General features: G+C 29.4%; 54 protein-coding genes (1 of these 54 only partly in view). 34 read left to right on the plus strand and 20 right to left on the minus strand.

The window, feature by feature from the left end; translation table 11 throughout:
* Positions 1 to 379: 379 nt before the first annotated feature.
* From DIS07_RS13385 to DIS07_RS13420, 8 genes are all read left to right on the plus strand, one after another.
* Complete coding sequence (locus DIS07_RS13385) at positions 380 to 1834, plus strand: DUF3360 family protein (protein WP_109405762.1); 1455 nt, start codon at positions 380 to 382, stop codon at positions 1832 to 1834.
* A 450-nt stretch (positions 1835 to 2284) separates the two neighbouring features.
* Entirely contained in the window at positions 2285 to 3004 is a 720-nt protein-coding gene (locus tag DIS07_RS13390) for a hypothetical protein (RefSeq protein ID WP_146190738.1), read from the plus strand.
* A 414-nt stretch (positions 3005 to 3418) separates the two neighbouring features.
* Positions 3419 to 4897, plus strand: a complete 1479-nt coding sequence (locus DIS07_RS13395; protein WP_109405764.1) for a hypothetical protein — start codon at positions 3419 to 3421, stop codon at positions 4895 to 4897.
* Between the two features lie 2 nt (positions 4898 to 4899).
* Positions 4900 to 6021: a M43 family zinc metalloprotease gene (locus DIS07_RS13400; protein ID WP_109405765.1), complete on the plus strand. Its 1122-nt coding sequence runs from the start codon at positions 4900 to 4902 to the stop codon at positions 6019 to 6021.
* Between the two features lie 217 nt (positions 6022 to 6238).
* On the plus strand, positions 6239 to 7798 hold the full coding sequence (locus tag DIS07_RS13405; protein WP_109405766.1) for a type I restriction-modification system subunit M: 1560 nt from the start codon (positions 6239 to 6241) through the stop codon (positions 7796 to 7798).
* A 51-nt stretch (positions 7799 to 7849) separates the two neighbouring features.
* Positions 7850 to 9247, plus strand: coding sequence for a restriction endonuclease subunit S (locus DIS07_RS13410; protein ID WP_109405767.1), 1398 nt, complete (start codon positions 7850 to 7852; stop codon positions 9245 to 9247).
* A 9-nt stretch (positions 9248 to 9256) separates the two neighbouring features.
* On the plus strand, positions 9257 to 10540 hold the full coding sequence (locus DIS07_RS13415; protein WP_109405768.1) for a hypothetical protein: 1284 nt from the start codon (positions 9257 to 9259) through the stop codon (positions 10538 to 10540).
* A complete protein-coding gene (locus tag DIS07_RS13420; RefSeq protein ID WP_109405769.1) occupies positions 10537 to 13413 on the plus strand; it encodes a type I restriction endonuclease subunit R in 2877 nt (958 codons plus the stop codon). The genes DIS07_RS13415 and DIS07_RS13420 overlap by 4 nt, the downstream gene beginning before the upstream one ends.
* Before the next feature lie 171 nt (positions 13414 to 13584).
* Here the strand turns inward: DIS07_RS13420 and DIS07_RS13425 are convergent, their stop codons facing one another.
* Entirely contained in the window at positions 13585 to 14547 is a 963-nt protein-coding gene (locus DIS07_RS13425) for a sugar phosphate isomerase/epimerase family protein (RefSeq protein WP_109405770.1), read from the minus strand.
* Between the two features lie 581 nt (positions 14548 to 15128).
* Between DIS07_RS13425 and DIS07_RS13430 the strand changes: the two genes are divergently transcribed.
* From DIS07_RS13430 to DIS07_RS13455, 6 genes are read left to right on the plus strand one after another with little or no spacing between them, the layout of a single operon-like run.
* On the plus strand, positions 15129 to 16013 hold the full coding sequence (locus tag DIS07_RS13430; RefSeq protein ID WP_109405873.1) for a nucleoside triphosphate pyrophosphohydrolase family protein: 885 nt from the start codon (positions 15129 to 15131) through the stop codon (positions 16011 to 16013).
* Positions 16014 to 16044: 31 nt separating this feature from the next.
* Entirely contained in the window at positions 16045 to 17022 is a 978-nt protein-coding gene (locus DIS07_RS13435; protein ID WP_109405771.1) for a nucleotide kinase domain-containing protein, read from the plus strand.
* Positions 17023 to 17026: 4 nt separating this feature from the next.
* On the plus strand, positions 17027 to 17518 hold the full coding sequence (locus DIS07_RS13440) for a TIR domain-containing protein (protein ID WP_109405772.1): 492 nt from the start codon (positions 17027 to 17029) through the stop codon (positions 17516 to 17518).
* Positions 17519 to 17523: 5 nt separating this feature from the next.
* Positions 17524 to 18138, plus strand: coding sequence for an Nmad2 family putative nucleotide modification protein (locus DIS07_RS13445; protein ID WP_109405773.1), 615 nt, complete (start codon positions 17524 to 17526; stop codon positions 18136 to 18138).
* 1 nt (position 18139) lies between these two features.
* Complete coding sequence (locus DIS07_RS13450; protein WP_109405774.1) at positions 18140 to 18556, plus strand: hypothetical protein; 417 nt, start codon at positions 18140 to 18142, stop codon at positions 18554 to 18556.
* A 9-nt stretch (positions 18557 to 18565) separates the two neighbouring features.
* Positions 18566 to 19138 carry a toll/interleukin-1 receptor domain-containing protein gene (locus tag DIS07_RS13455; RefSeq protein ID WP_109405775.1) on the plus strand — a complete coding sequence of 191 codons (573 nt, stop codon included), beginning with the start codon at positions 18566 to 18568 and terminating at the stop codon, positions 19136 to 19138.
* A gap of 881 nt (positions 19139 to 20019) precedes the next feature.
* On the opposite strand, the gene DIS07_RS13460 is transcribed toward DIS07_RS13455, so the two are convergent.
* The 3 genes from DIS07_RS13460 to DIS07_RS13470 all read right to left on the minus strand — a co-directional run bounded on the left by DIS07_RS13460 (position 20020) and on the right by DIS07_RS13470 (position 22612).
* Positions 20020 to 20361 carry a P-II family nitrogen regulator gene (locus DIS07_RS13460; RefSeq protein ID WP_109405776.1) on the minus strand — a complete coding sequence of 114 codons (342 nt, stop codon included), beginning with the start codon at positions 20359 to 20361 and terminating at the stop codon, positions 20020 to 20022.
* Between the two features lie 25 nt (positions 20362 to 20386).
* Positions 20387 to 21640, minus strand: coding sequence for an ammonium transporter (locus DIS07_RS13465; protein ID WP_109405777.1), 1254 nt, complete (start codon positions 21638 to 21640; stop codon positions 20387 to 20389).
* 159 nt (positions 21641 to 21799) lie between these two features.
* Complete coding sequence (locus DIS07_RS13470) at positions 21800 to 22612, minus strand: RDD family protein (RefSeq protein ID WP_109405778.1); 813 nt, start codon at positions 22610 to 22612, stop codon at positions 21800 to 21802.
* Positions 22613 to 22634: 22 nt separating this feature from the next.
* Here DIS07_RS13470 and DIS07_RS13475 point away from each other — a divergent pair, with 22 nt between their 5' ends.
* From DIS07_RS13475 to DIS07_RS13505, 7 genes are all read left to right on the plus strand, one after another.
* The gene (locus DIS07_RS13475) at positions 22635 to 23600 is read left to right on the plus strand and encodes a stage II sporulation protein M (protein WP_109405779.1); all 966 of its coding nucleotides are present in this window, start codon (positions 22635 to 22637) and stop codon (positions 23598 to 23600) included.
* Positions 23600 to 24307: a DUF4129 domain-containing protein gene (locus tag DIS07_RS13480; protein WP_109405780.1), complete on the plus strand. Its 708-nt coding sequence runs from the start codon at positions 23600 to 23602 to the stop codon at positions 24305 to 24307. The genes DIS07_RS13475 and DIS07_RS13480 overlap by 1 nt, the downstream gene beginning before the upstream one ends.
* Positions 24304 to 25518: a DUF4350 domain-containing protein gene (locus tag DIS07_RS13485; protein ID WP_109405781.1), complete on the plus strand. Its 1215-nt coding sequence runs from the start codon at positions 24304 to 24306 to the stop codon at positions 25516 to 25518. Before DIS07_RS13480 ends, DIS07_RS13485 begins: the two co-directional genes overlap by 4 nt.
* A 3-nt stretch (positions 25519 to 25521) precedes the next feature.
* On the plus strand, positions 25522 to 26526 hold the full coding sequence (locus DIS07_RS13490) for an AAA family ATPase (protein ID WP_109405782.1): 1005 nt from the start codon (positions 25522 to 25524) through the stop codon (positions 26524 to 26526).
* A gap of 67 nt (positions 26527 to 26593) precedes the next feature.
* The gene (locus DIS07_RS13495; protein WP_394340971.1) at positions 26594 to 27928 is read left to right on the plus strand and encodes a DUF58 domain-containing protein; all 1335 of its coding nucleotides are present in this window, start codon (positions 26594 to 26596) and stop codon (positions 27926 to 27928) included.
* A gap of 14 nt (positions 27929 to 27942) precedes the next feature.
* On the plus strand, positions 27943 to 28344 hold the full coding sequence (locus DIS07_RS13500) for a DUF805 domain-containing protein (protein WP_109405784.1): 402 nt from the start codon (positions 27943 to 27945) through the stop codon (positions 28342 to 28344).
* A gap of 34 nt (positions 28345 to 28378) precedes the next feature.
* Positions 28379 to 28795 carry a DUF805 domain-containing protein gene (locus tag DIS07_RS13505; protein WP_109405785.1) on the plus strand — a complete coding sequence of 139 codons (417 nt, stop codon included), beginning with the start codon at positions 28379 to 28381 and terminating at the stop codon, positions 28793 to 28795.
* Positions 28796 to 28824: 29 nt separating this feature from the next.
* Here the strand turns inward: DIS07_RS13505 and DIS07_RS13510 are convergent, their stop codons facing one another.
* Positions 28825 to 29331, minus strand: coding sequence for a DUF4251 domain-containing protein (locus DIS07_RS13510; protein WP_181374607.1), 507 nt, complete (start codon positions 29329 to 29331; stop codon positions 28825 to 28827).
* A 146-nt stretch (positions 29332 to 29477) separates the two neighbouring features.
* Here DIS07_RS13510 and DIS07_RS13515 point away from each other — a divergent pair, with 146 nt between their 5' ends.
* Positions 29478 to 30182 (plus strand): pseudouridine synthase, encoded by a 705-nt coding sequence (locus tag DIS07_RS13515; RefSeq protein ID WP_109405787.1) that lies wholly within the window; start codon positions 29478 to 29480, stop codon positions 30180 to 30182.
* Here DIS07_RS13515 and DIS07_RS13520 read toward each other — a convergent pair whose 3' ends face one another.
* The 4 genes from DIS07_RS13520 to DIS07_RS13535 form a co-directional block, all read right to left on the minus strand.
* Positions 30183 to 30368, minus strand: coding sequence for a CPXCG motif-containing cysteine-rich protein (locus DIS07_RS13520; RefSeq protein ID WP_109405788.1), 186 nt, complete (start codon positions 30366 to 30368; stop codon positions 30183 to 30185).
* A gap of 1 nt (position 30369) precedes the next feature.
* A complete protein-coding gene (locus DIS07_RS13525) occupies positions 30370 to 32355 on the minus strand; it encodes an alpha-ketoacid dehydrogenase subunit alpha/beta (RefSeq protein ID WP_109405789.1) in 1986 nt (661 codons plus the stop codon).
* Positions 32356 to 32469: 114 nt separating this feature from the next.
* Positions 32470 to 32949: an Lrp/AsnC family transcriptional regulator gene (locus DIS07_RS13530; RefSeq protein WP_109405790.1), complete on the minus strand. Its 480-nt coding sequence runs from the start codon at positions 32947 to 32949 to the stop codon at positions 32470 to 32472.
* Positions 32950 to 33025: 76 nt separating this feature from the next.
* Positions 33026 to 34084, minus strand: a complete 1059-nt coding sequence (locus DIS07_RS13535; protein ID WP_109405791.1) for a M14 family zinc carboxypeptidase — start codon at positions 34082 to 34084, stop codon at positions 33026 to 33028.
* 346 nt (positions 34085 to 34430) lie between these two features.
* Between DIS07_RS13535 and DIS07_RS13540 the strand changes: the two genes are divergently transcribed.
* A complete protein-coding gene (locus DIS07_RS13540; RefSeq protein WP_109405792.1) occupies positions 34431 to 34781 on the plus strand; it encodes a helix-turn-helix domain-containing protein in 351 nt (116 codons plus the stop codon).
* 306 nt (positions 34782 to 35087) lie between these two features.
* Here DIS07_RS13540 and DIS07_RS13550 read toward each other — a convergent pair whose 3' ends face one another.
* The 5 genes from DIS07_RS13550 to DIS07_RS13570 form a co-directional block, all read right to left on the minus strand.
* Entirely contained in the window at positions 35088 to 37529 is a 2442-nt protein-coding gene (locus DIS07_RS13550; RefSeq protein ID WP_109405794.1) for a M1 family aminopeptidase, read from the minus strand.
* Between the two features lie 147 nt (positions 37530 to 37676).
* Positions 37677 to 38219, minus strand: coding sequence for a DUF4252 domain-containing protein (locus DIS07_RS13555; protein ID WP_109405795.1), 543 nt, complete (start codon positions 38217 to 38219; stop codon positions 37677 to 37679).
* A gap of 57 nt (positions 38220 to 38276) precedes the next feature.
* The gene (locus DIS07_RS13560; RefSeq protein WP_109405796.1) at positions 38277 to 38795 is read right to left on the minus strand and encodes a DUF4252 domain-containing protein; all 519 of its coding nucleotides are present in this window, start codon (positions 38793 to 38795) and stop codon (positions 38277 to 38279) included.
* A 40-nt stretch (positions 38796 to 38835) separates the two neighbouring features.
* Positions 38836 to 39267, minus strand: a complete 432-nt coding sequence (locus tag DIS07_RS13565) for a hypothetical protein (protein WP_109405797.1) — start codon at positions 39265 to 39267, stop codon at positions 38836 to 38838.
* On the minus strand, positions 39254 to 39763 hold the full coding sequence (locus DIS07_RS13570; protein WP_109405798.1) for an RNA polymerase sigma factor: 510 nt from the start codon (positions 39761 to 39763) through the stop codon (positions 39254 to 39256). The genes DIS07_RS13565 and DIS07_RS13570 overlap by 14 nt, the downstream gene beginning before the upstream one ends.
* Before the next feature lie 157 nt (positions 39764 to 39920).
* On the opposite strand from DIS07_RS13570, the gene DIS07_RS13575 reads away from it, so the two are divergent.
* The gene (locus DIS07_RS13575) at positions 39921 to 41387 is read left to right on the plus strand and encodes a S41 family peptidase (protein WP_109405799.1); all 1467 of its coding nucleotides are present in this window, start codon (positions 39921 to 39923) and stop codon (positions 41385 to 41387) included.
* 53 nt (positions 41388 to 41440) lie between these two features.
* Here DIS07_RS13575 and DIS07_RS13580 read toward each other — a convergent pair whose 3' ends face one another.
* Positions 41441 to 42340 carry a DUF72 domain-containing protein gene (locus DIS07_RS13580; RefSeq protein ID WP_109405800.1) on the minus strand — a complete coding sequence of 300 codons (900 nt, stop codon included), beginning with the start codon at positions 42338 to 42340 and terminating at the stop codon, positions 41441 to 41443.
* A 55-nt stretch (positions 42341 to 42395) separates the two neighbouring features.
* The gene (locus tag DIS07_RS13585) at positions 42396 to 43316 is read right to left on the minus strand and encodes a patatin-like phospholipase family protein (RefSeq protein WP_109405801.1); all 921 of its coding nucleotides are present in this window, start codon (positions 43314 to 43316) and stop codon (positions 42396 to 42398) included.
* 47 nt (positions 43317 to 43363) lie between these two features.
* Between DIS07_RS13585 and DIS07_RS13590 the strand changes: the two genes are divergently transcribed.
* From DIS07_RS13590 to pepT, 3 genes are read left to right on the plus strand one after another with little or no spacing between them, the layout of a single operon-like run.
* A complete protein-coding gene (locus DIS07_RS13590; protein ID WP_109405802.1) occupies positions 43364 to 44410 on the plus strand; it encodes a WD40/YVTN/BNR-like repeat-containing protein in 1047 nt (348 codons plus the stop codon).
* A 47-nt stretch (positions 44411 to 44457) separates the two neighbouring features.
* Positions 44458 to 44964, plus strand: coding sequence for a hypothetical protein (locus tag DIS07_RS13595; protein WP_109405803.1), 507 nt, complete (start codon positions 44458 to 44460; stop codon positions 44962 to 44964).
* Positions 44964 to 46205 (plus strand): peptidase T, encoded by a 1242-nt coding sequence (gene pepT / locus DIS07_RS13600; RefSeq protein ID WP_109405804.1) that lies wholly within the window; start codon positions 44964 to 44966, stop codon positions 46203 to 46205. Before DIS07_RS13595 ends, pepT begins: the two co-directional genes overlap by 1 nt.
* A 146-nt stretch (positions 46206 to 46351) precedes the next feature.
* On the opposite strand, the gene DIS07_RS13605 is transcribed toward pepT, so the two are convergent.
* Positions 46352 to 46891, minus strand: a complete 540-nt coding sequence (locus DIS07_RS13605; RefSeq protein WP_109405805.1) for a 1-acyl-sn-glycerol-3-phosphate acyltransferase — start codon at positions 46889 to 46891, stop codon at positions 46352 to 46354.
* A 90-nt stretch (positions 46892 to 46981) separates the two neighbouring features.
* On the opposite strand from DIS07_RS13605, the gene rmuC reads away from it, so the two are divergent.
* Positions 46982 to 48304: a DNA recombination protein RmuC gene (rmuC, locus tag DIS07_RS13610; RefSeq protein ID WP_109405806.1), complete on the plus strand. Its 1323-nt coding sequence runs from the start codon at positions 46982 to 46984 to the stop codon at positions 48302 to 48304.
* On the opposite strand, the gene DIS07_RS13615 is transcribed toward rmuC, so the two are convergent.
* The 3 genes from DIS07_RS13615 to glyA all read right to left on the minus strand — a co-directional run bounded on the left by DIS07_RS13615 (position 48301) and on the right by glyA (position 52761).
* Positions 48301 to 49476, minus strand: coding sequence for a M14 family metallopeptidase (locus DIS07_RS13615; RefSeq protein ID WP_109405807.1), 1176 nt, complete (start codon positions 49474 to 49476; stop codon positions 48301 to 48303). The genes rmuC and DIS07_RS13615 overlap by 4 nt on opposite strands.
* Positions 49473 to 51362: a CBS domain-containing protein gene (locus DIS07_RS13620; RefSeq protein WP_109405808.1), complete on the minus strand. Its 1890-nt coding sequence runs from the start codon at positions 51360 to 51362 to the stop codon at positions 49473 to 49475. The genes DIS07_RS13615 and DIS07_RS13620 overlap by 4 nt, the downstream gene beginning before the upstream one ends.
* Before the next feature lie 124 nt (positions 51363 to 51486).
* Positions 51487 to 52761, minus strand: a complete 1275-nt coding sequence (glyA, locus tag DIS07_RS13625; protein ID WP_109405809.1) for a serine hydroxymethyltransferase — start codon at positions 52759 to 52761, stop codon at positions 51487 to 51489.
* Positions 52762 to 52958: 197 nt separating this feature from the next.
* On the opposite strand from glyA, the gene fahA reads away from it, so the two are divergent.
* From fahA to DIS07_RS13655, 6 genes are all read left to right on the plus strand, one after another.
* The gene (gene fahA / locus DIS07_RS13630) at positions 52959 to 54236 is read left to right on the plus strand and encodes a fumarylacetoacetase (protein WP_109405810.1); all 1278 of its coding nucleotides are present in this window, start codon (positions 52959 to 52961) and stop codon (positions 54234 to 54236) included.
* An 8-nt stretch (positions 54237 to 54244) separates the two neighbouring features.
* Entirely contained in the window at positions 54245 to 54754 is a 510-nt protein-coding gene (locus DIS07_RS13635) for a hypothetical protein (protein WP_109405811.1), read from the plus strand.
* Positions 54755 to 54936: 182 nt separating this feature from the next.
* Positions 54937 to 55767 carry an ion transporter gene (locus DIS07_RS13640; protein WP_109405812.1) on the plus strand — a complete coding sequence of 277 codons (831 nt, stop codon included), beginning with the start codon at positions 54937 to 54939 and terminating at the stop codon, positions 55765 to 55767.
* A gap of 6 nt (positions 55768 to 55773) precedes the next feature.
* Complete coding sequence (gene miaA, locus DIS07_RS13645; RefSeq protein WP_109405874.1) at positions 55774 to 56691, plus strand: tRNA (adenosine(37)-N6)-dimethylallyltransferase MiaA; 918 nt, start codon at positions 55774 to 55776, stop codon at positions 56689 to 56691.
* A gap of 53 nt (positions 56692 to 56744) precedes the next feature.
* Complete coding sequence (locus DIS07_RS13650) at positions 56745 to 57266, plus strand: OmpH family outer membrane protein (RefSeq protein ID WP_109405813.1); 522 nt, start codon at positions 56745 to 56747, stop codon at positions 57264 to 57266.
* A 162-nt stretch (positions 57267 to 57428) separates the two neighbouring features.
* On the plus strand, positions 57429 to 57671 hold the beginning of the coding sequence (locus tag DIS07_RS13655) for a carbonic anhydrase (protein WP_109405814.1). The gene runs 540 nt beyond the window's last position; 243 of the gene's 783 nt are visible here — the first part of the coding sequence; its start codon is at positions 57429 to 57431; its stop codon lies beyond the right edge, outside the window.

The raw sequence follows: 57671 nt of genomic DNA on the forward strand, positions 1-57671 counted from the left end.
GTTGGTCTAATTTTTTTGTTCAATTTCTGAATTTCAGAAACTCGCTTCTCTCAAACAGTCTGAAATTCTTCAGAATTTTCTCTTCAAAATTCACAACCAACTTTCGGTATGCCGTTGTAAGATTCTTAAACTATATTATTTTTGAGATTGCTAAATGTAAGTTGTTGGGTATGATTTCTTAGGCCGATTAATTAAGGTTAAAATTATTCTATTTTGAGAGGAGTGATGTAATGTGACTCATGATTTAGGGGTATTGCATTCTTTTTTTTATTTATAAAAAAGTAACTACTTTTATAAAACTGACAATTCTCATATTTGAAATACAAAATAGCATTTACTTTTGGCCTCGAAAACAAACAACATACGATACCCATAATTTATGTCAAACAAAAAATCTAACCATTATAAAGAAAATCGAAAGAAATCTAGTGAATTTGATAAAAGAGAAGATTATTTAGAGCATGAGCTTCTGTCTATGAAGTTTAGACGTTGGAAAATTCATTTACCTTTTCGTGACTTTCATATCGAATTTGAAGATTTAGTTCCCGCTTTAGCGGCAACCATTGGAAAAGTAGTTATGGTTACCGCCATGGTGGCAGCTTTTGCTGCACAATTTGGGTTATCCCCAGAATTTATAGCGGAAAATGTACGTTATGAACTCCTGATTGCTGGAGGGATTTTTGTCATTATTTTTTCTGCTATCCTAAATCCTAGAGCCAATTTAGCAGGTACACATGGACCTATGATTCCGCTGATTCCCATTATAGCCGCAGCTGGAGGGCACCCCTTGGCGTTGGGGATTTTGATTGGAGTTTTTGGACTCGTTTTAAGTATTACCAAAGGGGGGTCTAAATTAATGGCGCTTACGGGTATTGGGGTAAGAGGAGGACTTTTAATTTATTTGGGTGCAGTTGGTTTAATTAGTCAGATTTCAAAGTTTGAAACTTGGGCATCACAATCTAGTGCCACCACAGTTTCTTTTGTGGTTATAGCCATTACCATTATTATTTATGCGTATTTGGCAAGAATTAAAAAAAGGTGGTTGGCGATTCCTTTGTGCTCGTTTATTGCAGGGGTAGTTTCTTACCTTATGGGTGTACAGTTTGAGTTTACAACTGCTCCAGGATTGCCTCATATGAATCCATTTTGGTGGTGGGGAGAAAATACGGGATGGAATTTGGGCTGGCCAGATTTTGGTCATTTTATAGCGGTAATCCCTTTTGCTATTCTAGCCGTAGCCATGTGGTCTCCAGATTATTTAGGTCACCGTGTTTTTCAAGAACTAAATTACCCCAAAAAAGCCAAAGATGTGTTGATGGATGTCGATGATACGATGACCGTTTCTTCTATTCGACAAGTAGTTGGTGCTTTTTTAGGTGGTGGAAATATTGCTTCTTCTTGGGGTACGTATATGATTCCGGCTGCTATAGCCAAAAGACCTATTCCTGGTGGAGCAATTTTAACAGCTATTCTGTGTGTATTGGCATCCATCTTTGGGTATCCTATGGATTTAGCCATGTGGGAACCTGTGTTGAGAGTCGCTTTAATTGTAGGGGTGTTTTTACCGTTATTGGAAGCAGGTATGCAAATGGTACAAAAACAAAACGATTCGTTAAGTGCAGGGACTTGTATTTTTGCCTGTGCTTTTGTAAATCCAGTATTTGGTTGGGCATTAACCATGTTACTAGATAATATGGGATTAATTGGCGATCGTGAACGTGCGAAGTCTTTAAGTTTAAAAGAACGTTTGATTATTCCGGGAGTTATGTTTATTATTTGTGTAGTGTCTCTAGCTTTAGTAGGGCAATTACCTGGTATTCCTGGAATGTTTTAGTGTAATTGGTTATATTAGTCATTATTGTTAAAAGCAACTTCGAAAGGGGTTGCTTTTTTTGGTTTTTGTTTTGGAATTGCTTCGCGGGCTCGCAATGACGTATTAATAATATACAAGATTACTTGACTAAGGTTGATAATGATGAGGGTTATACTGTGGTTTAAAAAACGGGTATTTATACTTGTTTTTAAAATGATTTTCATTTCTATATTTGATTTTACAAATTGCTATATTTCTTTCTTATACCTTACCTAATATCATTTGGCCAATGATTAATTCGTGTTTGTATGCTATGCAAACCTATTTATCAATCAGATTGTTTTTTAATGTGTTTTGCATTTTTAAAAGCAGTCATAAAACCTATATATTATGGCTAAACAAAAAGGCTTTATTAAATTAAAGGGTTCTTTAGGAGGGTTGACTTTCTATGAAACACAAGGAAAAGATATTGTGAGAACCACAGGAGGAGTAGATAAAAGTAGAATTGAGAACGATCCAAATTTTAAAAGGACGCGTGAAAACATGTCGGAATTTGGGGCATCTGCTACGGTAGGAAAAGCCTTACGGCAAGGGTTTGGTTCTATTATTAAGAACATTAAGGACAGTAGTATTACTGGACGATTGACCGGTGTTATGAAACGTTTAAATTCTTTGGGGTCTGGCACTCGTGGACAACGTGTGTTTAATATCTTAACAAACAAAATTATTTTAGAAGGTTTTGAATTCAATATTAAAGTGCCTTTCACTACTATATTTTACCCTGAATATACCGCTCCAACTTTAGACAGCAATCGTAGTATTGCTACTTGGGTTGTGCCCGACTTTAATACTTCTAATTATTTGCGAGCACCAGAAGGAGCTACCCATTTTAAATTGGTACTTGTTTCAACTATTTTAAGCAATTATGAATATGTACCTGATTTGAAAAAGTATGAGCCCGTTGTACCTGCAGACAATATTGTTAACGGTATTACTTATAGTGCAGCGATTCCTATTGGTGGGGCAGTAGGGGCAGATACTACCTTATCTGTAGATTTAGGATTTTCTTCGGTTTTACCGGTTACTGTTGCCAATGTTGTTGCCACGGGTATTTTGTTTTATCAACAAATTAATAGTGAATTATATGAGTTGTCGAGTAGTAATGCTATGCGTATTAGTACTATTGGCTAATAAACTTGTCTGTGATAGACAAAACGCATAAGGTTTTAAGAAGCCTTATATAGCGATTGTAGAGGCAACCTTTAAAAGGGTTGTCTCTTTTTTGGCTTTATAGTAAAAGTAAAAAACGTATGATGAAATTGCTTCAATACATACGTAATGACAGATTTGTTGAATCTTATAAATCTGATGAAGTAGAAAGAATCCTAAAAATAGTATGTCTTAGTACTACATGTGTTAATACTCTAGTTGTTTAAGAGTGAGGTTTCTCGTCGTTTCTTTGTTAGGATGATAACGTAGTTTGATTATTGGTTTTTAATTTATAACGTTTAGTGTTGAATGTTGATTTCTTTAGAAATACCTATTTGTAGGGAATTTATAGTAGAAATATACCTATAAATTTGAAAAAAATATAAATTTAATATCATGAAAACTAGATTATTAACATTTGCTTTAGTGTTAACATGCGTTATTAAAACTTTAGGACAAGAAGACTTTAGAACAATTATTAATAGCCCTGTTGTAAAAAATAAAATAAAATTTAATGTTTTAAATGATCAATTAGAATTTTCTTTAGATGATGACACATATAAACCTTTACCAAAAAGTTTAAAACTACAAGGAAAAAGTAATAGTATTATTCTTAATTCTACATTTATTAACCCTTTAAAATATAAAATATCTTTAGAATACAAGCAAATAAATGATGAGTTAGAGGTAGCTGCGACAGAATACTTATCTCAAATAAGTACAACTTTATTATCTATAGGAACAACTAGTTCTGGTTCAATTATGTCAGGTGGTAGAACAAGTGGGGCTACTATAAAGCCTGTGAATGTCACCCTAAAAAACAAACACATGATAGAATTATTTTCTTTCTTATATAGCTTTAACAATGATTTTTTTATTGACGAACCTGTACATGATAAGTTGTTAAATGCCATGAAAAGGATTAATAATACAGGAGAAAAAACTGCAATAGATTATTATAATATGATGTTTGTTAACCTTTGGAAAATGAAAAGCTATGAAAGTATGGATAACACTTTTGAAACCAATAAAAATTTAAAAAGTAAGATAGATAGTATCTTGAAATCTAAAAAAGATAGTATAGCAAATTTAAAATCGGAATTTGAGGCCTTTAAATTTAATAATTTCATTGCTGATGAGGTTCAAAAATCAAATGTATATGGTATTATAGGAACAAAAATTAAAAACGTCGAAGACGACTTTACTAGTTTTGAAAAAACTATTGGAGAACTTAAGGTAAAATACGAGAAGATGAGTTCTAAGTTTGAAGAAATTATTAAAAATACATACAAAGAAAAGGAAAAAGAAACAAGAATAGGAAATATTGCTTTTGAAAAAGGTAAGGTTAATGAAACAACTGTTTATATAACTTATTATGATTTTGATACCAAGACAAAATCATTAAAAGAAAAAGAAAAAAAACAATATGTTATTCAATTAAGAAAATACAAAAAGTTCATTCCAGTTGTATCTAGTGGAATATTGTATACAGATGTAAGTTTTAAAACTTTTGGTACAGCAACTAATGCTATGGGTGAGACCATTATTGAAGAAGGGAATTCTGTAGAGAATGAAATAGCTATTGGAGCTTATTTGAATTTTTATCTAAATAATGGTTGGAACACACCGCTGTTTTTTCAATTGGGTATTGGACCTTCTAAAGAAAGACCTTTACTTTTTGGCGGTATCGGAGTAAATTTAGCTTCAAAATTAAGCTTTTCAACAGGTTTAATATATACATGGCAACCTAATTTAACCGAATTAAAAGTTGGGGATGTAGTTACTGGAACAACAGCTATTGATAATGATATACAATATCGTTTTGCAAACAAGCCTAACTTTTATATTGGCTTAACATATAATTTAACCAAATAATTATGAAAAACCTAAGCTATATTTTAGTATTTATTTTGTTTATAAGTTGTGAAAAATCTATAGATGTCGAAAACTTTAATGATTTTAAAAAATCACTTGATACAATTACCAGCAAATCAACAAAAAGTTTTAATATAACACAACCTTCTTTATACGAAAAAACTGAAGATTACTTTGGAAAATTAAGCCAAAATAAAATAAAAAAGATATTACTTTCTGAAATTGAAACATTGAATTTAAATAATGATATAAAAGTTTCTAGTTCGTCAATGGCCATTTTAAAAGATACTACTCTGTTTCCTATTCGTAAGTGCGGAAGTTACGATACAGCAGATTCTACTGTTGCTAAATATTTTTCAAATGATAAAATGCTTATGCCACAGTTATTAACAGAGGTTTTTGATATTCCAATTAATTTTTACATTATCAAGAAAAGTAATAGAGAACCCGATATAGACTCTTCAGTTTTAAATGAACAAATATCAATACTTAACAATGCTTTTGCCTACATAAACATACGTTTTTCAATAAGAAAAATAGTATACAAGGTTCATAAAAACTGGTATTTAGCCTTTAGCTCTAAAAAAATTAAAGATCGAAAATATAATAATTATTATAATCATATGATTAAAAACATAGACTTTAATAAATCACAATTAAATGTAATTATTAATGGTTGTGAATTACTTGGACAAGCATCATTTCCATTTGATAACACATACAAAACCAAAAAAGATAATATTATAATAGTAAAAAAAACGTTACCAGGTTTAAATGATTCTTTTACAGGAGATACTTTAGTTCATGAAATGGGTCATTTTTTTGGATTATATCATACATTTCATAATACCATTAATTGTACTTGTAAAGATGAAAATAATAATTTCTGTGTAGCAGGTGATTTAGTTTCTGATACTCCTCCTCAAAATTATTGTTGCTTTGATGGGTGTGATACAACAATAAAATCTTGTGATGGTATTACTACTATAGACGTTAAAAACTTTATGGGGTATAATCCAGACAATTGTATGGACCATTTTACGGAAGGACAATATATTAGAATGGAAAAATTTCTTTATAAGAAAAGATTGTATTTGGTTGAGCAAAATTTATTTAATCTTTAGATTCAAATTTTAAAGATAAAAAGCAACTTTTCAGTTGCTTTTTTTACGCCTAAATTTATTTAAAAGTAGAAATTTTTGTTATATCCTTTAAATTCTCTTAGTTGCAAAAAATCTATTCATTTAGTTGTTTGTTAGTTCTTATATTTTTTCTAATTTTAAAGAAAACAAATTGCTATTATTTATGAACCCTATTTCATACAAATTTACACACATTTAAATGTCAGAAAACCAACTACAATTGCATCAAACTTTATGGAATATTGCCAACGATTTACGTGGTAATATGGATGCTGATGATTTTAGAGATTATATACTAGGCTTTATATTTTATAAATATTTAAGTAAAAAAATGGGCTTGCATGCCAATGCTATTTTACAACCCGATGGTTTAACTTATGATGATGTATTGGGTCATGAACAAGAAGCATTGTTATTACAAGAAATTAAATTTTCTTCTTTAGATGCTTTGGGGTATTTCTTGCATCCATCAGAATTGTTTGATGAACTCGCTAAAAGAGGAAACTCTGGGGGAACAAATAAATTCATTTTAGAAGATTTACAAAAAGTGTTGACCAACATTGAGCAAAGTACAATGGGTAGTGAATCTGAAGATGATTTTGGAAACCTTTTTGAAGATTTAGATTTAACCAGTAGTAAACTAGGTAAAACAGAAGAAGCAAAAAACGAACTCATTGTAAAAGTACTCGTGCATTTACAAGGCATTGACTTTGACTTAGAAAACGATGAAAACGATTTGTTAGGTGATGCTTACGAATATTTAATTGGTCAGTTTGCATCTGGAGCAGGTAAGAAGGCAGGAGAGTTTTACACACCACAACAAGTATCAAAAATATTAGCACAATTGGTTACTACTAACAAAGAGCGATTAAAATCGGTGTACGACCCCACTTGTGGTTCTGGTTCTTTACTGTTAAGAGTTGCCAAAGAAGTAAAAGAAGTAGGTGCTTTTTATGGGCAAGAAAGCAACCCAACCACCTACAACTTGTGTAGAATGAATATGATTATGCACGATGTACATTATAAAAAATTCGATATTTATAACGAAGATACCCTCGTAAATCCATCACCAAAACATATAGACAAACGTTTTGAAGCCATTGTTGCAAATCCGCCATTTTCTGCAAAATGGAATCCAGATAGTATTATTAGCGACGAACGTTTTTCGCCTTATGGAAAAATGGCTCCTAAAAGTAAAGCCGATTTTGCCTTTGTACAACATATGATTCATCAATTAGATGATACTGGAACCATGGCTTGTGTATTGCCTCATGGAGTGTTGTTTAGAGGTGCAGCAGAAGGACATATTCGTAAATATTTAATTGAAGATAAAAACCAATTAGATGCTGTTATTGGTTTGCCAGCAAATATTTTTTATGGCACAAGCATACCTACTTGTATTTTGGTATTACAAAAAAACAGACCTACAACAGACATTTTATTTATTGATGCCAGCAACGATTTCGAAAAAGTAAAAACACAAAATGTGTTGACAGATGCACATTTGGCAAACATTGTAGCAACCTACAGAAACAGACAAACCAAAGACAAATACAGTTATGTTGCTAGTTTAGCAGAAGTACAAGAAAACGATTACAATTTAAACATACCACGTTATGTAGATACTTTTGAAGAAGAAGAGGACGTAGACCTTTTAGGTATCTCAGCAGACTTAAAAGCATTAGAAAAAGATATGGCAGCAACAGACAAAACCATTGCAGATTTCTGTAAAGAATTAAATATTGAAACTCCTTTTTAACCGTCATTGCGAACGTAGTGAAGCAATCTGTTAATTAAACTAACAAATTAAATGAGTCAAAGAGATACAAATAATATTAAAAAGCAAGAGCAAAAAGATTGCTTCGTGCCTCGCAATGACAACCAAGAAGTCATTGAAAACGGAGTGAAGCAATCTGCCCATAAAAAAGAGATTGCTTCAGCAAGATTGCTTAGTACCTCGCAACATGAGCTTCGCAATGACGTACGTGTTCCTAAACTTCGTTTTAAAGAGTTTGAGGGTGAATGGCATAAAAAAAAATTAAATACTAAGATTGATTTTATTGCTGGTTATGCTTTTAAAAGTAAAATGATGAAGAATTTTGAAAGTAAATATCAATTACTCAAAATGTCTAATATTTATAAAAGTGAATTACAACTTGATAGAAATCCATCTTATTGGGAAAAAATTGATGATAAGCTTAAAAAATATTTACTAAAAAAGAAAGATATTCTCCTAACTTTAACTGGTACTGTAGGAAAAAAAGATTATGGTTATTCTATTGTTATTCCTAAAAATGATAGATTCCTATTAAATCAAAGACTTGTTTGTTTAAGAGCTAAAACTAATATTAGTGATGCTGATTTTATTAATAATTTGATAAAAACTTCAAAATTTTATTATTCTTTTTTTAATGAATCTAAAGGGGGTACAGGTAATCAAACAAATGTAGGTGTTGATGATTTAAGAAATATAAAATTATTAATTCCATCCTTCCAAGAACAACAAAAAATAGCTTCTTTTTTAGCAGCTGTAGATACCAAAATACAACAACTCACAACCAAAAAAGAGTTATTAGAAAACTACAAAAAAGGTGCAATGCAACAATTGTTTTCTCAGCAATTGCGTTTTAAAAATGATGATGGAACTGATTTTCCTGATTGGGAAGAGAAAAGGTTGGGGGAAGTTGGTAAAATAATAACAGGAAAAACACCAAGCACATCAGACGAAAAATTATGGAATGGTGAAATTCAGTTTATTACACCAACAGATATACAGGAAAATATAAAATTTCAAACACAAACAAAAAGAACTGTAGTTAAGAATAAAAGATTGAATATTTTACCCATTAATTCTATTGTATACACTTGTATTGCTTCAATTGGAAAAATGTGTCTAACAACAAAAGAGAGTATAACTAATCAACAAATAAATTCAATAATTCCTTATCAAAAATATAATTATGAATATGTTTATTATTATTTACTCTTTTTAACTCCTAAAATAAAATCAACACAAGCAAATACAACTTTACCAATAATAAATAAAACCGATTTCTCTAAATTTAAAATAAAAACTCCATCCCTAAAAGAACAACAAAAAATAGCCAATTATTTAAGTGCACTCGATAAAAAAATTACGAATGTAGCATTGCAAATTACGAATACACAAACGTTTAAAAAAGGCTTGTTGCAGCAGTTGTTTGTTTAAGATATAGTTATGAATTATAGAGAAAAATATGATGAAATTTCAAAATTAGATTCAAGACCTAGGGGTTTTGCTTTTGAGAAACTTATTAATGAAATGTTTGATGATTGTAAAATATTAATCAATAAATCATACAAAACAAAAGACCAAAGTCAACAAATTGACGGAGCAATTGAAATAGGTTCTAGAATATTTTTATTAGAGGCTAAATGGGAAAATAGTGGCACTTTAGCTGCTTCTAAATTATATTCATTCCTTGGTAAAATTAACTCAAAACTAGAAGGAACATTGGGGATATTTATATCTCATAATAGATTGAAGGATAATTTTGTGAATGCTATTAGAGATGGATTGAGACAGAATTGTATTTTAATACATGGTGAAGAGAATATAAATGAAATAGTAGATGGTAATTTAAGACTAGATAAATATATTTTACACTGTTACCGAGAAGCATCTACTAAAAACATTGTTGAAATAAGTGCTTCTGAATATATAAGTTTACGGGGTAAGATTGAAACAGATCAAGATAATAATATAAGTAAATCAAATTGGTCAGAAATTTATAAGGAGATTATAAATGAATCTGATGAAAGTGCTTTCGTAAACTTTATGCAACAAAATGAAGTTTTGAATAATGATATACCTAAAAATTTAGTAAATGTTCTTCCACATATTTCATTAGAATTTAATACAAAACAAAAGTTGAAGTTTTTAATAGAAAAGATTGAAGAAGAGAATCTTAATACTTACAAGAATTCAATTAAAAATAAATTAACTGGAGATTATTGGAGAAAATTCTCTCAAGATGAGATTATATCAATTTTAGTTTCAAAATTAGATTTAAACCAATCTGATTACAAGGAAATAATATTAAATGTTACTTCGAATTTTAATGGTGATTGGGAATTAGAAAATGATGCTTCTAGAATTTTAGGTGCTTTGTTCGATAAACTTGATGATGATAATAAAAAATTAATTGCTAAAAAGTTTCTTACAATTTATTTAGATGATTTTAGAAAAAGTAAATTTCAACAAAAACAATTTGCAAATAAAGTTTTTAGAGAAATAAAAAATAATAACAATTTATATGAGCTATTTTCAGATCATATAATTAAGGAATTAAAAAATGAAAAGAAAGTAGAAGAGATTTGGATTAAAGAAGGTTTAATTACACCCGAAGAGTTAAAGAAAAGATTAATAAATAGGATATTATCAAAGTACAGTAATTTTTATATTGATTCAGAACGCGAAAAAATAAAAGAAGATTTACAAAATAAATATGATAGTTTATGAGTAAACAATCCGAATTACAACTAGAAAACAACCTAATCAAACAATTAGTAGGATTAGACTATAAAAAAGCAACTATTTTAGATGGTTCTGCATTGGTCGCCAATTTAAAAAGTCAGTTAGAGCGTTTCAATCAACTTACATTTTCAAATAAAGAATTTCAAAAAATATTAAATCATTTAGAAAAAGGAAATGTTTTTGAGAAATCGAAAACTTTAAGAGGTCGTTTTCAGTTTGAAAATGATAATGGAGAAGCAACCTACATTCGTTTTTTTAATAGCGAAAATTGGAATGACAATTTGTTTCAAGTCACCAATCAAATCACACAAGAAGGTACTTACAAAAATAGATATGATGTGACGTTGTTGGTCAATGGTTTGCCTTTAGTTCAAATAGAACTTAAAAGACGTGGTTTAGAAATAAAAGAAGCGTTTCATCAAATTAATCGCTATCAAAGACATTCTTTTTGGTCTAATCACGGGTTATTTCAGTATGTACAACTGTTTGTCATCAGTAATGGAGTCAATACCAAATATTTGGCAAACAATGCTTTACAATCTGTAAAACAAACCTTTTATTGGGCAGATGAGAACAACAAAAACATTAAAGAATTACCCGATTTTACAAACGCATTTTTAAGCCCAGACCATTTGGGTAAAATGATTGCTAAGTATATAGTTAGAAATGAAACGCATAAAATTTTAATGGTATTAAGACCTTATCAATATTATGCTGTAGAAAAATTAGTAGCACAAGTAGAAAACACTACAGAAAATGCATATATATGGCATACCACAGGTTCTGGTAAAACGTTGACTTCTTTTAAAGCAAGTCAGATTATTATGGACTTACCTTCTGTAGATAAAGTGTTGTTTGTGGTAGATAGAAAAGATTTAGACTATCAAACTATGAAAGAATTCAATTCTTTTAAGAAAGATAGTGTAGATGTTACCAATAACACAAGCAGTTTGGTAAAACAATTAGCAGATGAATCTAAATTGGTGTTAACTACCATTCAGAAGTTGAATAATGCCATTTCTAAAAGTCATTATGAAAACCAATTATCTAGCTTAAAGAATAGGAGAGTGGTACTTATTTTTGATGAATGCCATAGAAGTCAATTTGGAGAGACACATCAAAAAATAACCGATTATTTTACAAATTCTCAATTATTTGGCTTTACAGGAACACCGATTTTTGCTGACAATGCATCCAAAAACGATTTAGGTAAAAGAACGACCAAAGATTTGTTTGGAGAATGTTTGCACAAATATGTGATTACAGACGCTATTGATGATGAAAATGTCTTAAAATTTGGTATTGAATATATAGGAAGATACAAACAAAAAGGAAGAACTTTACTAGATATTGAGGTAGAGGATATTGACAAAGCAGCTGTTTTTAAGGATGAAAGAAGGTTACGTAAAATTGCAGATTATATTATTGCCTATCATAGTGCCAAAACTTTTGACAAAGAATATTCTGCTTTATTTGCAGTCAGTGACATTAAAACCTTGATAAAATATTATGAGATTTTTCAAGAAAAGAAAAGGGCAGGAGCACATAATTTAAGAATTGCGACCATCTTTTCTTATGGTGCCAATGAAGCGAATGAAGATGCACAAGATTACCTTCCAGACAATGAGACCTTAACAGCTGCAGAATCTGAGATTGATTATACCTCTACAAGTCATTCTAGAGAAAAACTAGATGCTTTTATTGCAGATTATAACAACATGTACAATACTAGCTTTTCTACAAAAGATAGTGTTCAGTTTGAGAATTACTTTAAAGATATTAGCAAGCGATTAAAAGACCGAGAAAAGAAAACTTTTAACGACGCCAAAGATAGATTAGACATTGTTATTGTCGTAAACATGATGCTAACAGGTTTTGATGCTAAGAAAGTAAACACGTTGTATGTAGATAAAAACTTAAAACATCACGGATTGATTCAAGCCTATTCTAGAACCAATAGAATTTTAGGCGAAAAGAAATCACAAGGTAACATTTTATGTTTTAGAAACTTAAAAAAGGCTACAGATGAAGCCATTACCTTATTTTCTAATAAAAATGCAAGTGAATCGATATTTGTTCCACCTTTTGAAAACATTGCAGAAAAATTTGATGAGGCTTTAGAAAATTTATTAAAAATAACACCAACGTATCAAAGTGTGGATGATTTGGTAGGAGAAGACCAAGAATTGGCTTTTGTACAAGCGTTTAGAAGGCTTTTAAGAGCAAAAAATGTGTTAGAATCTTATGTAGATTTTGATTGGGAAAATTTAGGAATTGATGAACAGACTTTTGCCAATTACCAAAGCGAGTATTGGGATTTACACGATAAAGTAAAAAGTAACAATCAAACTAATAAAGTATCTATTTTAGATGATATTGATTTTGAATTGGAATTGATTCATAGAGATCAAATAAACGTTGTTTATATATTACAATTACTATCAAAATTAAAAACTGCTGATAAAAATGAAGTAGCAAAACAAAAAAAAGCCATTATAGATTTGTTGGGTGGTGATGTAAAATTAAGAAGCAAACGAGAACTTATCGAAAAATTTATAGAAGAAAACTTACCAAATATTTCTGATGCAGACAGCATTACTGATGAATTTGAAAAATATTGGCAAGAACAAAAAGTAAAAGCGTTAACTAAAATTTGTACGGAAGAAAACTTAGACCAAGCACAATTTAATTCTTTGATACAAAGCTATACCTATAATGGTCAAGAACCCATTAGACAAGATATTTTTAAATGTTTAGACAATAGACCAAGCATTTTAAAAGCGCGTGAAATTGGTGATAGGATATTATCTAAAATGAAAAAATTTATTGATATTTTTATAAATGGTATGTCTGCCTAATTGTTTTTTAAAGCCATTTCACTATGGCAAATTATTGTTACAAATACTTCAGTATTCACGAACTCAAAAAACTAAAATTATAAATTCGTGAGCAAATGACTTTCTTTATAAATGAAATCGTATTCCACAAGAATCGCGTAATTGAAATTTTAATGACTCAAGTTTTGATTATTAAAAATTTTCCCAAGTCTCTTTAACAAATTCCAAATCCTTTTTAATACGTCTCAACACTTCTTTTTTAGAAATCGTAAATGTTTTTCGACCTTTTTCTGCACCACCTAAATCGTGCTCTACGTGTAAAGAAACAGGAACATTAATTTTATATTTTTTAAGTAATGTAAAATAACGCCTAAAATTGACCATACCTTGTCCCATAGGTACACTAATAGGTTTCCATTTTCCGTTTACTTTTCCCCATTTAAAATCTTTGATAACAATAGAATTGATATAAGGTTTAATTCGCTTTAAACCCAATTCCCAACTCTCACCACCTTCTACAACCGCATGTCTAATATCGTATTGACTACCTATAAACTCACCTTTTGTGGCACCTAAAATTGGCAGTAAATCCCAAATAGGAGCGCCTACATTTTTACCGGTATGGTTTTGATATCCGGCAATAATTCCGTATTTTTTATTGAGTTTTTCTAAAGCTAGGGCTTGTTTGCCAAATAAAGCTTGACTCTCGGTAATAGGTGTGTCTTCCGGATATTTTAACCAATTTGTTCTATAATGTGTAAACCCTAAACGACTTGCTGTTTCTAAAACAGTTTTATTCAATTGGCTATTCGCATCCCAAACATTGGTGGTTAGCATTGTTGGTGTGAGTCCATATTTTTTGATAGCCGCAACCGCTTTTGGTAAATCCTCAACAACATTTCTTGGCAATACATGGCCTTTTCTGCGAACAGTTAAATCTAAACCCTGAAAACCCATTTCTGCAGCAGTTGCTGCCATATCATTGTAATCTAAAAATTGTAAGTGTTTCGAAAACAAATGGATATTCAGGTTTTCTGAAGATGAAATTTCATTGACAAAATTATTTTGAAAAGATAGTAAAGGTATACTCGCTAAACTCAATGCAGATAATTTGGTAAATTCTCTTCTAGAATAGTTTGTTGCTCGTTTTGTCATGTATTTGATATTATGTTTTGCCTTAATTCTTTATAAATATAGGTATTATTTTTTGAGGTTTTTTAAACTATTTAATGGATTGTAAAAAATGTTTCTTTCCTTATAAATTTACATTCCTAATCCACGAGAATCGCGTATTTGAAATTTTAATGACCAAGATAACTATCAAATAAACCTACAAATTCATTAGCCGTAATTTATTCACGAGTTACTATTTTATTTGAGTTCATGAATCTTCTGAAGTCGATTTCTTTTAACATAATATCTATCGATATAAACATAAAGGTATTATATCTGATATTATGTGTAAATAGCCTGAAAAACGGCTGTACAGAAATTACTATACAAATGAATTATAATGTTCTGCGTTATGTAACTTGAGCTTTGGTTAAAAGCTTTAAAAACTCCAATTTTCTTTTATTTTTTTTCTTATCAAATCTTTCTTTAAAAAATGTAATGGAATACGCTTTTTACGAAACGACGATAGGAGAGTAGTGGAATGTGTATGCAATGGGATTAATCAAACTTATTGGTTAATATATAATTTTGTATTTTTATTTCAAAAAGAAAAAGATTTAGCTATGAATTTCAAAGATTATCAATCAGAAGCAAAAAAAACAGTCCAACAATATAACGCAGATGAAACTGCTAATATTGTAATCACCTATCTAGGTTTAGTTGGAGAAGCAGGCTCTGTAGTTAGTGAGTTAAAGAAAAAGTTGCGTGATGGAGATTCATATAATAATTTCGAAAATAAATTAAAGGAAGAATTAGGAGATGTTTTATGGTATATATCTGCAATTGCTTCTCAAAACAATTTATGCCTTAATGAAATAGCTACTGAAAATATATCAAAAATTTTTGATCGATTTTCGGAAGAAGATAATGTTTCCTTTATAGAGTATGATGAAATTTTTCCCGAAAATGAAAGATTACCAGATGAATTTGAAATTCATTTTATTCCTTTTGAAGATAATGGAAAAAAGTTAGTCAAAATACTAAATATAAAAACTGGAAAATTAATTGGAGACCCGTTAACGGATAATAATTATGAAGATGATGGTTATAGGTTTCATGATATTTTTCATTATGGTTATTTGGCTAATTTAGGTTGGTCTCCAGTAATTAGAAAGCTTTTAGGAAGAAAGAGAAAGAGTAACCCTGAAATTGATGAAAATGAAGATGGAGCACGTGCTCAAATTATTGAGGAGCTTATCTCGCTTCTTATCTATAGTGAATTAAAAGATAGTGAATTATTAAAATATAGTAAAAACGTTGACACAACCTTACTAAAGTTAGTTCAAAGACTAGTAAAAGATTTAGAAGTTAATCAATGTTCTGCAAAACAATGGGAGAACACTATTATTAATTCTTATCAAGTCTTTAATAAATTAATTGAAAATGATGGGGGAAGGGTTTTAGTTAGTAAAAAGAATCGCATGCTTACTTTTTTAGGCAAAAAATAAATTATATTATTTATTAGTAAAATATATAAAATTGGAATTAATTGTCAAAAAGAAATTACCAAAAAAATCAGAAGTTTACAAGACTTACTGGAAATTTGCTGAAGAAAGACAAAATATTTTCTTTAATAGAATTAATAATGAATTAATTTGGACTAATGATGAAATATTGCAAAAACATAAGTTTACAAATGCTTATAGAGCATCAGATAGGGTTAGTCAATATTTAATAAAGAATGTTATTTATAATCATAATCAAGAAGCAAAAGAAGTTTTATTTAGGATATTGTTATTCAAGACATTTAATAAAATTGATACTTGGGAAATTTTATTAAGTAGGCTTGGGCAAATTTCATACAGACAATATAATTTTGAATTATATGATGAAATATTAACTTCACTAATGAATAATGGTAAATCTATTTACTCTGGTGCGTACATTATGACTTCAGGACGAAGCAAATTCGGTTATTCAAAAAAACATCGAAATCATTTACGCTTAATTGAATTTATGATTGAAGATGATTTGACAGATAAGGTTGTAAATAGCAAAAGTTTAGGAAATTTATTTAATTTATTAAAAGAATATCCAACAATTGGAAATTTTCTTGCATATCAATATGCAATAGATATAAATTATAGTAATCTAGTAGATTTTGATGAAATGGATTTTGTTTTTCCAGGTCCAGGAGCATTAGATGGTATAAAAAAATGTTTTACAGATATTGGAGAATATAGTGAATCTGATATCATAAAATATGTTACAGAAAATCAAAATTTAGAATTCAAAAGGAATGATATTGATTTTAAAAATTTATGGGGTAGACAATTACAACTAATAGATTGTCAAAACTTGTTTTGTGAAGTAGACAAATATGCAAGGGTTGCTCATCCAAATGTTTTGGGAATTTCTGGACGATCAAGAATAAAACAAATATTTAAACCCCAAAAAAAAGAAATAGAGTATTGGTATCCACCAAAATGGAATATTAATAAAAATATAAATAAATGAGCTTATGAGTAAAAGTAAAAGTCATAATGTTTTTATAAGTCATCATGGTAAAGATGATGATAAGGTTCAAGCCTTAAAACATAGACTCAATGATAGAGGATATACAATTCGAAATTATTCAGTTGATAGCACTAAACATAAAGATGGTAGAAGACCATCTGATGCAGTAATACAAAGACATTTGCGAAGACAAATAACTTGGGCTGGAACTTTTATATGTTTAATTGGAAAAGATACACATACGCGTAAATGGGTAAATTATGAAATTAGAAAAGCTTATCTACAAGGAAAAAAAATAGTTGGTATTTTTACTCATGGGAATAATAATGTTGAATTACCTGAAGCATTTAAAAAATATGGTGGACCAACGATGGGATGGAATTCTATTGATAAGCTAGGAGAAATAATGGCTGACAAAAAATTTCCTGTTGAAAATCCTGATGGTAGTCAAAGAACTCCAATTTACACTATGGCTAAAGTAAAATGTAATAAATAATAAAGATGAATTACTTCTCATATAAAATAGATCACGATTATGGTTTAGCACCAAATCCTTTTGGACAATACTGCACTTTAGCAGTTTGTAAACCTTCAATAAGAAAAAATAAAGATTTAAATATAGGTGATTGGATAATTGGAACTGGTAGTAAACAGTTGAAAAATTTACATCATTTGATATTTGCAATGAAAGTGGAAGGAAAGCTTACTTTCGAAGAATACTGGGAAGATGAAAGGTTCCAATATAAAAAACCTCTTTTAAATGGGAGTTTAGTTCAAATGTATGGTGATAATTTTTATCATAAAAATTCAAAAGGTAAATGGATTCAGGAGGAATCAGCTCATTCAATTGTTGATAAGAAAGCTCATCTAGAAAATGACACTGGAGGTAAAAACGTATTGTTTTCAAGTGATTTTTTCTATTTTGGAAATAATTCACCTAAAATTCCTGAAAAATTTTGGAATGTTTGCAGTGAAGGAAGAAATATGAAATCTAAAAGTATAGATATTGATATTGCAAATGAGTTTATTAAATGGCTGAAAAGTAATTTTGATAAAGGAATTAATGGAGACCCAATTAATTGGTCTGAATACAACCAAACTAAACTAATTGTATAATATGGAAAACAAGTTAAAACACCTTGAATTTATCCAAAATATTATTACAAGGATGAATACTAATTCCTTTCAAATAAAAGGTATGAGTATTACAATTGTTGTAGCTTTATTAGCACTCACAGCAACTGATTTTAATATTCTATTTGCTTCGATAGTATATTTTTCATTATTAATTTTTTGGGGATTAGATGCATATTATTTAAGCCAAGAAAAAGGTTATCGACAACTTTATGATGAAATAAGAAATATTAATGAAAATGATATTAACTTTAACTTAAAATTAAAGAAAGAATATACTGAAGGAAAAAATTCATGGCAATATACTTTAACTAATAAAACAATTATTTACTTATACCTTCTTCAAGGTTTAATTGCTCTTATTCTTATTCTGATTTTTAAAAACTGTGAAACGCTGTAAGCTTAATTTATGGAAAAGTATTTATCACAGAAACAACTTGACAAACTATATCGCAGAGAAAAAAGAGTTCTTGGAAAAGAAGGAATAGAGGAGAAGCTAAACAAAAGTAAAAGCTTATCAAATAGTAATTTTCAAAATGGAAGCATATTCTTTTCTCATAGTCATTTAGACAAAACAATTGTAAGTAAAATTGGTTTGTTGTTTGATAAGTTAGATATTGAATTATATGTTGATTGGTTAGATAAATCATTACCAGAATCAACTAACATAATAACAGCAACAAAAATTAAAGATAAAATTAAAAGTAGCAATAAATTTCTATTTCTAGCAACATTTCATGGTTTAAAATCTAAATGGTGCAATTGGGAACTAGGTATTGCAGATTCTCTTAAATCTCATGAAAACCTCGCTATTTTACCTATCGAAACAAGATCTGGTAATTGGAAAGGTAATGAATACCTTGAACTTTATTCTGAAATGCGAATAGAATCAAATAACATTGATGATTTAAATGCTGATCAAATATTTATAAAAAATATTTCAGGAGATTCAATATCATTGAGAGAATGGATTTCATTATAATATTATGTAAAATAGAAGTTCGTTCTATATTAAACTTGGCCTAATATAAATTTGGCAAAACAATAGGCGAATGAACGTACATATTTTAGAGAGTTAGCAACAAATGCTGTTGATAATCAAAATATTAAGCTCTTTTCAAAATAGAATTAATAATTAGAATTCATTCTAAAATATAGCGATTGAGCCGAAATTGTTTCCAAAATTATATGTGAGCCTTGATTTTTTTGTTTCTTTTTTTATCAAGAAAAAAAGATAATAATTAAATATTCAGACTAACAATTTTAAAATCCAATTCTAAATTTCATTAAACTCTAAAAGTCAAAAAATGTTCTTCAAACGCTGTATTAGAACAAGTGCATAGAATTTTATTTTTCTTAAAATTTATGCTCTTGTGGAAATTTGGCGAAAATGTTATTAGAAAAAAATACAGTACAATTTTAATTACATTACAAATTTTGAAGAAATCTAAAAAATGGCGAATTATAGCTACAAATTTTAATGCTTTAAATGTTTCTTATAAATAACGTATTTGAAAAATATTATTGAATAATACCAAATATGAGATTCTACCAAATTGTATTTAAAACTTGTTGACGAATTTTAAAACACCCCCAAAACAATGTTTGTTGTATGTTCAAGACTTTGTGGGATATTTTACATAATAGAGAATTATAGCTACCAAAGCATTTGTACTATAATTTACATTATGTAAAATAGAATATTTTTAGAATACCTATCGTTCTACTTCATGTTCATATTATAGAATATAAATTGATATTTGGAAAAAATAATTACTTAGATACATATAAATGATATCGAGCACCATTTAAAATTAAAAAAGTGCTCGATTATATATATTAGTATTAAAACTTTAGCTATCCTTATTTGATAGCTTCAATACCTCTTGTTCTCGTTCGAATACGAATGGCATCTTCTACATGATAAATAAAGATTTTACCATCACCCACTAAATTCTCTGAGGCGTTATCTAAAATAACGTTTATTGCAGTTTCTAGATTGGCATCACTTACAATACAAATAATCATAATTCTAGTTTGCAGAATCATGGATTGTTCTGTACCACGGTAACGCTCTGTATATGTTTTTTGTAACCCACTACCTTTTACAGGGATAATTGTATTACAAGGAATTCCAGCAGCCTTTAAACCAAGCTGAACATCTTTTAATTTTGAGGGTCTTATAATTGCTTCTATTTTTTTCATGTCTTTTGTTTAAATTGATTAAATATTACTCAAAAGTAGAATATGCTTCTACACCAAATGATACTGCATCGATACCAGCAGATTCTTCTCGCTTAGAAATTCTAATTCCAAAAGTTTTTTGCATAATTTTCATTAAAATAAAAGTTAATGTAAATGAAAAAACTGCAATTACACCTACTCCTAATGCTTGTGTACCTAATAATGCTGCTCCACCGCCATAAAATAAACCACCATCGGTAGCAAACAAACCAACAGCTAAAGCACCAAATAAACCATTTACACCATGTACAGCAATGGCACCTACTGGATCATCAATTTGTAATTTATCAATATACAATACAGCAACATCAACTAATACACCTGCAACAAGACCAATAATTATCGCTGCATTTGCATCTACTACGTTACATCCAGCTGTAATGGCAACTAATCCAGCCAGTACACCGTTTATAGTCATAGTAATATCTATTTGACCATATCTAAAATAAGTATAAAACATGGTTGAAATTCCACCTGCAGCAGAAGCCAAAAAAGTATTTGTAGCTACTGTACCGATTAATTCCCAATTACCAACAGCCCCCAAAGTAGATCCTGGATTAAATGCAAACCAACCAAACCATAAAATAAAAGCTCCTACAGCCGCTAAAGGTAAATTATGACCAGGTATTGCATTTACTTGCCCATTTTCTTTATATTTTCCAAATCTTGGACCTAATACTATGGCAGCTGCTAAAGCAGAAAAACCTCCCATGGCGTGCACTGCAGCAGAACCCGCAAAGTCGTTAAATCCTCTTGTAGCTAACCACCCGTTAGGATTCCATACCCAATCTGCCACCATCGGATACATTACCGCACAAAATATAAATACATATACTGCATAACTCCAAATTTTCATACGTTCTGCTACGGCTCCTGAAACAATAGAAATGGCAGCAATGGCAAAGCCTAATTGAATAAACCAAAATAATTTGTTAGAGACGGTTAAGCCTAATCCTAAATCGTCTGAAGTAATTCCTATATCGAAAGCAAACCAACCATTAGAGTTTCCGTAGGCAATTCCGAAACCTACGATATAAAAGGCGATACCACCAAATATAATATCTACTATAACTTTTGCGATAATACTCATTGCATTTTTTGACCTTACAAAACCAGCTTCTAGCAGTGCAAAACCACCTTCCATAAAGAAGATAATTGCTGCACATATAGCCACCCAAATGGTATCTATTGCATTGATTAATTCAGGTTGTTCTGTTGTAACTGTTGTTAGTGCACTCATAAAATTTTTATTCTAATTTTTAAAAAAATAAAGATACTATGATTGCTAACTTTAATTATTAGAGATATATCAAAAAAATCGAACTAAATTATTATACTTGTAAAAATTTCACAAAAACAGTGAAAATATCATAATTTCTAGTTTTTGAGGTATTCTTAATTACATATCTTGCGTGTAAAAATTATAATCTTTTAAGACCGTGTCTATAAATTCTTTATCGCTCTTATGTACGGATTTGATTTCTGTAACTTCTTGAATTTTACTTCGAAGCTTGATTAAGGTTTTGTAATCGTTAAATTTTCTTGCTGACTGAAAAGTGTTTTTAATAATACGAGCATCATTATCAGATAATTTGATTACTCCTGGATAAGTTGGCACATATTTCGCAGACAATTCTTCTAAGATGGTTTCCGAAAATTTTACATCATCTTTTATATAAATAACTACTGTATTGGCAATAATATCTCCAAAACGTTGATTGTTATTGGTAAATAATATCAAAAAAAAACCAACCATTTTGCCAAAGAAAAACAATAAGAAAAACCAAGCTTCTTGATTTGGCAAGCCCAAGGATGCGATATAGATAAATAATAAAATAAAGAGATTAAAATCGATAATTCTTAAAAACCAACGGATTACAAAGTCTGTAATAGAAGGCTTAAAACCATCAATATCAATTACTTTTAACTGCATAATTTTTTTACCAATGGTTTGTCCATCTAAAAGTACCTCTGTATATAAAGAGTAAAAAGTAATGGGTAAAAATATAATAATATCTAAAGCTTTGATAGACCAACCGTCTAATCTTCCGATTCCTTCGAACATACCAAAATTTAGAAAATGAACAGCAAAATAAAAATATGCAAATTTTAAGATATTATCAACAACAAAAGCAAGTAAACGCTGACCAACATTAGCCAAAGTAAAGTTGATATTTACATTTTGTGCTGTTTTTATTTGGAGTCTTTTCATACAATATGTACTTTCGCTCTGAATGAGAGAAGTCGCTTTTATAAAGCAAAATAAAGAAAAATGGCTTGAATTTGAACAAATAATTTCAAATAAAAAGAAAAAAAGTCCTGATGACATAGCCAACCTGCATATAAAGATTATGAATGATCTTGTTTATGCGCAAACCTATTACCCAAAAAGCAAGGTTACTCAATATTTAAACAAGCTAGCAAAATCTAGTTTCGATAAAGTATATCATTCTAAAAGAAGAGATAAAAATGCTATTTTGTACTTCTTTTTTGATAAAGTACCCCTTCTCTCCTATCAATATCGAAAGTTTATTTACTTATCCTTTATTATTTTCTTTGCGTTCTTTTTAATAGGTTTATTATCTACTTTTAATGATGACACTTTTGCAAGACAAATTTTAGGGGATAGTTACGTTAATAATACCTTAGAAAATATTGAAAGTGGTGATGCTATGGCGGTTTACAAAAGCGGAAGCAATTGGGGATCATTCATCGGTATTTACGACAACAACCAACGTGTTGGCTTAAATATGTTTCTTTCTGGGTTATTTTTAGGTATTGGTACTGGATTTTATGTAGTTTATAATGCTATTATGGTTGCTGTTTTTCAGGCTTTCTTTTATCAAAACAATAGTTTATTTGATAGTTTAAAAGGCATTTGGATACATGGAACCTTTGAGATTTTTGCAATGATTATAGAAGCAGCTGCTGGCTATATTATTGGAGCCAGTATTTTATTTCCAGGAGCTTTAAAACGTTTTGAGTCTTTTAAAACTGGTATGAAAGCTGCCTTTTACATTTTTATTAGTACTATTCCGTTTACATTAGTTGCCGCATTTTTAGAAGGTTATATTACTAGGTATTCGAATACTATGCCCACTATTTTGTGTTTTTTAATTATTGGTTCGAGTCTGATATCTATTGGATATTATTATTTAGTCTTACCATTTCAGGTAGCTAATAAATACAATTTGCGTTGATGAAAAAAAGTTGGCTACTCTTTATTCTTTTTATTAATGCGAACTGTTTTGGTCAGTTTATGCAAGAAATCCATTTTGAAAAGAACGATACTTTGGTATATGAAAAAACAACCAAACCTGTAAAAAAAAGAGCATTTACCACCCCTTTAAAAGAGAAATACAACGGCAAAGATTTTCAATACACCGAAAATCCTGAAGAAGAAAAAGAAGAAAGTTCTCTAACTCATAATGCATTTTTAGAAGGACTCTTATTTTTTATTAGTAATGTATTTCCATTTTTATTAGGTATAGTTATCATTTTTATCATTCTTAAAACCTTTTTAGGCTCAGAAATTGGGTTTTGGAATTTTAAAAAGACTAAGAATAAAGTTGCAGAAAAATTAGTATATCAAGAAGAAGATATCCACGAAACCGATATCGACGGACTTCTGCAGAAGGCAATACAAAACAAAGCCTATCGACTGGCAATACGTTATTATTATTTATCCGTTTTAAAAACACTATCTCAGCAAAAACTTATTGATTACCATAAAGATAAAACGAATTCGGAATACCTTTTTGAAATTGAACAAAAAGAAACTAGAACACAATTTTCTTACTTATCTTATGTATATTCTTACGTTTGGTATGGAGAGTTTCCTATTGACGAGGTAAATTTTAAATTGGCAGAACAAAAATATCAATCTTTTAAAAATAGTTTAAAATGATTGATTTTTATCTATTTAAAAAATACACTCCTCTCCTGCTCTTATTTGTTTTAGTAAGTTGTGGAGAAACAGATTGGAGAGAGAATTTTAAAGAAAAAGAGAAAACTCCGTTTGGAAATTATATCATTTACAACGAAGGCAAAACACTATTTAAAAATCAAAAAATAACTTTATTAAAAGAAAATGTTTATGATTATTTATTGTTTGATAATGATGCAGAAGATAGCACTATAGTTCGGAATTATATTTGTATTAAATACAATCAATACAAACACACCGACGATGGAATTAATGAACTTTTGAACTTTGTTAAAAAGGGAAACAATGTATTTTTAGCGTTTAATCATTTTAAAGATACCTTAAAAACCAGATTAGACTTTACGACCAATAATTTAGATGAAAATGCAATTACTGTTTCTAGTTTAAAAAAACTGAAGGGCAATTTTTATTTTAATCATCCAAAAATTGATAGTAGTGCTTTCCATTTTGACAGAAACATTAGAAGAAACTACTTTTTGCAATATGATGATCGCAAAACCAGTGTTTTAGGTACTATTGAAGTTGGTGGTGAAAAGGTTCCAAATTTTATCAAAATACATCATGGTAAAGGTGCATTTTACCTGCATACACAACCCGTTGCATTTACTAATTACTTCTTACTGAATAATAAAGAATCTTATGTAGAAAATGTATTTTCTTATTTACCAGATGGTAATATTCTATGGGATCCATTTATTAAATCGAGTAAATACTCAGATAAAAAGGAAGACAATACGTCTATTTTTAAGTTCTTTTTAGCGCACCCAACCTTAACTTGGTTTTTATTTGTATCACTTATCGGTTTGTTATTATTTATGTTATTTAATGCAAGAAGAAAACAAAGACCTGTGCCGGTTATTGAGCCTTTAAAAAACTCTACCGTAGCCTTTACACAAACCATAGCTAATTTATACTTAAAAGAAGAAGATCATAAAAATCTTGTTGATAAAAAAATAAGCTATTTTTTAGAAAAAGTAAGAACCAATTACTTGCTTGACACGTCAAATTTAAACACAGATTTTATAGAAAAATTAGCTTTAAAGTCAGGGAATGAATTGCAAAGAACAAAGTATTTAGTTAATACAATTATTACTTTACATAAAAAGCAAGAATGTTCTGAAGAAGAGCTAGTTGTATTTTATAAAATGATTAAAAATTTCTTTAAAAAATAACATATGGAAACACCAAATAACGCAGCACCAAAAGAAAATTTAGAATTCGAAAATAGAATCGATTTATCTGAACTACAAGACAGTGTTTTTCAAATAAAAAAGCAGTTGCAAAAAGTAATTGTTGGGCAAAAAGAAATGATAGATTTATTAATTGTAGCGCTTCTATCTGATGGCCATGTATTAATAGAAGGAGTTCCAGGTGTAGCCAAAACCATTACTGCAAAACTACTTGCCAAAACAATTGCTGTTGATTTTAGTAGAATACAGTTTACACCAGACTTAATGCCATCTGATATTTTAGGTACTTCTGTTTTTAATGTAAAGAAATCGGAATTTGAATTTAAAAAAGGGCCAATTTTCTCGAATATGGTTTTAATTGATGAAATTAATAGAGCACCAGCAAAAACTCAAGCAGCTTTGTTTGAAGTAATGGAAGAAAAACAAATTACAATGGACGGAACCACCTATGAACTAAACCCTCCTTTTGTAGTTTTAGCTACTCAAAATCCAATAGAACAAGAAGGCACCTACCGATTACCAGAAGCACAATTAGACCGTTTTCTTTTTAAAATCAATGTTGCTTACCCTAATGCAGAAGAAGAGTTTTCTATCTTATTAAAAGAACAAGCCTTAGAAAATACCACAAAAAATAGCAAAGTAGAAACGGTAATTAAGGGTGAGCAAATTATAGCCTATAGAAGCCTAGTAAATCAAATTAAAATTGAAGGAAACTTACTAAAATACATTTCTAATATTGTAGTAAATACACGCTCAAACTCTTTTTTATTTTTAGGAGCTTCACCAAGAGCAAGTATAGCAATTTTAGGTGCTTCTAAAGCTTTTGCAGCTATTGAAGGACGTGATTTTGTAACACCAGAAGACATTAAAAAAGCCACTATTCCGGTATTACAACATAGGGTTATTGTAACCCCAGAAAGAGAAATGGAAGGTTTAACAAGCAAACAAATTATAGAACAGATTATTGAAGCAGTAGAAATACCACGTTAGTGGGCAGTTATTAACTTTTAGTTGCTTGGTTAACAAGGATGCATCTTTAACAAAAACAAAAAAATAGTTGAAACACTTTTATAACACATTATTTTTAAACAACCGATTCTTTTATTTTATGGGAGGAATTGCCTTACTTTTTGTGGTCGGTTTTTTTATTCCTGTGTTTTTTAACATTTCTAAAGTTTTACTCTTTATGCTATGTGTTTTGGTTTTAATTGATGTTTTTATACTGTATAACACTAAAAAAGGAATTACATTAAATCGTTTCTTACCCGAAAGGCTCTCAAATGGTGATGCAAATAAAATATCTATAGGAATTCAGAATTATTATAAATTTCCAGCACATTTGTCAATTATAGAAGAAATTCCTTTTCAATTTCAGAAAAGAGATTTTATCTTTAAAGTTATCATTGCCACAAATGATGAAAAAATGATGCATTATGACCTTACCCCGACCGAAAGAGGTGTATATCTTTTTGGAAATGTAAATGTTTATGCTAGTTCTCCTCTTCAATTAGCCACTAAAAAACACGTATTAGGCACTCCAAAAGAAATAAAATGCTATCCCTCTTTTTTAAAATTAAGATCATTCGATTTTAAAGCATTTACTAACGATTCCATTTCTTATGGAACAAAAAAAATACGTAGAATAGGTCATTCCTTAGAATTTGAACAAATAAAAGAATATGTTTCTGGAGATGACATTAGATCTTTAAACTGGAAAGCAACAGCTAAAAGAAATCAGCTAATGATTAATCAGTATGTAGAAGAAAAATCGCAACCGGTTTATGCTATCATAGATAAAGGTCGTGCAATGCAAATGCATTTTAATAATTTAAGTTTACTTGATTATGCAATTAATGCCACATTAGCCATAAGTAACGTTATTTTAAAAAAACAAGACAAAGCAGGAATGTTATCTTTTTCTAAAAAACTTGAAGATTGGGTTGTTGCAGAAAAAAGAAACTCTCAAATGAGCTTAATTTCTGAAGCTTTACACAATTTAAAAACAGATTTTTCTGAATCTGATTTTAGTACACTCTATGCCGTCATCAAAAGAAAAATAACACATAGAAGTTTATTAATTCTATTTACAAATTTCGAAACTATGGATGGTTTAAACCGACAAATCTCTTACTTAAGAGCTTTGGCTAAAAATCATTTGGTTTTGATAGTATTCTTTGAAAACACTGAATTAAAAACACTAACCACGTCTAATAAAGATGATATCTTAAGTGTTTACGACAGTATTATTGCTGAAAAATTTATGTATGAAAAGAAAAGTATAGTTAGAGAATTAAAAAAATACGGCATTCAATCTGTACTTACAAAACCAGAAAACTTAACTGGAGACACTATTAATAAATATTTAGAACTAAAATCGAGAGGTTTATTTTAAAAAAAATAAAAGCTATGAAATGGTACATACATTGCATTAAGAATTATGCAAATTTTTCGGGAAGAGCAAGACGTAAAGAATATTGGATGTTTTTTCTATTTAATCTTTTTGTTTTTTTCATTTTAGGAATAATTTCTAATTTAATAAGCGATATTTTTGGAACAGAAGAATCTTTTTTACTTATAGGGGCTTATGGTTTATTTATTATTATTCCACATATTGCTTGTGCTGTCAGAAGATTGCATGATATTAACAAATCTGGCGTATACTGGTTTGTTAGATTTATTCCATTAATTGGTCCCATTTGGCTGCTTATACTTTTAGTAGAAGATAGTTGGGATGGACAAAACAAATACGGCGCTAACCCCAAAAATTTATATAATGATGATGAAATTAATTTTATTGGAAAAGAATAATAATTTACTTTAGCAACTAAATTTAAAAAAAAAAATGGATTGGTATTTAAAAGTGTTAAAACAGTATGCAGACTTTTCAGGTAGAGCAAGACGAAAAGAATATTGGATGTTTATGCTCTTTCATCTTATTATTATATTCTTACTAAGTTTTTTACTTGGTTTTTCAAGTAACGATTTTGGAGATGACTCTGGACCATCACCTATTGTTATTGGTGTTTTAGGAATATATTTTTTAGCAACCTTAATCCCTTCTATTGCAGTAACTGTAAGGCGCTTGCATGATATTGGTAAAAGCGGTTGGTTTTACTTATTAAACTTTATTCCTTATATCGGCGGATTTATTGTTTTGATTTTTACCTGCATGGATAGTGAAAACAAAACCAACCAATGGGGCAACAACCCTAAAGGTATTGGAAACGATTCTAATATTGATTTAATTGGTAAAGAATAAACGAAAAGGTTGTTTTAAATAGCCTTTTTTTATTCTTTTTCTTTTTTTAACTCTTCCCAATTTCCTCGGTAAGATATGGTAGTTCTATGACTACTGTTTACTACTAAATTTGAAGATGAATTTGGATGAAGTGTTAAAACAATATTATACATTTCGGTATTAGTATTGACCTTATATTTAAATATATATTGGTTTCTCTTCTCGATAAATTCTTTTTTAACTGAAGCTACCTTCCCAGAAAACTCAACACTACCACTCGTATTATACCCTCTCGACATTCTTTGTTGTCCATAATAAGGCAAATCCATTTCTAAACTATCTTTTTTTATGATAAAAAAGTTAGAGCTACCCGATAAATTGATATTCCCAATAGTGCTTCCCGGAGGTAATAAATTTTCTAACCCCATTACTCCAGAATTTATCCCTAAAGGTTGCGCAAAATTAGAGGTCACTTTTATATTTTGATGCTCTATTTTTCTTTTAAAATTCTCTATATCTTTTGGCGTTATTAATTTATTAGAACTCTTACAACTCATAAAAACAACTATTAAACCTAAAACAAAAAACCTCATAACTATAATATATTGTTGATTACTAACATTTTAAAATTACAAAAACTTCCTTTAAAATCTTTTAAAGTTATCATAAATTAAATATTATTTTTGAAAATTAAAAAATGTAAATGAGTGTACAAGTAATTTTTGAAGACAAATATATCTTATGCGTGAGTAAGCCCAATAATATGGTTGTTCATCATGCAAGACATTCTCGAAATGTAGCAGAAGAAACCTCTCTTTTACAATCTATTTTCAACACAAAAAAGTTAAAAGTATATCCAATACATAGATTAGATAGAAAAACTTCTGGGATTATATTACTCGCAAAACAAAAAGAGTTTGTTCAACATTTTCAAGAATTATTTACCCATAATGAGATTCAAAAAATGTACTACGGGATTGTTCGTGGATTTTCTCCCGAAATAAAAATTATAGATTCTCCTGTAAAAGGAAGAGATGCAAACGTACACAAGGAAGCTTTAACCTATTTAAAAACATTAGATAAAATTACCCTAGAAATCGCTGTAAAACCTTACGATTCTTCACGATATAGCTTCGTACAATTATCACCAAAAACAGGAAGAATGCATCAATTAAGAGTACACATGAATAAAATCAGTCATCCTTTAATTGGAGATCCAAAATACGGTGATAAAAACCACAATATGATGTTTGAAAATAAGTTAAAATGCAAAAACTTATTCTTACATGCAGGTAATTTATCATTTGTACATCCATTTACTTCACAAACCCTAAATTTAACCACACCATTTCCTGAAGATTGGATTACACTATTTAATACATTTTCTTGGAAAAATCCTTTACTTTAATTATTGCTCTATCGACTGAGAAAAAAAACCTACAAGCTCCCCTTCTTCAAAATTAGATGTAATTTCTATAGGATTGCAGCAAATCTCACAATCTTCAATGTAGGTTTGCTGAGAAACACTTGCATCTAAAATCATGGAAATTGCTGACCAACAATGTGGGCATTGAAAAAAATGTTCTAATTCCATTTTAATAATTAACCAAATCCAATAGAGCTTCTTTTAACCTTTCTTTTCCTAAATATTGTTTTTCTAACTGTTTATTAAACGGAATAGGAGTTTCTAAACTTGCTACCCTTTTTATGGGAGCATCTAAAAACTCAAAACAATTTTCATTAATTAATGCAGAAATATCACTTGAAATTCCACCAAATAAAGAATCTTCCTGAACGATTAATACTTTTCCTGTCTTTTTTACAGATTGATAAATCGTTTCTTTATCTAAAGGTTGTATGGTTCTTAAATCGATAAGATCTAAAGATATTGTATAACCTTCTAACGCTTTTAAAACCCAATGAATAGCTGCCCCATAACTTATTACTGTAATTTGACTACCTTCTCGCAGTAAAGCCGCTTTACCAATTTCTGTAGTATAATAATTTTCCGATACATCATCATACACTGATCGATACAATCCTTTGTGTTCAAAAAACAATATCGGATTTGGGTCGTTAACGGCAGCAATTAACAAACCTTTTGCATCTTGAGGAAAAGCTGGGTAAATCACTTTTAAACCTGGTACTTTAGTAAACCAAGCTTCGTTGGTTTGACTATGAAAAGGACCAGCGCCCACACCTCCTCCACAAGGCATTCTAATAACAACATCTGCATTTTGATTCCATCTGTAATAAGATTTTGCCAATAGGTTTACTATAGGATTAAAGCCCGAAGAAACAAAATCTGCAAACTGCATTTCTACAACAGCTTTCATTCCATTAACAGCCAAACCATAAGCTGTAGATATAATAGCAGATTCACATATTGGAGTATTTCTTATACGTTCTTTTCCAAATTTTTCTATAAATCCATCGGTTATCTTAAAAACACCGCCATATTCAGCAACATCTTGCCCCATTATAATTAAATCATCATATTTTTCCATAGTTTGATATAACCCTTCTGAAATTGCATCTAAAAAACGAATTTTCTTTTGCTCTTTAGATGGCAAAACTTCTTTGTAGACATAATCTTGATAAACATCATTCAATTCAGTTTTTAGATTCGGAACAATTTGCTCTTCATCAAAAGCAATTTTTAAGTGTTTATTAATTTCATGAACCATTTCTTCTTTTAAAGAAACTTCTATTTCTTCACTAAGAATTCCTTCTTTTTTTAAAAACTCTTGATAATTCTCTAAAGGATCCTTAGCTGCCCAGAAATCCATTACATCTTGAGGAACATATTTTGTACCACTTGCTTCTTCATGACCTCGCATCCTAAAAGTTTTAAACTCCAATAAAATTGGTCTGGGTGTATTACGAATACTCTTTGCGAGTTCATTTACTTTAGTGTACACCTCTAAAATGTTGTTTCCTTCAATAATATGACTTTCTATACCATATCCAATTCCTTTGTCTGCAATATGTTTACATTTATATTGTTCGGAAACTGGAGTGGATAAACCATATCCATTATTCTCAATACAAAAAAGAACAGGTAAACTCCAAACAGAAGCTACATTTAAGGCCTCATGAAAATCTCCTTCGCTTGTAGCACCTTCTCCAGAAAAAACAGCACAGACCTTATGGTTATTTTTTAATTTATTTGCTAAAGCGATTCCGTCTGCTACTCCTAATTGAGGTCCTAAATGAGAAATCATACCAACAATATGGTATTCTTGCGTACCAAAATGAAAACTTCGGTCTCTTCCTTTGGTAAAACCATTCATTTTACCTTGCCATTGTGAGAATAAGCGATATAAAGGGATTTCTCTTGTAGTAAAAACTCCTAAATTTCGATGCATTGGTAGTACATATTCATCATTTTTTAAAGCTAAAGTTACCCCAACGGCTATCGCTTCTTGCCCAATACCAGAAAACCACTTAGAAATTTTTCCCTGTCGTAAAAGAATTAGCATTTTTTCCTCTATTAAACGAGGTTTTAGCATTTTTTTGTATAAATTTAATAATACACCTTCTTTTAAAGATTTTTTATTAAACTCGATTTTAGGAATCATAAATTACGGATATGATAATTATATCAACAAACATAATCATAATGATGTGAATTCTATAAAAAAATCCTTATCATTTTAATGATAAGGATTTTTAAATATTTCTATTTTTAACTTTTACAATTCTTTAAAAATTGCATGCATCATTCTTTTTTTGTCGTTAATACTCTCTTCTAAAGCAATCATTGTTTCTGTTCTATTTACCCCCGGAATATCATCTATTTTATATATAATATCCTTAGCATCATTAGTTCCTTTTGCTCTTACTTTACAGAAAATATTGTATTTCCCAGCAGTTACATAAGCTACAGTCACATTAGGGATTCTCTTTAAATCTGCAATCACATTCTGAGTCATTGAAGTTTTTTCTAAAAACACACCAACATGAGCAATAAAAGAATAACCCATTTTTTCATAATTTAAAGTAAGCGTAGAACCCTGAATAATACCCTCGTCTTCCATTTTCTTAACACGAACATGAATGGTTCCTGCCGAAACCAATAATTGTTTAGCAATGTCTGTAAACGGTGTTCTTGCGTTTTCTATTAAGATGTCTAATATTTGATGGTCAATCTCGTCTAAAATAAATTTTTTCATATTTTACGTATTATTCAATTTCAGATACAAATTTATGAATTAAATTTAATTAAACAAGGGCAAAATTAACAAATACTTAAATATTTTTATTTTCGAAAACGATTTCGGAGTGCCCAATTTTAGATTTTAAACTTTTTTCTTCAACTTTGTTTAATTTTGAAACAAGTTTATCATCTATGATTTTATCTTCATATTGATAAGCAGCATCATTTTCTGAATTTGGATACCTATGAATTACATCATAAAACATCTTATCATTATTAGGTATTTTAAAATAAGTTTTATAATTATTAAATGAAGATGAAATTGCAATATGATGAATTCCTTGTAAAATAGAAAAGAAAGTATATTTTCTTGTCTCTTCTCTATCATAATCATTAGGATAATGTCCAGATTCGATAAGAATGGTATTGTAACCTAATTTTTGGAAATTATCACCAGTAGCTGTTGGATAAAACTCATCTGTATATCTACCAACATGATTTGGAATAACATTTTGAAGCATATTATTCATCGAAACAATTACATCCATAGTCTCTATTCTTCCTTTTGTTAAAGCTCTCGTAATTTCTTCAGATGGCGCTAAAAAGGAAATCGTTGCAGGTTTTTTTGTTCCTTCTACATTAAAAATAGTTCTTTGATCGTGCAGATTAAAACAGAACTGTGGATTAAAGTTTTCTAAAACCTGTCGTAAAAGTTTACTTTCTTTTGCGATTCTATCCACCGCATCTCTATTTAAATCAACTTGATTTGCATTAACTCTAGTAAAAGCTTGAGAACCATCAGGGTTTAACATCGGAATAAAAACCAAAGTACATTCTTCTAACACTTTAGAAAATACATTACCAGAATCATGGATAAAACAGTTAAAAAGATCAAATAAAGCCCTTGTACCTGTACTTTCATTACCATGCATTTGCGACCACAATAAAACTTTCTTAGTCCCTTTACCAATTTTTAATTGTTGAATCGGTCTGTTTTCTTCGGAAGTTCCTATTTGTTTAACTTCAAAATGAGATTTGTATTTTGAAAACAAATTTTCAATGTCTTTATAAGTAATCCATTTTCCATGCAAAGATTTTTCTTTTTGCACTGTATAAACTTTCTCTAAAAAATCTATTGATAATGTATTCATTTTTATGCCTTAATTATTTTTCAAAATTACGGCATTTACAATTGTCATCAAACTAAAAAATTACAATTGTAAATTGCATGTGCATTACATTTGTAAATTAATAAAACCACAAGTTATGTTACTTTTGTAAAATCATATTTATAAAACACAAAACAAATGACAAGTAAAATTACAGTAAAATAAAAAACAATTAAAAATAATTTATATACAATTAATTATCAATATTTTACAAAACTTAAATAAAGTTATTATTTAACATTAAAATTCTTGTTGTTTTTGTTTTACATAATACTTCTTTGTACTTAATATTAGTTTATTTACATTTGTATAAAGTAGTAATATTACAATGGTAAACATATCAGAATTCACTTCTCGTTTAAAAAAAATCATGGATTTCCATCGATTATCAGCCTCCATGTTTGCAGATAAAGTAGGTGTGCAACGTTCTAGTATTTCTCATATTCTTTCTGGACGAAACAAACCAAGTTTGGATTTTGTGTTGAAAGTCACCTCAGAATTTAGCGATGTAGATATGTATTGGCTACTCAATGGAAAAGGTAGTTTTCCTAAAAATATAGAAAGCAACCCTACTTCTACTTCATCTTTATTTGCTTCTGAAACTGACAATTCTGGAAAAAAAATACAACGTATAGTAGTATTCTATTCCGATGGTACTTTTGATGAGTATAAAAAATAATATTTTTTAATTATGGATGGTTGGGGTTCTTTAACAATGCTAATAAAAAGGCAAGAAGCAGCAAAAAATAGAAAAGCCGCGTTAAAATACGAGCTTAAAAAAAGAAAAGAAAACCTGATCAAAGAAAAATATACTCAAAATTTAAAATTTCCTAAAATTTCTAATTTAGAAATGACAGCTTTGAAGAAAGAAATTAGGAAAAAGCACAAGAAAGATAAAATTAAAAATAACGTTATAAACCTAATCATATTTATTATAATTATAAGTCTATTCTATTACTTTTTTGCTTTTAAAAAGTGGTAAATCCTACAACAACTTCGCCATGGCTTCTTTAATAATAGCTATATTTCTTACTTTATTTGTTAGGTTCTTAGTTTTTTGATCTTGCACCATTCTTCTCATTAAATTAATCACCACTTTATCAAAATTAAACGATTTAAACTGATTTCCTTTAACCACCATATCATCTACTAAATTTTGGATAGCTTCTGTATTGTTGCTCTCAGAAATTAATGTAAATGCTTTTTGGTATATGTTTTTTGAAGCATCATCATTAGATAAAAACATCCCAGACAAAACACTCTTTGCAATAAAAGGTAACTCGTTTTGGTCTTTTTCTTCAATAAAAATTCTTGTTAATGGTGTTGCTAGTATTTTTCTAACTTCATCAGGTAAAGTTTTAGATTTAGCAATTGCCAACTGTTTGTTCACATAATACATAGCCACCAATGCTTTACCAAGAACAGAATACGATTTACTTTGTAAGGCTTTTTCAAAAATTGATTGTAATTCTGGGTCTGTAAGTTTTCCCAAAGTCTCTATTGCAGCAGCTTGCACTAATGTCTTTTTATCATTATTGGCAATTAGCATAATCTTTTGAATTACATTTTTTTTCGAGAATTTATTAATTAAATCTACATTTTGTAAAGCTAAGATTCTAATCTTATAAGAAGGGTCATCCATAGCATTAACAACAGCATTAAAGACTATTTTATCGTCTTGTTTTTTTATCACTTCTAGCAATGCTTCTCTTCTGTGTATATAGTTTGTTGCATTTTTTAATTGAAAAACATATTCGCTCAAGACCTTATTTTCATTAACTTCACACAATAAAACACCATCAGCATTGATTTGAATTAAAGCTGGCTGCTTTGTATATGGGAATGTAAATGAAGCATCTCTTCCATTAACAAAAACAGTATGTCTGGTTCTTTTACCGTTTTCAAAAATATCTAATGTTAATGGAAATTTAAAAGCATTAGATTGCGTTTGCAATATATTAACGGTTACTTTTTTCTGAATCGTATTGTAATCATAAGAGATATCAATTTTAGGATGTCCAGCTCCATAATACCATTGGTTAAAAAACCAATTTAAGTCTTTACCTGTTATTCTTTCGAAGATTAAACGCAATTGATGTACTTCTGCCGTTTTGTATTTAAACTCTGTTAAATAGGTTTTTAACCCCTCAAAAAAAGCTGTATCTCCCAAATAATGACGCAACATATGCAATATAGCTCCACCTTTGTTATAGCTCACTAAATCGAACATATCTTCTTTATCAGTGTAATTAAAACGGACTAGATGTTTGTCAAAGTTTTGTCCGTTTTTATAGGCACTTACATCATCAAACAAATGCATATCTGCATTCATTTTACCATATTTATATTCTCGCCATAGATACTCGCTATAATTTGCAAAAGATTCGTTTAATGTTAAATTAGACCAACTTTCAGTAGTAACTAAATCACCAAACCAATGGTGAAATAATTCGTGAGCAATTGTGTTTTCTTGGACATTTTCATCTATTAATTGCCCAGGAGTTTGATAAGCTTTTTCGCCATGAATTACAGCTGTTGTGTTTTCCATAGCTCCAGAAACATAATCTCTACCTACGATCTGGCTGTATTTATTCCAAGGATATTCAACTCCTAAAAGCGTAGAGAAAAACTCCATCATTTCTGGAGTTAAGCCAAAAATATCTTTTGCATAAGGCGCATATTCTTTTTCTACGTAGTAATTAATTGGAATATTTTTATAGTTATCCTTTATAATTTCATACTCACCAATTCCCATAAAAAATAAATAAGGAGCGTGTTTCTGATCCATTCTCCAATAATCAGTTCTATTACTTCCTTTTTCTGTTTGATTGATTAATTTTCCGTTAGAAAGTGTTTTAAACTTTTTAGGAACCGTAATGTAAATTTCTTGAGTAGTTTTTTGATTTGGAGCATCTATAGTTGGAAACCAGCAACTACTTGCCTCTGTTTCTCCTTGTGTCCAAATTTGAGTTGGTTTATTTTTATCTAAACCATCCGAATTAATAAAATATAACCCTTTAGCTTCTGTAATTGCTGCACTTCCTTTTTGATGTACTTTTTCTGGTTGTGCTGTATATTTTATATAGATGGTAAATTCTTCGTTTCTTTTGTAAAGTATAGGTAAATCTATAATTAGTTTTGAATTATCGTAAACATACTTTAACTTTTTATTATTTAAAGAAATTTGATGAATTAGCATCGCTTTAGCATCTAAAGTAATTTTATTGGCTGCATAAAAATGTGGTTTTGCTGTTACCCATGCTTCACCATTCATAGTCTTCTCGCTAAAGCTAAAATCGACTTTTAACTTGGTATGTACTAAATCGTGTATCTTTTCTTTTTCTGCCTTATATAAATCTGAAGCTTGAGAAAAACTCATCAAACTAATCGTCATTAAAAGAAAAAACATCGCTTTTTTAATCATCATAAATTGCATTTTCATAAGCTTCAAAAGTAATAAATATTAAGGTTTTACCTGTTAATGCTTGGTTAAATTCAAAAAGCATACCAACTTAAACACAAAAAAGCTGCAATCTCTAAAGAAATTACAGCTTTTATCAAATGACTATGGAATCTATTTGCTATTAAAAATCGCTTTAAATTGACCTAAATTGATGTCATCTGCATCTACTTTGATATTATTCATCATTTCAATAATTTTTGCAGGATTCATATTATCTCCTAACAATCTTGCAACACCTACTCCTGCCTTATCATTATAACCAAATGCAATAACTTCATCTATAGAATCAGTATTACCGGTATAATATAATTTTATATTCATTCCTTTAACCTTCATACTCATAAGACTCTTATAGTCTTTATTGTCTTTAAAAATACTTTTCAATTTATCTTTTTCGACTTGGTATGTCGTTTCGTTTCCTTTTATAGGTAAGGCAACAACATTTACTTTGCGAATACTTTTTAAAGTAGCTTTTACTTCATCAGAAACATCATCAGATTTTAATTGTAAAAAGCTTGTAGGAATATCAACAGTTATAAAACCTGTTTTTTCTTGACTTTCTACTAAATATCCTTGTAGTGATTTTTCATTTTTACATGAAGTAATCATCAATACTAGTAATAAAAGTGAAAGTATTTTTGTGATTTTTCTCATTATTATATTTTTTGGTTGAATGTGAAGTCAGATTGTTTAATCTGACTTCACATTAAATTATTTATTCTTTTTTTCTTTGGAAAAAGTATCTGCTAAATCTGATAATTTATTGATATCTATATTACCCGTTAAAGAAACAATTACTGACTCTGAGGCTTTATTTGTTTTTTTGCTAATGCCCTTTACAAACATTAATACTTCACTTACATAATCTTTGTTTTTACCAGTTTTCATATAAATTTTTACTCGAGAATCATCTTGTTTTACTCGCATAAATTCAGTTAAATTGTGTTTTTTGATGGCTGTTTTTACCATAGCATCCATTTTATCTGCAATTACTGGATTATCTGTAGAGAAAACTTTTAACTCTTTTAATTCTTGAATCATTTCAAAAACTTCCATTGTCTCATTTCCTTCTACCTTTATGTTTTTGAATTTAGATAACATTTCGAAAGCATCTTTGGTTACTACAACCACATCTACTCCATCCATATCTTCTAAAGTATCAAAAAAAGACTGTGCGCTGGTTACCAACGGTGTAACTACTAACGCTATTAATATTGCTATTTTTTTCATAATTTCTCTGTTTACTTGGTTTTACTAATTTTTACTTGGTTTATTTTAATATCTTATTTACTGTGTTTTCATAAGTATATAAAGTTGCTACTGCTTGCTCTCCTTTTTTAAGGTTAGTAGAGAGTAACATTAATCCTTTACTTACTTGTGCATAAATTTTTTCTGCTTCTCTTTCTTGCGCTTTATTATAAATTGTTTTTCCAATATACACGCTAAATAATAACATTACAGATGCTGCAACAGACAACCATTTTAAGTTTCTCTTTTTAGATTTCTTTGGTTCTAACTGAATGGTTTTTGTATAAGTTTCATCTTTGGTAGTAGTAAAATAATTAAACATGTATTCATATTCTTGCAAGTGTGGTGCAACTTTACCTCCTGTAAAATAGTTTCTTAAGGTAGTTTCTTCTTGCAAAGAAGTTTCTGCATTTAAATATTTTTCTACTAATTTTTCTATGTTAGCTAACTCCATAGTTGTGTTTTTTAATTAATGCTTCTCTTATTGTTTTTCTTGCTCTAGAAAGTGCAACTCTTACTGCAGTTGGTTTCATATCTACCATTTTACAGATTTCTTCCATTTCATATTGTTCGACATCTCTAAGTTGAATAATAATCTTTTGTTGCTCTGGTAAGCTTTCTATCAATTGGTGTACTTGGTTTACACTGTCTCGATGTTCCACTTTTTTATCTAAAGATGTTTCTTTTTCTTTATAATTACTGTGTACTAATGTTAAATTACTTGCTTGTTTACTTTTTAAGCGATCAAAACAATAATTTTTAGTCATTGTCATTGCAAATGCTTCGACATTTTTATAATCAGCTATTTTCTCTTTACTTCTCCATAATTTAAAATACAATTCTTGTGTAGCATCTTCGGCTTCTTCAGTAGAAACTAAAAGTCTTTTTGCTAAACGAAAGACCTTGTCTTTAAATGGTAAAACAACTTTTAAAAAGTCTGATTGATTCATTCTATTTGGTTAATTTTGATGGTAAACTACTAATTTTAATTATTTTTTATCAGGTTTACATCATTACGACGACATACTATTTAATTTGTTACAACAAGTTCTAAAAATAATACGAATTCTCTTTATATTGCGTTCAATATAATATAATGTTTATACTATGAAGTTACATCTTTTTAATAAATACTTAATACTAATTTTAACGATAGCAACTTTAAACAGTTGTACTAAATCTGAGTCTATTCCGCAAGAACTTGAAGTTCACGATTTTATTTGGAAAGGTTTAAATGCATACTATTTATGGCAAAGTGATATACCAGATTTACAAGACAACCGCTTTAGTAATCAAAGTCAATTAAATGATTATTTAACGGGATTTTCATCACCAGAACAATTATTTGAAAGTTTGTTAAATAGACCAACAGATCGATTTTCTGTTATTGTTGATGACTATATCGCTCTAGAAAACGCTTTTCAAGGAATCACTTTAAATAGTGGCATGGAATTTGGCCTAGTGCAATATAGTAATGGTTCTGAAAGTATTTTTGGTTATGTTAGGTATGTATTGCCTTCTTCAGATGCTGAAACCAAAGGGGTTAGCAGAGGAATGATTTTTAATACTGTAGATAACACCCAACTAACTACAACAAATTTTAGAGCTTTATTATTTGGCAATAACACTAATTTTACAATCGGACTTTCTAATTATAATAACGGAAACCCTACTACTAATGGAAATACAATTACACTATCTAAGACTCAGCTCCAAGAAAACCCTGTAGCTTTAAAAAAAGTATTTAATGAAGGTGCTAAAAAAATTGGATACTTAATGTACAACCAATTTTCTAGTTCTTTTGACGGGCAACTAAATGCAGCTTTTTCAGAATTTAAATCTCAAGGAGTTACAGATTTAGTAATAGATTTAAGATACAATAGCGGTGGCTCTGTTAAAACAGCTACACATTTAGGAAGTATGATTACTGGTCAATTTACTGGACAGCTTTATTCAAAAGAATCTTGGAATGAAAAGGTACAAAAAGCCATAACTGCAGATAGATTTATCAATAATTTTACAAATCAAATTAGAAATACAGATAGAAATGGGAATGTTATTTTAGAAGAAGCTATTCAGAGCCTTAATTTAACAAAAGTGTATTTTATTGTTAGTAGTAGTTCTGCTTCTGCATCAGAATTGGTCATAAACTCCCTTAGGTCTTATATAGATGTTGCTTTAGTTGGTGACACCACAAGAGGAAAACAAGAAGGTTCTATAACGCTTTATGATTCTGATAACCTGACCAGAACAGGCGATAATTTAAATCCAAATCATACCTATGCAATGCAACCTTTAGTCTTAGAAATTGTAAATGCTGATGATAAAAGTGAGCGAAATGGTTTTACTCCGGGAACCACTTTACCAGGAGTACTATTAAAAGAAGATTATAATAACTTAGGGGTTTTAGGACAAAAATCTGATCCTTTATTAGATAGAATGATTACTTATATTATATCTGGTAATAAAGGGCTTTACAAACAACAATCTTTTGAGAATAGAAATATAGAAATATTTAATTCAAAATTAGGAAGCCCTACAAAAGATAACATGTATGTTGATTTAAAAAGATAAAACAAACACTAGTCAAAAAAAAAATAACCCAACTTTTAAAGTTGGGTTATTCTTTACAATAAACTTATTTGACTGTCTGAACTAGAGACACTATTAGGAATTCTCAAATTTAAATCAAATTCTGAATTTAAATTTTTGATAAAATGCGCTGCTAATAAGGGTGATTCTTTTTCTAAATTCTGATGAATAAAAAAATGAACATTCTGCAAACCTAATGAAACCCATTCGTTTAGCTTATTAACCCAGTCGTCTAATCTATCGTAATCAGTTGGATGATTTGCACCAACATACCTTACAAATGCTTCATTGTTTGTCAATCGCATATGCATCATATCTCTTCTACCAGCGGTATCAACTAATACATTGGCCACATTATATTCTTCTAATAATTGATAAAAGTCTTCTGCAATAGCTTTATCTGAAAACCAATCTTTATGCCTTACTTCAACTGCCAAAGGAGTGTTTTTTGGCCAACTTTCTACAAAATTTTGTAGTTTATCAAAGTTTTTAGGACCAAAATTAGCATGTAATTGCAAAAAGATAGTCCCTAATTTTTCTTGTAGATTACTAAAATTATAAAGATAAGAATTCACTACTTCCGCTACTCCATTCAAACGTTTCCAATGACTAATTTCTTGACCTAATTTTGGAAAAAACTTAAATTTATCTGGTGTTTTTGAGTACCATTTTTCGAATTGTTGTGCTGGAAAATTTCGATAAAAAGTAGCATTGAGTTCAATAGAATTAAATTGTTTAGAATAATATTCCAATTCATCTTTTGTTCCTCTAGGATAGAATCCTTTTAAATCTGCTCTATTCCATTTAGCACAACCAATAAAAACATTTATTTTTTCTGGTTTTTTAAACCCATTAAATAAAGTAATGGTGTCTTTATGAGTTTTAGGTAATGTAAAGTCTATTTTATCTGGGTTATCTACCTTTCCAAATTTCATTATTTTAATTTAAAACATTGAATATCAATTATTTTTGTCATTACTATTTTATTATTTAATCCAGTACATCTGGCCTAAACTCACTCATTAATTCCTCTCGCTTAGATTTTGCATATTTATAACCTGATTTCCACCATTTTCGCATCAGTTTTTCATCAAAAATTAAAGAATTTGTGGTTAAAACTGTTGGAGTATAGTATAAATTTAATTTAATGTCTTTATTGTTTGCTGCTAGTTTACCAATAGTAATATTATGCCTTTCTACGTGAGTTAACATAAAATCAAAAACATCAAACAGTAAAGAAAATGGGTTTTTAGCAGGTAATTTATTAAATTGAGTTACTTCTGTTTCCAAAATAATAGCATCTATTTCTGTAGCACCTCTTAAAATAGCTTCACGAATTGGCACTAATGAGCCAAATCCACCATCAGCATATTGCTGTCTATTTTTTTCTAATAAACTCATAAAAGGCACATAATTACAAGACCCCCAAATCCAATCACAAAAGTCTTCATAAGTACACTCATTACTAGACTTGTATTCAATCTGATTTGCAGTAAGGTTTGAAACAGTAACAACAACTTCTTTGTTACTAACCCTAATCCTCTCGTACATTTCTTTAGTAATGTTATTATTGATTAAGGTCCTTAAATTTTTACTTTCACCAAAGGTTTTTCTACCATTTAAAAAGTTCCAAAAAGTGTTTAAGTGTCTTATACTAATAACTTTTTCTCCTGCTACCCTTTTAATTTTAAAAGGATTATTACTAAAAATTGTTTTCTGATTTACATGAGTATATAAGTGCTTTAGCTCATCTAACATATCTAATGCCAAATGCGAAACCATTAAACTTCCTGTAGAAGTACCTAAAAACAAATCGTATTCTTTACGCTCTTTTTTCATTAAATATTGCGCAACACCACCTGCAAACGCTCCTTTGCTACCTCCACCCGAAATTACCAATGCTTTTTTCATTTTCTAGAGAATGATTTGTTTATTTTAGTCGTATAAAAATATCAAAAATGAAAAGAATAATTGTAATTATTTTTGTTTTCCTTTCTTTTATAGCTTGCAACAAAGAATATCTCCCTAGAAACATTGAAAGTATTACTATTCAAAAGTTTAAAATAGATAGCACTAGTATAAGAGCAATACAAATTGTAAATGAAAATGAAGTAATTTATGCAGGTTCTAATGGTGATATTGGTATAATAAGTGATTCTCCAAAAAATACATTATCTAAAATTTCTATTCAATATCAAGATTCTATTTCTCCAAACTTTAGAAGTGTAGCTTCTAACGGAAAAGCTATTTTTGCCTTATCTATTGGTAATCCTGCACTATTATACAAGGTTAAAAATGGAAAAATTGCGTTAGTTTATAAAGAAGTACATGAAAAAGTTTTTTATGATGCTATGAAATTCTTTGAAGATAATATTCACGGAATTGCAGTTGGAGATCCCACAGAAGATTGTCCTTCTATTTTATTAACTAAAAATGCAGGTGAAACTTGGGAAAAAGTTTCTTGTGATATTCTACCAAAATTTGATGATGGTGAAGCTTTTTTTGCAGCAAGTAATACCAATATAAAAACCATCGGAAACACTGTTTGGCTTGCCTCTGGTGGAAAAAAAACACGAATTTTAAAATCTACTGATTACGGTAGAACATGGACAATTTATAACACTCCTATCGTTCAAGGAAATGGACCTCAGGGGATTTATTCAATTGATTTTGCTGATAAAAAGAATGGCATTGTAATGGGGGGAAATTACTCAAAACCTAATGCAAATAAAGCAAATAAAGCAATTACTAAAGATGGAGGAAAAACATGGACTATTGTTTCAGATGGATTAAATCCAAATTATAAAAGTTGCGTGCAATATGTTCCTAACACTAATGGAAAAGAAGTTTTTACAGTCGGAAAAACTGGGGTTTCTTTTTCTAACGATAGCGGTAATACATGGACTGATATCTCTAAAGAAAGTTATTATACCATTCAATTTGTAGATAGAAAAACAGCTTGGTTAAGCGGAAATAATAAAATCGGTAAACTAGTATTAGAATAATGAAAAAAAGGTATTTATTCTTGTTATTGTTAATATTTCTTTCTTGTATGAAACAATCTGAATTAGGTAAAGAGTTACAATGCAAATCATTTAATTTTGACAATTTAGAGCTTGTAAAAGATGTAGAAAATAAGTTTTCGATTGCTATTCCTAAAAATTGGAAAACAAATTTATACCAAGACAATTTACAATCTTCAATTTTTTTTGCTGATACTACAAAACAGCTTACAGCAACCTTTTTAGTTGATGTAAGTTTTATCAAAAATAACCTTGAGATAAATGACTTATTCAAACTAAAAATTGAACAAGAAAATTTGAAAAAAAAACTTATCCAAATAAATTCAAAAGAGTTAATTTTTTTAGAAAAACCAACTTATATCCTTATTTCTAAAGGCATAAAATCTGATTATTTATATCAAAAATTACAAGCTTTCATCAAAATAGATAAAAATCATTTTATTTTAGCTAAAGCAGAAGTTTACGGAGATTCTTTAACACAAAACCGTTTGTGTAAAGCTATTTCTTTAATCGAAAAAATAAAAATTATTCAATAATGATTGATAAACAACATATTACCGACCGTTTTATAAAATATATTACTATAGATACTGAATCAGACCCAAATAATCCTGCTTTTCCAAGTACAGAAAAGCAATGGGATTTAGCCAAGGTTTTGGCAGAAGAACTCAAACAAATAGGAATGCAAGAGGTCGATTTAGATAAAAATTGTTACATCATGGCTACTTTACCCAGTAATTTAGATTACGAAGTACCAACAATTGGTTTTATAGCACATATTGATACAAGTCCTGATTTTACTGGAGCAAATGTAAAACCAAAAATTATCAAAAATTATCAAGGAAATGATATCATATTAAATAAAGAAAAAAATATTGTACTCTCGCCTGATTATTTTGAAGATTTATTACAATACAAAGGTCAGACTTTAATCACTACAGACGGAACAACACTTTTGGGTGCAGATGATAAAGCTGGAGTTACAGAAATTGTATCTGCTATGGAATATTTAATCCAACATCCAGAAATTAAACACGGAAAAATACGAATTTGTTTTACTCCAGATGAAGAAGTTGGTAAAGGAGCCCATTTATTTAATGTTGAAAAATTTGGATCTGAATGGGCATACACAATGGATGGAAGTCAGATTGGTGAATTAGAATACGAAAATTTTAATGCAGCATCAGCAAAAGTTACTGTTACTGGTAAAATCGTTCATCCTGGTTATGCCAAAGGAAAAATGATTAATTCTATGCTAATTGCAAACGAATATGTAGCTTCTCTACCCACAGAGGAAACTCCCGAAAATACAGAGGGTTACGAAGGTTTTTTTCACTTACATGATATTCAAGGTAATGTTGAGCAAACTATTTTAGAATATATTATTAGAGATCATGATTTAGATTTATTTGAAAAAAGAAAAAAATTAATGCAAAGAATTGCAGACGATTTTAACGAAGAATTCAATCAAGAGTTAATTCATATAGATATAAAAAATCAATATTTTAATATGAAAGAGAAAATCACTCCAGTAATGCATATTATTGATATAGCCGAAGAAGTAATGCTAGAAAATAATATAAAACCTTTAATTAAACCTATTCGAGGAGGAACTGATGGGTCTCAATTATCTTATAAAGGGTTACCTTGTCCTAATATTTTTGCTGGTGGTCATAATTTTCATGGACGGTTCGAGTATGTCCCGGTAGAATCTATGCTAAAAGCAACTGAAGTTATTGTTGGGATTGCTGAAAAAATAGCTAATAAATATGCATAAAAAAAGTCTTCAGAGACCTGAAGACTTATTTATCATAGCTTATGCTATTATAGTAAACTCATTAATAATAAAGCCCCTAATCTCTATTAAGAAATATTGTCTACTATGCAAACGTACTAAAATTTATTTTATTTTCACTATAAATGTTAAAATAATTCTGGGTTTTTTCCTTTTACATGCTTAAAAAAATCATAAAACACTTCAAAATCTTTCTCCATATCACCTGTAATATAGTAAGGTTCAGAGATTTTAACTCTTTTATTTCCAAAATCTAAAGTTGCCATTACAATGGGTACATTTGCCCCTTTTGCAATATAATAAAAACCCGTTTTCCATTTTTCGACCTTTTTTCTTGTACCTTCTGGAGACAACCCCAAACGAAATTCATCTCTAGAATTAAAAATATTTACAACAGCATCTACCAAGTTATTGCTTTTAGATCTATCTACTGGTGTACCTCCTAACATACTAAACACAAATCCAAAAGGTGATTTAAACAAAGAGTCTTTACCAATAAAATGAATCATTGTACCTAAGCTCATTCTTGTTAAAATTGCAATTGGAAAATCTACCCAACTAGTATGTGGTGCTGCAATAACAACATATTTTTTGAGCGATTTTGGAAAATTATTTTCAATCTTCCACCCTAAAAGTGTAAATAAAATGAATTTAGAGATCGTTTTCATTAATAAATTTAAGAATTGTTCACAAAATCCATAACATATGGTTTTCTATTGTGTTTTAAAGTGATAAATTTAAGCACTTAAATTGATATAATGACAGAATTGATTACATACTTTATTCTCGCGATTGTTTTTGCTGCCATAGGTTTTTATATTGGCAAAATGCTTAGTAAGTTATCTTCAGAAAAAGTGAAAGCTACTTTAGAAGAACGTGCTTCTTTATTACAACAGTCAAAAGAAATTGTGGATGATAATTTGATTGAGCTGCAAAAAGAGGTGAAATTCAATCAACAAGAAAAAGAACAATTAATTACTCGAAATACTAGATTAGAATCAGAATTAAAGAATTTACAACAAAAGTTAGATGATAATAAAAGTGAAGTAGAAAAACTACAAGACAAGTTCAGTAAAGAATTCGAAAACTTAGCAAATAAAATTTTAGAAGAAAAATCAACTAAATTTACTGAACAAAACAAGGAAAACTTAAAGACAATTTTAAATCCTCTTCAAGAGAAAATAAAGGTTTTTGAAGAAAAAGTAGATAAAACTCACAAAGAAAGTATAGATTATCACGCAGCTTTAAGACAACAGATTTTAGGTTTAAAAGAGTTGAACCAGCAAATGAGTAAAGAAACAATAAACCTTACCAAAGCCTTAAAAGGAGATAATAAAATGCAAGGAAACTGGGGTGAATTGGTTTTAGAACGTGTTTTAGAAAAGTCTGGTTTAGAAAAAGATAGAGAATATTTCGTACAACAAAGTTTTACTAATGATGAAGGTAAACGTGTAATGCCAGATGTTGTAATTCATTTACCTGATAATAAAAAAATGATTGTTGACTCTAAGGTTTCTTTAGTGGCGTATGAACAATTAGTAAATGAAGATGATGAAACATTAAGAGAACAGTTTTTAAAAGATCATGTTTCATCACTTAAACGACATGTAGAGCAATTATCAGAAAAAAAATACGAAGACATTTACAAGATAGAATCGCCTGATTTTGTTTTGTTATTTGTTCCTATAGAACCGGCTTTTGCTATCGCTCTAAATGCTGATAATCACTTGTATAATAAAGCTTTCGAAAAAAATATAGTTATTGTAACTCCTTCTACTTTATTAGCGACACTGCGTACTATAGATTCGATGTGGAATAACGAAAAACAACAAAGAAATGCAATTGAAATTGCAAGACAAGCAGGTGCATTGTATGATAAATTTGATGGTTTATTAAAAGATTTAGTTGGAATTGGAAAACGTATTGATGATAGTAAAAAAGAATACTCTAATGCTATGAATAAGCTTTTTGACGGAAGAGGAAACTTAATTAACAGTGTTGAAAAGCTTAAAAAAATGGGGGCTAAAGCAAAAAAATCAATACCAGAAAATATTATAGATAGAGCAAGTCAAGAAGATTAAAGGAATTCATTTACTTTTCTGTCTCTTTTTATAAAATGTAGTTTTCCTCGTTTTAATACTTTTTTTCTATAACCAAACAAATGAAATATTTCTGTTGCTAAAAATTGTGCTGTTTTAGGGTTTACAATTAGCGTATATGGTTTTTTCTTATGTGAAGTAACACCTGGTAATAGTTTTAAAAAGTGGTGAAAATGAACTTTTCTTAAGAAACGAGAAGTATTCAACCAAAATTTAGATATTTTGGAAATAATAAAATAACCATCGTCTCCTTTTTGTTGATATAAGGGCATAAATATTTTACCCTCAAAATCAGAAATGAGTTTTTTTCCATTAGAATATGCTAACACATCATTTTTCTCTATTTCCTGAAAATTTTTATAACCAGCTACCATTTTAAAATCTTCGAAAGGCTTAATTGTATATTTGAAATCTATTTTATAAAAATCTTGATTTTCAATAAACATAGATAACGAGTGTTTATAGAATCGATGTTTTTTTACATGTCTTTTTTTTATACATTTTGCTGCCACCAAAGCTAACCAGAGAAATGCTATACAATTATCAACCGAAACTTCTTTTTGATGTTGACCAGCTTCAAAACCCAAAGCAACATGACCAAATTCGTTAATATATGTTAGTAATGGGCCATCTAAAAACTCTTCTATTCCTAAAATTGTTGGAATTGAAAAATTAGAAGAATATCTTCTATTGTCTAAAGAATCACTTATCGTTATAAAAGGCTGAGTATCTGCAGAAGTAGTATGTAAGTCTAAAAAATAAAAAGGGCCTTTATCTGTTTCTAAAATTTTTTTTAAAATGTGATAAATTTCTTTTTGCTCTGATGATTCTTCATCCAAATCATTTTCTAAATGTAATTTCAGAATTTGTTCTTTTGTCCAAATTCGATTTAAATCTACATTTTGAAAACGTACATTTTTAGATATTGCATTAATATTTCCAGAGATTCCGTAGAAATTTCCTTTAAAGGGTATTTTTTCTGATGCTATTGTTTTAAAAACCTTTAACAGCGCATTAACTCCTGCTCTTTCATTTCCGTGAATACCACCAATAGCAATAACCGTTGGAGATTCCTTTGTTCCTATAATTTTCCCTAAAACTCTCTGAACAGAAATTTTTTGGTTAAAAGATTCAATTTCTATTTGATTTATCATTTACTTTTCTTGATTTTCTCAATTCTTTCTAAATCACTTTTTGTAAAAATCCCCACTAATTTTTTATCATTTAAGACAATTACTGAAGTATTATCTGTGGTTTCTATCAATTCTTTTATTTTCTTATATGACGTTTCTGATTCTACAATATCATAATTAGTGGTCATAATATTTTTAGCTACTTTATTCTGAATTTTCTTTGAAGTAAAATCTAAATTATCTAACTGTTTTTTCTCTAAAACACCTACCACAAAATTGTTTTTATCAACTACGGGAATATGATGAATATTTTTCCATTTCATTATTTTATAGGCTAATTGTAACAAGTCATTTTCATGAACAACAAATAACCCAGTAGACATTATTTTATAAACTTTATCATATTTTTTTGAAATATCATTTTCATGAACATCAATTGATTCCCATTCTGATATAGGAATATTTAGTTGTTGGTTTTTATAAATATGCTCCGTTAAAATCACATGAGATTCATATTTAGAAACTTCTTTTCTCAATTTTCTTTTATTTCTGATTAACCATTTGCTTCCCGTAGTACTTTTATCAATTCTTTTTTGAATAATATTCAAATAATAATCAATTTCACCCTCATCTACATTCGATTTTAACAAACCTTCTTTAGCCATAGGAATTAAAATATTTTCTAATAATTTTTTAGCAGAAATACCTTTACCAAACCAAGAAAAATAAGTGTTTATTCCTGTTCTTGCCGCATTAATAAAATTTCCTTTTGCATCATAAAAGGGCATTTTTCGCCAAATTTTCTCATATTGTCTTGGCATTCCCTGCATCACTCCTACCCACAACATAGCATTTGCAATTTCATCTTTTACACTTGGTCCAGAAGGAATATATCTATTTTCTATTCTTAAATGTGCAACATTTTGATGCACTCCATAACACAATCTATTCCATTTATATAAAGTACCATTGTGTAAGTTTAGCGCTTTTAATTTCGGCATTATCCCTTTTTTTATAGCGGTAACAGAATCCTCATCAAATTCTGATGAAACTATTGGAGGGTATCTTGAAATATCATCTGTAAATAATTCTAAAATAGAATCTTTAACCCAATCAGTGCCAAATGATACACGAGGTTTTTGTTCTCTTGAAAAATGTGAAACATTACGTAAGTCTATACTTTGTTGAAATAAGGCAATTCTAGTTTCGCTCCACAACTCTCTTCCTAAAAGTAAAGGCGAATTTGTCATTATAGACAATAAAGGTCCTGCTATGGCTTGAGACCAGTTGTATTTATCTATGGCTTCTTCTGGGCTAATTTGCAAATGCACTTGAAAACTAGTATTACAAGCTTCAAATAAAATAGATTTGTGCTTTAATATAAGCTCATCAACACCTTGAATGTGCAATTTAAAATCATCTCCTCTAATTTTTTTGATAACATTGTTTAAAGTTTTGTAACGTTTATAGGGGGTTACGTTTTTAAAAACTAAATCTTTTTTTCTAAGAGTTGGTAAAATTCCTGTTAGTATTAGTTTATTGTTATCTGTAGCTTCTGCAACTCTATACCCCTTATTTAAAAGCGAAGTAAGTTGTTTTTCAATCTCAGAAAAACATTTTTTTTCTAACTTATAAGGGTTTAGATTAATTTCTAAATTAAAAAGTGCTAATTCTGTTGTGTAGTGATCATCATTAATTTTATCAAGAATTTTTAACGCATTTGTAGAGGGTCTATAATCTTTATCTACAATGCAAATTTCTTGTTCTGCACCCACTCTTTGAACTCCAGTTTCAAACAAGTTATTTTGAATCATATACTCAAAAGCTTCGATATCATTTAGCAAATGACGAACAAAGTTTTTTCTTTCTTTTTGGGTTTTTATTGCAGTAACTGATTGTGATCCCATAATGAACGTATTGTATCACAACGAAGTACGCAAAAAAACTAGATTTTAAATATGATATTTATCAGTACAAAAAAAGCATCAAGATTAACCTTGATGCTTTTTTTAATAGTATGTTTGATGATGATTACATTACAAATAACCTTCTTGTTCTCATCATATCTGAAACTTGTTCACCAATTTGGTGTAAAGCTTCTTCGTTGTCTGCGTTATTAATTGCCTGATCTATAAAATCAACAACTTGAATCATATCTTCTTCAACCAAACCACGTGTAGTAACAGCAGCAGTACCCACACGAATACCAGAAGTTACAAAAGGAGATTTATCATCAAAAGGCACCATATTTTTATTAACTGTGATATCTGCTTTACCAAGAGCAATTTCTGCATCTTTTCCAGATATGTTTTTATTTCTTAAATCAATCAACATACAATGATTGTCTGTACCACCAGAAATTAAGTTGTACCCTCTTTTTACAAATTCTTTTGCCATAGCCGCAGCATTTTCTTTAACTTGAATTTGGTATTCTAAAAATTCATCAGTTAAAGCTTCTCCAAAAGCAATTGCTTTTGCTGCTATAACGTGTTCTAATGGCCCTCCTTGATTACCTGGAAAAACAGCAGAATTTAATAAGGTTGACATTTTCTTTGGCTTACCAGATTTTAAAGTTTCTCCGAAAGGATTATCAAAATCTTTACCAATCATAATCATACCTCCTCTTGGACCACGTAAAGTTTTATGAGTTGTAGTTGTTACAATATGACAATGAGGTAAAGGATCATTTAAAATACCTTTGGCAATTAAACCGGCTGGATGAGAAATATCTGCCATTAAAATAGCACCAACACTATCGGCAATTTCTCTAAAACGTTTAAAATCGATATCTCTAGAATAAGCAGAGGCTCCAGCAATAATTAAATTTGGCTGTTCTTTTGTAGCTGTTTGCTGAATTTTATCATAATTTAAAATACCAGTTTCTTTTTCTACTCCGTAAAAAGAAGTTTTATATAATTTTCCTGAAAAATTTACTGGAGAGCCATGTGTTAAATGACCTCCATGTGATAAATCAAAGCCTAAAATCTTATCTCCAGTTTTTAAACAAGCCGCAAACACAGCTGTATTTGCTTGAGAACCAGAGTGTGGCTGAACATTTACATATTCTGCACCAAACAATTCTTTAGCTCTATCAATTGCAATTTGTTCTATAACATCAACAACTTCACAACCTCCATAATATCTTTTTCCAGGATATCCTTCAGCATATTTATTGGTTAAAATAGAACCTTGTGCTCTCATCACTTGTTCGCTAACAAAGTTCTCAGAAGCGATTAATTCTAATCCGTTTAATTGTCTTTCATTCTCTTCCTGAATTAGGTCGAAAATCTGATTGTCTAGTTGCATTATTATGTTTTTTTAAGAAGCATCAAAAATAACAAAAAACAAATTTGAAAAGAACAAGTTTTATCGATATTTTATGTTTTTTTAAAATAATTATATATTTCAGAATAAAGGAGTGTTAAAAATGAATTTTTCATTGTTTTTTTATTTTAAAATGAAAAAAAAATATGTAGGTTTGGTAAAAATAAATCAGATTCAATATGATCATAACAGCAAATAACCCTAATCGCAAATCTTGGTTAAAAGTAGATGCAAATTCAGATTTCCCAATTCAAAATATTCCTTTTGGAGTTTTTATAACTAGAGATGATATCATTACTATTGGTAGTAGAATTGGTGATTTTGCAATAGATTTAGGCGCTTTTCATCAGTTGGGTTATTTTGATGGAATTCCCTTAACTGATGATATTTTCTTGCAAGATAATTTAAACGATTTTATTGCAGATGGACGTAAAACTTGGCGTTTAGTTCGTAATAGAATTGCTGAAATTTTTGATGTTACCAATGGAAATTTAAGAGATAATGCCAACCATAAAGATAAAATTATTTTTAGAATGGATGAAGTTGAAATGTTATTACCTGTTGCTGTAGGTGATTATACAGATTTTTATGCGAGTAAAGAACACGCAACAAATGTAGGTTCTTTGTTTAGAGATCCTAAAAATGCATTGTTGCCTAATTGGTTGCATATACCTATTGGTTATCACGGAAGAAGTTCTTCCATAATTCCTTCTGGAACTCCAATAAGAAGACCTTACGGACAAACTAAACCTGCTGAAGGAAGCAGTACTCCAGGTTTTGGGCCAAGCAAATTGTTAGATTTTGAATTGGAAATGGCATTTATTACAACAGACGCAAATGTTTTGGGAGAAAGAATCCCGATAGAAGAAGCTGAAGAATATATTTTTGGATTAGTGCAGTTTAACGATTGGTCGGCAAGAGATATTCAAGCTTGGGAATATGTTCCTTTAGGTCCTTTTTTAGGAAAAAACTTTGCTTCTACTATATCTCCATGGATTGTTACTTTAGATGCTTTAGAACCTTTTAGAGTTGATAATCCGAAGCAAGATCATGAACCTCTTCCCTATCTAAAGCAAGAAGGTAAAGGAAGTTACGATATTCATTTACAAGTGGGTATTCAACCAGAAAATGGAGAAGAAACTGTAGTCGCTAATTCTAATTTTAAGTATATGTATTGGACAATGGCACAACAATTAGCACATCATACGGTAAATGGTTGTCCAGTTGAAGCTGGAGATATGATGGGTTCTGGAACTATTTCTGGGCCAACTAAAGACAGCTTTGGATCTATGTTAGAATTAACTTGGAGAGGACAAAATCCTGTAAAATTAAAGGATGGTTCTGAACGTACATTTATTCAAGATAACGACACTGTAATAATGCGTGCGCACTGTAAGAATGATAAAGTTAGAATTGGTTTTGGTGAATGTATTGGTAAAATATTACCCGCTAAATAATTTCAAAAATGAAAAATAAAACAGCAGTTTTATACTTCATTTTAATTTTTTTGTTTAGCCAATGTGCTCAAAATTATGGCTGTGTAGAACGTGTTACTATACAAGATAATGTTAGTAAAACGGAAAGTGGATTTGAATTTGAGCCCTCATATTGGATAGATTTACCTTGTGATTATGATGTTGAAAATAAAATTAAAACTTCTAAAGTTGTTAACAATTTTACTTACCAATTAGTTCGCTATAATTACACCCCAAATACCGGAAACAATTCTTCAAAACTAGAATTCGAAGTTATTTTAGAAAACAACAATAATTTTGAAATCGAAGGATTACCTATCTTTATTATGAGCGGTGACGGAATTGAATTTAGTGCTAATTATCACGTCAATTCAAGCTCATGCAGCTCAATTTCGGCAAACAGTACTTGTACTTTTACTTACGAAAAAGAAACTCCTTTTACTGAAGAAAGTTTTAGTACTTTAGAACTTGTAGGAATCAAATTTTTACTTCCAAAATAATAGTTATTCTTAAATAATTTATTCAGATTTTTAGCAATTTCCGCTCTATTTCATCTTATTTGATAACTTATAATTTTTAGTATTGCCTCTAAAAATATGATTTGTTTTAAACAGAAAAACAAAGGAAAAAAATTAAAAATTCAGTAAATAATTGTAGTATTGTATTATAAAAAGTAACTAAATTGGAAAATAATACCCGAAAAATTTCTTGGAAAACCAGACTTCATGAAATTATCTATGAAGCAGATACCAAAGAGGGTAAGTTTTTTGATGTTATATTGTTAATTGCTATTATTACTAGCATTGTTTTAGTAATGTTAGAAAGTGTAGAAAGCTTTGATAAAAAATACCACGATTTTTTAAATATTGGAGAATGGATTATTACCATTCTTTTTTCTATTGAATATTTGTTAAGAATAATATCGATTCAGAAACCATTAAAATATATTTTTAGTTTTTATGGCGTCATAGATTTACTATCTACAATTCCTAAATACCTATCATTTATTTTGGTTGGATCTCACAATCTAGCTGCATTAAGAGCTCTAAGATTACTAAGAATATTTAGGGTTTTAAAACTAGGAAGGTATATTGGAGCTTCGAATAGATTATTGGTAGCTTTGAAATCAAGTAGAGCAAAAATTGCCGTTTTTTTATTTTTTGTACTTATTGTATGCATTATTTTAGGAACCATAATGTATATGGTAGAAGGTGAAGAAAATGGTTTTACCAATATCCCGAAGAGCATTTATTGGGCAATTGTAACTTTAACTACTGTTGGTTTTGGTGATATTGCACCTCAAACCCCTTTAGGGCAGCTTATTGCAAGTGTTATCATGATTTTAGGATATTCTATCATTGCAATTCCGACTGGAATAGTAAGTTCTGAAATGACAAAAAATAATGCTAATGAAAATATTACAAACACACAATCTTGTCCAAGTTGTTTAAAAGAGAATCACAAAGAAAAAGCTGAGTTTTGCTATAATTGTGGTAGTATTTTAAATCCTTAATTGTTGATGAAAAATATTCTTATTACTATTGTCGGACCCACTGCAATTGGAAAAACTGCATTAAGTATAAAATTGGCAAATCACTTTAAAAGTGATATAATCTCTTGCGATTCTAGGCAGTTTTACAAGGAAATGACTATTGGAACTGCTGTTCCTGATGTTGATGAATTGGAAGCAGCACCACATCACTTTATTCAAAATAGAAGTATTTTTGAAGATTATAATGTAGGCCAGTTCGAAAAAGATGCTTTAAAAAAATTACAAAATTTGTTTCTTAAAAATCCAATTCAAATCATGGTTGGTGGTAGTGGGCTTTATGTAGATGCCGTGTTAAAAGGATTAGATTATTTCCCAAAAATTGCCCCTGAAATTAGAGCAGCATTAAATCATCAACTCAAAGAAAACGGACTCGAGCCTCTGCAAAAACAACTAAAAGAATTAGATTTAGAAACTTATACTACTATTGCTGTTGATAATCCTCAAAGAGTTATTAGAGCTTTAGAAATTTGCATGGGTACAGGTATGCCCTACTCGACATTTAAAAACAAACCCAAAGCATCTAGAAATTTTACCGTTATCAAAATTGGTTTAACAGCCAATAGAGAGATAATTTACGACAGAATTAACCGTCGTGTAGATATTATGGTGCAAAATGGGCTACTGAAAGAAGCAAAAGAATTACATGCGCATAAAAATTTAAATGCCTTACAAACAGTAGGGTATCGTGAATTATTCTCTTATTTTAATAACGATTTTACAAAAGAATTTGCAATTTCTGAAATTAAAAAGAATACAAGAAGATTTGCAAAAAGGCAAATTACATGGTTTAAAAGAGACTCAGATACAATATGGTTTGATTACCAAACAGATATTCAAGATATTATTAAACAAATTTCTGAAAAAATTAACGTAATTAAAGAATAACTCCCTTTTGTAATTCATTCTCTTTTATATCTTTGTGGCACAAAAATAACAACATGAAATCAAAAATTTTATTCATAAGTCTTGCTCTTGCAAGTATTGTGAGCTTTTCGCAAACTAAAACAGGTACTGTAGATAGCGACTATATTGTTTCTATAATGCCAGAAACTAAAATTGTAATTAAAAGAGCTCAATTATATGGTGCCAGATTAGACTCTTCTTTTAACAAAAAAGTAAAAGAATATCAAGATAAAGTTACTGCCTTTAGAAAAAATGAAAAAACCTTAGGGGCACTAGCTAAAAAAACTACAGTTACCGAATTGCAAGGTTTAGAAACTGATATTAAAAAGTACCGAGAAAATGGTACAAAATTAATGCAATTAAAAAGAGATGAGTTAATGCGTCCGTTATATCAAAAATTAAGTAAAGCTGTACAAAATGTTGCGGTAGCTAATGGGTATACACAAATTTTAACGGTAACAGGAAATCAATTTGCTTATGCAGATCCAAAATTTGATATCACCGACTTGGTTATCAAAAAATTAGGAATCACAATTCCTAAACCAGAAAAGAAATAAATACTTAAAAAACTTATTTTAGAAGCCTTACAAATTGTAAGGCTTTTTTTATTTAAAATAGCGAAACCGATTTCTTACTTTTTTAGAAAACATGATAAATGTTATAAAATTTCCTTGACTTGATAAGCTACCTTTGTGTAGTACAACCTTATAAATTTAATCATGAAAAAGTTATTGATTCCTTCTCTTTTACTACTATTAGTGGTATATAAAGTTTATAACGACCACAAAGAAACACCTCACAAAGAAACACATCAACATTGGACCTATCAAGGAGAAACCTCTCCAGAACATTGGGCAGAAATTGAAAAAAACTCAGATTGTAATGGAAAAAAACAATCGCCAATCAATATTATTGATATCAATACCAAACCCACAAATACTAATGAAAATCCGTTAGATATT

The organism is Polaribacter aquimarinus (genome assembly GCF_003129485.1).
In the GTDB taxonomy this organism is placed as follows: Bacteria; Bacteroidota; Bacteroidia; order Flavobacteriales; family Flavobacteriaceae; genus Polaribacter; species Polaribacter aquimarinus.

Coding starts and splice junctions, on each gene's coding strand:
- DIS07_RS13450 (WP_109405774.1), top strand. CDS start 18,140: ATGGAAAACAAGTTAAAACACCTTGAATTTATCCAAAATATTATTACA.
- DIS07_RS13460 (WP_109405776.1), bottom strand. CDS start 20,361: ATGAAAAAAATAGAAGCAATTATAAGACCCTCAAAATTAAAAGATGTT.
- DIS07_RS13395 (WP_109405764.1), top strand. CDS start 3,419: ATGAAAACTAGATTATTAACATTTGCTTTAGTGTTAACATGCGTTATT.
- DIS07_RS13420 (WP_109405769.1), top strand. CDS start 10,537: ATGAGTAAACAATCCGAATTACAACTAGAAAACAACCTAATCAAACAA.
- DIS07_RS13470 (WP_109405778.1), bottom strand. CDS start 22,612: ATGAAAAGACTCCAAATAAAAACAGCACAAAATGTAAATATCAACTTT.
- DIS07_RS13650 (WP_109405813.1), top strand. CDS start 56,745: ATGAAATCAAAAATTTTATTCATAAGTCTTGCTCTTGCAAGTATTGTG.
- fahA (WP_109405810.1), top strand. CDS start 52,959: ATGATCATAACAGCAAATAACCCTAATCGCAAATCTTGGTTAAAAGTA.
- DIS07_RS13555 (WP_109405795.1), bottom strand. CDS start 38,219: ATGAGAAAAATCACAAAAATACTTTCACTTTTATTACTAGTATTGATG.
- DIS07_RS13505 (WP_109405785.1), top strand. CDS start 28,379: ATGGATTGGTATTTAAAAGTGTTAAAACAGTATGCAGACTTTTCAGGT.
- DIS07_RS13565 (WP_109405797.1), bottom strand. CDS start 39,267: ATGGAGTTAGCTAACATAGAAAAATTAGTAGAAAAATATTTAAATGCA.
- DIS07_RS13635 (WP_109405811.1), top strand. CDS start 54,245: ATGAAAAATAAAACAGCAGTTTTATACTTCATTTTAATTTTTTTGTTT.
- DIS07_RS13430 (WP_109405873.1), top strand. CDS start 15,129: ATGAATTTCAAAGATTATCAATCAGAAGCAAAAAAAACAGTCCAACAA.
- DIS07_RS13540 (WP_109405792.1), top strand. CDS start 34,431: ATGGTAAACATATCAGAATTCACTTCTCGTTTAAAAAAAATCATGGAT.
- DIS07_RS13445 (WP_109405773.1), top strand. CDS start 17,524: ATGAATTACTTCTCATATAAAATAGATCACGATTATGGTTTAGCACCA.
- DIS07_RS13425 (WP_109405770.1), bottom strand. CDS start 14,547: ATGACAAAACGAGCAACAAACTATTCTAGAAGAGAATTTACCAAATTA.
- DIS07_RS13500 (WP_109405784.1), top strand. CDS start 27,943: ATGAAATGGTACATACATTGCATTAAGAATTATGCAAATTTTTCGGGA.
- DIS07_RS13570 (WP_109405798.1), bottom strand. CDS start 39,763: ATGAATCAATCAGACTTTTTAAAAGTTGTTTTACCATTTAAAGACAAG.
- DIS07_RS13490 (WP_109405782.1), top strand. CDS start 25,522: ATGGAAACACCAAATAACGCAGCACCAAAAGAAAATTTAGAATTCGAA.
- DIS07_RS13585 (WP_109405801.1), bottom strand. CDS start 43,316: ATGAAAAAAGCATTGGTAATTTCGGGTGGAGGTAGCAAAGGAGCGTTT.
- DIS07_RS13465 (WP_109405777.1), bottom strand. CDS start 21,640: ATGAGTGCACTAACAACAGTTACAACAGAACAACCTGAATTAATCAAT.
- pepT (WP_109405804.1), top strand. CDS start 44,964: ATGATTGATAAACAACATATTACCGACCGTTTTATAAAATATATTACT.
- DIS07_RS13455 (WP_109405775.1), top strand. CDS start 18,566: ATGGAAAAGTATTTATCACAGAAACAACTTGACAAACTATATCGCAGA.
- DIS07_RS13485 (WP_109405781.1), top strand. CDS start 24,304: ATGATTGATTTTTATCTATTTAAAAAATACACTCCTCTCCTGCTCTTA.
- DIS07_RS13440 (WP_109405772.1), top strand. CDS start 17,027: ATGAGTAAAAGTAAAAGTCATAATGTTTTTATAAGTCATCATGGTAAA.
- DIS07_RS13605 (WP_109405805.1), bottom strand. CDS start 46,891: ATGAAAACGATCTCTAAATTCATTTTATTTACACTTTTAGGGTGGAAG.
- DIS07_RS13620 (WP_109405808.1), bottom strand. CDS start 51,362: ATGGGATCACAATCAGTTACTGCAATAAAAACCCAAAAAGAAAGAAAA.
- DIS07_RS13580 (WP_109405800.1), bottom strand. CDS start 42,340: ATGAAATTTGGAAAGGTAGATAACCCAGATAAAATAGACTTTACATTA.
- DIS07_RS13480 (WP_109405780.1), top strand. CDS start 23,600: ATGAAAAAAAGTTGGCTACTCTTTATTCTTTTTATTAATGCGAACTGT.
- rmuC (WP_109405806.1), top strand. CDS start 46,982: ATGACAGAATTGATTACATACTTTATTCTCGCGATTGTTTTTGCTGCC.
- DIS07_RS13415 (WP_109405768.1), top strand. CDS start 9,257: ATGAATTATAGAGAAAAATATGATGAAATTTCAAAATTAGATTCAAGA.
- DIS07_RS13385 (WP_109405762.1), top strand. CDS start 380: ATGTCAAACAAAAAATCTAACCATTATAAAGAAAATCGAAAGAAATCT.
- DIS07_RS13400 (WP_109405765.1), top strand. CDS start 4,900: ATGAAAAACCTAAGCTATATTTTAGTATTTATTTTGTTTATAAGTTGT.
- glyA (WP_109405809.1), bottom strand. CDS start 52,761: ATGCAACTAGACAATCAGATTTTCGACCTAATTCAGGAAGAGAATGAA.
- miaA (WP_109405874.1), top strand. CDS start 55,774: ATGAAAAATATTCTTATTACTATTGTCGGACCCACTGCAATTGGAAAA.
- DIS07_RS13550 (WP_109405794.1), bottom strand. CDS start 37,529: ATGATGATTAAAAAAGCGATGTTTTTTCTTTTAATGACGATTAGTTTG.
- DIS07_RS13575 (WP_109405799.1), top strand. CDS start 39,921: ATGAAGTTACATCTTTTTAATAAATACTTAATACTAATTTTAACGATA.
- DIS07_RS13535 (WP_109405791.1), bottom strand. CDS start 34,084: ATGAATACATTATCAATAGATTTTTTAGAGAAAGTTTATACAGTGCAA.
- DIS07_RS13530 (WP_109405790.1), bottom strand. CDS start 32,949: ATGAAAAAATTTATTTTAGACGAGATTGACCATCAAATATTAGACATC.
- DIS07_RS13515 (WP_109405787.1), top strand. CDS start 29,478: ATGAGTGTACAAGTAATTTTTGAAGACAAATATATCTTATGCGTGAGT.
- DIS07_RS13410 (WP_109405767.1), top strand. CDS start 7,850: ATGAGTCAAAGAGATACAAATAATATTAAAAAGCAAGAGCAAAAAGAT.
- DIS07_RS13520 (WP_109405788.1), bottom strand. CDS start 30,368: ATGGAATTAGAACATTTTTTTCAATGCCCACATTGTTGGTCAGCAATT.
- DIS07_RS13510 (WP_181374607.1), bottom strand. CDS start 29,331: ATGAGTTGTAAGAGTTCTAATAAATTAATAACGCCAAAAGATATAGAG.
- DIS07_RS13590 (WP_109405802.1), top strand. CDS start 43,364: ATGAAAAGAATAATTGTAATTATTTTTGTTTTCCTTTCTTTTATAGCT.
- DIS07_RS13595 (WP_109405803.1), top strand. CDS start 44,458: ATGAAACAATCTGAATTAGGTAAAGAGTTACAATGCAAATCATTTAAT.
- DIS07_RS13525 (WP_109405789.1), bottom strand. CDS start 32,355: ATGATTCCTAAAATCGAGTTTAATAAAAAATCTTTAAAAGAAGGTGTA.
- DIS07_RS13615 (WP_109405807.1), bottom strand. CDS start 49,476: ATGATAAATCAAATAGAAATTGAATCTTTTAACCAAAAAATTTCTGTT.
- DIS07_RS13560 (WP_109405796.1), bottom strand. CDS start 38,795: ATGAAAAAAATAGCAATATTAATAGCGTTAGTAGTTACACCGTTGGTA.
- DIS07_RS13475 (WP_109405779.1), top strand. CDS start 22,635: ATGAGAGAAGTCGCTTTTATAAAGCAAAATAAAGAAAAATGGCTTGAA.
- DIS07_RS13405 (WP_109405766.1), top strand. CDS start 6,239: ATGTCAGAAAACCAACTACAATTGCATCAAACTTTATGGAATATTGCC.